Source organism: Pseudomonas khavaziana, assembly GCF_019145205.1.
GTDB classification, from domain to species: Bacteria; Pseudomonadota; Gammaproteobacteria; order Pseudomonadales; family Pseudomonadaceae; genus Aquipseudomonas; species Aquipseudomonas khavaziana.
In genome coordinates this window covers 1-57,671 of the sequence record NZ_JAHSTT010000008.1, presented here as the reverse complement: position 1 = coordinate 57,671, position 57,671 = coordinate 1, and the positions used below count along the sequence as shown (strand labels likewise).

At 60.5% G+C, this 57,671-nt stretch carries 45 protein-coding genes and 1 pseudogene; 27 read left to right on the top strand and 19 right to left on the bottom strand.

Annotated features, from left to right (window positions below; translation table 11 throughout):
• Nucleotides 1-114: 114 nt before the first annotated feature.
• Together mapR and KVH01_RS19410 are read left to right on the top strand one after the other, a co-directional pair.
• Nucleotides 115-1,524 carry a GntR family transcriptional regulator MpaR gene (gene mapR / locus KVH01_RS19415; RefSeq protein ID WP_217882509.1) on the top strand — a complete coding sequence of 470 codons (1,410 nt, stop codon included), beginning with the start codon at nt 115-117 and terminating at the stop codon, nt 1,522-1,524.
• A gap of 77 nt (nt 1,525-1,601) precedes the next feature.
• Nucleotides 1,602-2,057 (top strand): hypothetical protein, encoded by a 456-nt coding sequence (locus tag KVH01_RS19410; RefSeq protein WP_217882508.1) that lies wholly within the window; start codon nt 1,602-1,604, stop codon nt 2,055-2,057.
• Between the two features lie 10 nt (nt 2,058-2,067).
• Here the strand turns inward: KVH01_RS19410 and KVH01_RS19405 are convergent, their stop codons facing one another.
• The 7 genes from KVH01_RS19405 to tpx form a co-directional block, all read right to left on the bottom strand.
• Nucleotides 2,068-2,814 (bottom strand): SDR family oxidoreductase, encoded by a 747-nt coding sequence (locus KVH01_RS19405; protein ID WP_217882507.1) that lies wholly within the window; start codon nt 2,812-2,814, stop codon nt 2,068-2,070.
• A gap of 54 nt (nt 2,815-2,868) precedes the next feature.
• The gene (locus KVH01_RS19400; RefSeq protein WP_217882506.1) at nt 2,869-4,965 is read right to left on the bottom strand and encodes a putative bifunctional diguanylate cyclase/phosphodiesterase; all 2,097 of its coding nucleotides are present in this window, start codon (nt 4,963-4,965) and stop codon (nt 2,869-2,871) included.
• A gap of 635 nt (nt 4,966-5,600) precedes the next feature.
• Nucleotides 5,601-7,142, bottom strand: a complete 1,542-nt coding sequence (locus KVH01_RS19395; protein ID WP_217882505.1) for an efflux transporter outer membrane subunit — start codon at nt 7,140-7,142, stop codon at nt 5,601-5,603.
• Nucleotides 7,139-10,246, bottom strand: coding sequence for an efflux RND transporter permease subunit (locus KVH01_RS19390; protein WP_043051503.1), 3,108 nt, complete (start codon nt 10,244-10,246; stop codon nt 7,139-7,141). The genes KVH01_RS19395 and KVH01_RS19390 overlap by 4 nt, the downstream gene beginning before the upstream one ends.
• Nucleotides 10,243-13,344, bottom strand: coding sequence for an MdtB/MuxB family multidrug efflux RND transporter permease subunit (locus KVH01_RS19385; RefSeq protein WP_043051502.1), 3,102 nt, complete (start codon nt 13,342-13,344; stop codon nt 10,243-10,245). The genes KVH01_RS19390 and KVH01_RS19385 overlap by 4 nt, the downstream gene beginning before the upstream one ends.
• Entirely contained in the window at nt 13,341-14,639 is a 1,299-nt protein-coding gene (locus tag KVH01_RS19380) for an MdtA/MuxA family multidrug efflux RND transporter periplasmic adaptor subunit (RefSeq protein WP_046067951.1), read from the bottom strand. The genes KVH01_RS19385 and KVH01_RS19380 overlap by 4 nt, the downstream gene beginning before the upstream one ends.
• Nucleotides 14,640-14,871: 232 nt before the next feature.
• The gene (gene tpx, locus KVH01_RS19375) at nt 14,872-15,372 is read right to left on the bottom strand and encodes a thiol peroxidase (protein ID WP_043051500.1); all 501 of its coding nucleotides are present in this window, start codon (nt 15,370-15,372) and stop codon (nt 14,872-14,874) included.
• 159 nt (nt 15,373-15,531) lie between these two features.
• On the opposite strand from tpx, the gene KVH01_RS19370 reads away from it, so the two are divergent.
• Entirely contained in the window at nt 15,532-16,821 is a 1,290-nt protein-coding gene (locus KVH01_RS19370; RefSeq protein WP_217882504.1) for a glycosyltransferase, read from the top strand.
• Nucleotides 16,822-16,902: 81 nt separating this feature from the next.
• Here KVH01_RS19370 and KVH01_RS19365 read toward each other — a convergent pair whose 3' ends face one another.
• Complete coding sequence (locus KVH01_RS19365; RefSeq protein ID WP_217882503.1) at nt 16,903-17,415, bottom strand: GNAT family N-acetyltransferase; 513 nt, start codon at nt 17,413-17,415, stop codon at nt 16,903-16,905.
• Nucleotides 17,416-17,568: 153 nt separating this feature from the next.
• On the opposite strand from KVH01_RS19365, the gene KVH01_RS19360 reads away from it, so the two are divergent.
• Nucleotides 17,569-18,474 carry an AraC family transcriptional regulator gene (locus KVH01_RS19360; RefSeq protein ID WP_124400516.1) on the top strand — a complete coding sequence of 302 codons (906 nt, stop codon included), beginning with the start codon at nt 17,569-17,571 and terminating at the stop codon, nt 18,472-18,474.
• A gap of 101 nt (nt 18,475-18,575) precedes the next feature.
• A complete protein-coding gene (locus KVH01_RS19355) occupies nt 18,576-19,079 on the top strand; it encodes a hypothetical protein (RefSeq protein ID WP_217882502.1) in 504 nt (167 codons plus the stop codon).
• A gap of 497 nt (nt 19,080-19,576) precedes the next feature.
• Here the strand turns inward: KVH01_RS19355 and KVH01_RS19350 are convergent, their stop codons facing one another.
• Both KVH01_RS19350 and KVH01_RS19345 read right to left on the bottom strand, forming a co-directional pair.
• Complete coding sequence (locus KVH01_RS19350; protein ID WP_217882501.1) at nt 19,577-20,059, bottom strand: DUF6392 family protein; 483 nt, start codon at nt 20,057-20,059, stop codon at nt 19,577-19,579.
• A 1-nt stretch (nt 20,060) separates the two neighbouring features.
• The gene (locus tag KVH01_RS19345) at nt 20,061-21,524 is read right to left on the bottom strand and encodes an S-type pyocin domain-containing protein (RefSeq protein ID WP_217882500.1); all 1,464 of its coding nucleotides are present in this window, start codon (nt 21,522-21,524) and stop codon (nt 20,061-20,063) included.
• Nucleotides 21,525-22,047: 523 nt separating this feature from the next.
• Between KVH01_RS19345 and KVH01_RS19340 the strand changes: the two genes are divergently transcribed.
• The 8 genes from KVH01_RS19340 to KVH01_RS19305 all read left to right on the top strand — a co-directional run bounded on the left by KVH01_RS19340 (nt 22,048) and on the right by KVH01_RS19305 (nt 30,900).
• A complete protein-coding gene (locus tag KVH01_RS19340; RefSeq protein WP_217882499.1) occupies nt 22,048-22,296 on the top strand; it encodes a DUF6124 family protein in 249 nt (82 codons plus the stop codon).
• 198 nt (nt 22,297-22,494) lie between these two features.
• Nucleotides 22,495-23,817, top strand: a complete 1,323-nt coding sequence (locus KVH01_RS19335; protein WP_217882498.1) for an ABC transporter substrate-binding protein — start codon at nt 22,495-22,497, stop codon at nt 23,815-23,817.
• 153 nt (nt 23,818-23,970) lie between these two features.
• Entirely contained in the window at nt 23,971-24,861 is an 891-nt protein-coding gene (locus KVH01_RS19330; RefSeq protein ID WP_217882497.1) for a carbohydrate ABC transporter permease, read from the top strand.
• A 10-nt stretch (nt 24,862-24,871) separates the two neighbouring features.
• Entirely contained in the window at nt 24,872-25,702 is an 831-nt protein-coding gene (locus KVH01_RS19325) for a carbohydrate ABC transporter permease (RefSeq protein ID WP_005788583.1), read from the top strand.
• A 22-nt stretch (nt 25,703-25,724) separates the two neighbouring features.
• Nucleotides 25,725-26,828: an ABC transporter ATP-binding protein gene (locus tag KVH01_RS19320; RefSeq protein ID WP_124400511.1), complete on the top strand. Its 1,104-nt coding sequence runs from the start codon at nt 25,725-25,727 to the stop codon at nt 26,826-26,828.
• A gap of 16 nt (nt 26,829-26,844) precedes the next feature.
• Nucleotides 26,845-28,326, top strand: coding sequence for a mannitol dehydrogenase family protein (locus KVH01_RS19315; protein ID WP_217882496.1), 1,482 nt, complete (start codon nt 26,845-26,847; stop codon nt 28,324-28,326).
• Between the two features lie 141 nt (nt 28,327-28,467).
• Nucleotides 28,468-29,949 carry a xylulokinase gene (xylB, locus tag KVH01_RS19310; protein WP_217882495.1) on the top strand — a complete coding sequence of 494 codons (1,482 nt, stop codon included), beginning with the start codon at nt 28,468-28,470 and terminating at the stop codon, nt 29,947-29,949.
• Between the two features lie 12 nt (nt 29,950-29,961).
• Complete coding sequence (locus KVH01_RS19305) at nt 29,962-30,900, top strand: carbohydrate kinase family protein (protein WP_217882494.1); 939 nt, start codon at nt 29,962-29,964, stop codon at nt 30,898-30,900.
• A gap of 61 nt (nt 30,901-30,961) precedes the next feature.
• Here KVH01_RS19305 and KVH01_RS19300 read toward each other — a convergent pair whose 3' ends face one another.
• The gene (locus KVH01_RS19300) at nt 30,962-31,237 is read right to left on the bottom strand and encodes a DUF1652 domain-containing protein (RefSeq protein WP_217882493.1); all 276 of its coding nucleotides are present in this window, start codon (nt 31,235-31,237) and stop codon (nt 30,962-30,964) included.
• Between the two features lie 368 nt (nt 31,238-31,605).
• Between KVH01_RS19300 and KVH01_RS19295 the strand changes: the two genes are divergently transcribed.
• Together KVH01_RS19295 and map are read left to right on the top strand one after the other, a co-directional pair.
• Nucleotides 31,606-31,806, top strand: a complete 201-nt coding sequence (locus KVH01_RS19295; protein WP_043051061.1) for a ParD-like family protein — start codon at nt 31,606-31,608, stop codon at nt 31,804-31,806.
• Nucleotides 31,806-32,561 carry a type I methionyl aminopeptidase gene (gene map, locus KVH01_RS19290; RefSeq protein ID WP_217882492.1) on the top strand — a complete coding sequence of 252 codons (756 nt, stop codon included), beginning with the start codon at nt 31,806-31,808 and terminating at the stop codon, nt 32,559-32,561. The genes KVH01_RS19295 and map overlap by 1 nt, the downstream gene beginning before the upstream one ends.
• Before the next feature lie 255 nt (nt 32,562-32,816).
• On the opposite strand, the gene sfnG is transcribed toward map, so the two are convergent.
• From sfnG to KVH01_RS19265, 5 genes are all read right to left on the bottom strand, one after another.
• Nucleotides 32,817-33,902 (bottom strand): dimethylsulfone monooxygenase SfnG, encoded by a 1,086-nt coding sequence (gene sfnG / locus KVH01_RS19285; protein WP_217882491.1) that lies wholly within the window; start codon nt 33,900-33,902, stop codon nt 32,817-32,819.
• Between the two features lie 191 nt (nt 33,903-34,093).
• Nucleotides 34,094-34,879 carry a sulfite exporter TauE/SafE family protein gene (locus tag KVH01_RS19280; RefSeq protein ID WP_043051058.1) on the bottom strand — a complete coding sequence of 262 codons (786 nt, stop codon included), beginning with the start codon at nt 34,877-34,879 and terminating at the stop codon, nt 34,094-34,096.
• 91 nt (nt 34,880-34,970) lie between these two features.
• On the bottom strand, nt 34,971-35,741 hold the full coding sequence (locus KVH01_RS19275) for a class I SAM-dependent methyltransferase (RefSeq protein WP_217882490.1): 771 nt from the start codon (nt 35,739-35,741) through the stop codon (nt 34,971-34,973).
• Nucleotides 35,742-35,799: 58 nt separating this feature from the next.
• On the bottom strand, nt 35,800-37,104 hold the full coding sequence (locus KVH01_RS19270) for an ATP-binding protein (protein ID WP_043051056.1): 1,305 nt from the start codon (nt 37,102-37,104) through the stop codon (nt 35,800-35,802).
• Between the two features lie 3 nt (nt 37,105-37,107).
• Nucleotides 37,108-37,809, bottom strand: a complete 702-nt coding sequence (locus KVH01_RS19265; protein ID WP_217882489.1) for a response regulator transcription factor — start codon at nt 37,807-37,809, stop codon at nt 37,108-37,110.
• A 290-nt stretch (nt 37,810-38,099) separates the two neighbouring features.
• Between KVH01_RS19265 and KVH01_RS19260 the strand changes: the two genes are divergently transcribed.
• The 10 genes from KVH01_RS19260 to KVH01_RS19215 all read left to right on the top strand — a co-directional run bounded on the left by KVH01_RS19260 (nt 38,100) and on the right by KVH01_RS19215 (nt 49,995).
• Entirely contained in the window at nt 38,100-39,242 is a 1,143-nt protein-coding gene (locus KVH01_RS19260; protein WP_217882488.1) for an efflux RND transporter periplasmic adaptor subunit, read from the top strand.
• 6 nt (nt 39,243-39,248) lie between these two features.
• Nucleotides 39,249-42,347 (top strand): efflux RND transporter permease subunit, encoded by a 3,099-nt coding sequence (locus KVH01_RS19255; RefSeq protein WP_217882487.1) that lies wholly within the window; start codon nt 39,249-39,251, stop codon nt 42,345-42,347.
• Nucleotides 42,348-42,502: 155 nt separating this feature from the next.
• Nucleotides 42,503-43,144, top strand: a complete 642-nt coding sequence (locus KVH01_RS19250; RefSeq protein WP_217882486.1) for a DUF1345 domain-containing protein — start codon at nt 42,503-42,505, stop codon at nt 43,142-43,144.
• Between the two features lie 74 nt (nt 43,145-43,218).
• The gene (locus KVH01_RS19245) at nt 43,219-44,058 is read left to right on the top strand and encodes an AraC family transcriptional regulator (protein ID WP_217882485.1); all 840 of its coding nucleotides are present in this window, start codon (nt 43,219-43,221) and stop codon (nt 44,056-44,058) included.
• Between the two features lie 55 nt (nt 44,059-44,113).
• Complete coding sequence (locus KVH01_RS19240; protein WP_217882484.1) at nt 44,114-44,713, top strand: LysE family translocator; 600 nt, start codon at nt 44,114-44,116, stop codon at nt 44,711-44,713.
• Nucleotides 44,714-44,821: 108 nt separating this feature from the next.
• Nucleotides 44,822-45,883, top strand: coding sequence for a LacI family DNA-binding transcriptional regulator (locus tag KVH01_RS19235; protein ID WP_318836582.1), 1,062 nt, complete (start codon nt 44,822-44,824; stop codon nt 45,881-45,883).
• A gap of 83 nt (nt 45,884-45,966) precedes the next feature.
• Nucleotides 45,967-46,749, top strand: coding sequence for a sugar phosphate isomerase/epimerase family protein (locus tag KVH01_RS19230; RefSeq protein ID WP_217882482.1), 783 nt, complete (start codon nt 45,967-45,969; stop codon nt 46,747-46,749).
• Nucleotides 46,742-47,683, top strand: a complete 942-nt coding sequence (locus KVH01_RS19225; protein ID WP_217882481.1) for a sugar kinase — start codon at nt 46,742-46,744, stop codon at nt 47,681-47,683. The genes KVH01_RS19230 and KVH01_RS19225 overlap by 8 nt, the downstream gene beginning before the upstream one ends.
• Before the next feature lie 45 nt (nt 47,684-47,728).
• On the top strand, nt 47,729-49,021 hold the full coding sequence (locus KVH01_RS19220; RefSeq protein ID WP_046067923.1) for an MFS transporter: 1,293 nt from the start codon (nt 47,729-47,731) through the stop codon (nt 49,019-49,021).
• A complete protein-coding gene (locus tag KVH01_RS19215; protein ID WP_217882480.1) occupies nt 49,018-49,995 on the top strand; it encodes a 2-hydroxyacid dehydrogenase in 978 nt (325 codons plus the stop codon). The genes KVH01_RS19220 and KVH01_RS19215 overlap by 4 nt, the downstream gene beginning before the upstream one ends.
• 237 nt (nt 49,996-50,232) lie before the next feature.
• Here KVH01_RS19215 and KVH01_RS19210 read toward each other — a convergent pair whose 3' ends face one another.
• Nucleotides 50,233-51,858: a methyl-accepting chemotaxis protein gene (locus KVH01_RS19210; RefSeq protein WP_217882479.1), complete on the bottom strand. Its 1,626-nt coding sequence runs from the start codon at nt 51,856-51,858 to the stop codon at nt 50,233-50,235.
• 232 nt (nt 51,859-52,090) lie between these two features.
• Between KVH01_RS19210 and KVH01_RS19205 the strand changes: the two genes are divergently transcribed.
• Both KVH01_RS19205 and KVH01_RS19200 read left to right on the top strand, forming a co-directional pair.
• Nucleotides 52,091-53,521, top strand: a complete 1,431-nt coding sequence (locus tag KVH01_RS19205; RefSeq protein ID WP_217882478.1) for a nucleobase:cation symporter-2 family protein — start codon at nt 52,091-52,093, stop codon at nt 53,519-53,521.
• Nucleotides 53,522-53,534: 13 nt separating this feature from the next.
• Nucleotides 53,535-53,996, top strand: coding sequence for an LEA type 2 family protein (locus KVH01_RS19200; RefSeq protein WP_043050713.1), 462 nt, complete (start codon nt 53,535-53,537; stop codon nt 53,994-53,996).
• Nucleotides 53,997-54,611: 615 nt separating this feature from the next.
• On the opposite strand, the gene KVH01_RS19195 is transcribed toward KVH01_RS19200, so the two are convergent.
• Both KVH01_RS19195 and KVH01_RS19190 read right to left on the bottom strand, forming a co-directional pair.
• Nucleotides 54,612-55,538, bottom strand: a complete 927-nt coding sequence (locus KVH01_RS19195) for a carbon-nitrogen hydrolase family protein (protein ID WP_217882477.1) — start codon at nt 55,536-55,538, stop codon at nt 54,612-54,614.
• Between the two features lie 1,947 nt (nt 55,539-57,485).
• Nucleotides 57,486-57,671, bottom strand: a pseudogene (locus KVH01_RS19190) (group II intron reverse transcriptase/maturase); the annotation flags it as partial.

Below are 57,671 nucleotides of genomic sequence, written 5' to 3'. Positions count from 1 at the left end.
GCTCCCGATAGCGGTGTATCAGTCAGCATCTTTTCACTGACACACCGCTATCGGGAGCAAGCCCCCTCCCACATTTACCCAGCGTACACATAGACAAACCTGTTTAAGGCCCTCATGAAACGCTACGAAAAATTCGCCGACGACATCGCAGAACTCATCCGCTCCGGCGTCCTCGGCCCGGGCCAGCGCGTACCATCGGTGCGCTATGCAAGCCAGACCTACGGCGTCAGCCCGTCCACGGTGTTCCAGGCTTACTACCTGCTGGAGCGCCGCGGTCTGATTCGCGCACGACCGCGTTCCGGCTACTTCGTCAACACCCACGCGCCCAGCCCGTTTTCCGAACCGGTGGTGAGTGCGCAGGTGCATGAGTCCACCCGCGTAGACGTGAGTGAGCTGGTGTTCTCGGTCCTGGACTCCATCAAGGACCCCAACACCGTGCCCTTCGGCTCGGCGTTCCCCAGCCCGATGTTGTTCCCACTGCCCCGCCTGGCTCGATCCCTGGCCAGTGCCAGCCGCGAAATGGACCCGCGCCTTGTCGTCACCGACATGTCGCCGGGCAACCCGCAACTGCGCCGACAGATTGCCCTGCGTTACATGGTCGGCGGCCTGATGCTGCCCATGGAGGAGCTGTTGATCACCAATGGCGCCCTTGAAGCACTGAACCTGTGCCTGCAGGCCGTGACCGAACCCGGCGACCTGGTTGCCATCGAAGCCCCGGCGTTTTATGCCTGCCTGCAAGTGCTGGAGCGCCTGAAGCTCAAGGCCGTGGAAATCCCGGTGCACCCACGCGACGGCATTGACCTCCACGCCCTTGCCCAAAGCCTTGAGCGCTATCCGATCAAGGCCTGCTGGACCATGACCAGCTTCCAGAACCCCATGGGCGCGACCTTGCCTGAGGCGAGAAAACAGGCGCTGGTGGAACTGCTGCGCGGCCATCAGGTGCCGTTGATCGAAGATGATGTCTATGCAGAGCTGTATTACGGGCAGCAAGCGCCGAAGTCGGCCAAGGCTTTTGATACAGAAGGGTTGGTGATGCACTGCGGTTCCTTTGCCAAGAGCCTGGCTCCGGGTTACCGCGTCGGCTGGGTCGCAGCCGGGCGCTTCGCGCAGAAGGTCGAGCGCCTGAAACTGATGACCTCGTTGTGCCCATCAATGCCAGCCCAGGCGGCAATTGCCGATTACCTGCAGCACGGCGGTTATGACCGGCACCTGCGCAAACTGCGCTATGCCCTGGAAGAACAGCAAAGCGCCATGCTGTCAGCCATTGCCCGTTACTTCCCGGCCCAGACACGGGTCAGCCAGCCGGCCGGCGGGTATTTCCTGTGGCTGGAACTGCCGGAACAGACCGACTCGCTGAAATTGTTCCAGATGGCCTTGGCCCAAGGCATCAGCATTGCCCCGGGGCCGATTTTTTCTGCGACCCGACGGTTCAGCAATTGTATTCGTTTGAACTATGGCAGCCCCTGGACCGAGGCGTCGGAAAAGGCCATGGAAACGCTGGGGCGAATTGTGCGGTCGTTTTAACGATGGGATACACAGCCTTTGGAACGCAGCGCCCTTAGGAGACACTCAGGTGTGTGTATCTTCACTTCGAGACCGCCATGCGCATCAACATGCTCCCCACATCGACCGCCTACCAGCTTGGCGAAGGCCGCCCGGAAAACAACTGGCTTGCGGTGCCTGCAGCGCCCGAAGAGCCACCTTTCGCGGATCGTCGCTCCGCCAGGCAAATCATCAACGCCAATCCAGGGGTGAAACACCTGCTCAGGCGCAGGGACAGCTATCCGGTGACCGACTTGCTCAAGCGACGACTGGGCGACTGGACATCCGCCAACCCTGATGCCAGGGCCAGGGCGCGCGCAGCCTATAACCTGGCGCGTGTGATCAATGTCCTCGACAACGTGAATGATCGTCGCGTAGGTAACAGTGAACGGCATGACGGCAAGATCAACGGCTTTTACAACGCAGGCTATTCCACTCGTAAAAATTCCGAGGCGCGCCTACTCGTAGCATTCGCGCAAGACGGCTACGACGTGCTGCAAAACCTGGGGCACTAAGCCTCGAGGTTTAACGTCCTCCGCCCAGATCCAGGAAGGTTCCGGTGGCGTATGAAGCCTTGTCCGACAGCAGCCAGATAATCGCCTCCGCCACCTCATCCGGGCGCCCACCACGAGCCATGGGAATGCCGGACTCAAGCTTGCTGACCCGGTCAGGGTCACCGCTGAGGGCGTGGAAATCGGTAAAGATGTAGCCGGGACGTACCGCGTTGACACGAATGCCTTCACCCGCGACCTCTTTCGACAGGCCAAGCGTGAAGGTGTCCAGAGCCCCCTTGGACGCGGCATAGTCGACATACTCACCCGGCGATCCCAGGCGCGCCGCCACCGACGATACGTTGACAATGCTGCCACCCTGCCCGCCATACCGGGGCGACATGCGCAACACCGCATGCTTGGCGCACAGGATCGGGCCCAGCACATTGGTCTTCATGATTTTCAGGAGACGAAATTCGGACATTTCATCGACCCGCGACTTCTGCCCGACGGTGCCAGCGTTATTGACCAGCGCCGTGACACGGCCCAGTTCGGCGTCCACGCGATTGAACAACGCGATTACCTCATCTTCGCTGCTGACATCGGCGCGCACTGCAATGGCCTGGGCACCCACACCACGCACTTGTTCAAGCATGCCCTGGGCGGCCTTTTCGTCAGACTGATAATTAATGCAGATGCGATACCCTTCGCGAGCGGCCAGCAACGCCGTCTCGGCGCCAATTCCACGGCTACCCCCGGTGATGACGACGACTTTATCCATGGCTGCGGTCTCCAGATTCAACCTGATGTTTAGGGTTGGATCCAAGAATACCCGTCACTTGTAGCTTTTGTCAGGCGCTACCGTTTGTTCGGCGCTCCGGATATCTGCCATGAAGCTATCGGCTGGTAATGGGTGCCCCAACAAGTAGCCTTGCAACGAATCACATCCCAGGCGAGTGAGAAAATCCTGCTGCACATCGGTTTCCACGCCTTCGGCCACAATTCGCAAGCCCAGGGCCTGGCCGAGGGCCACGATGGCCGAGACGATCGCCGCGTCGTCGCTGTCGTGTTCCAGGTCACGCACGAAGCCGCGATCAATCTTCAACTCGTTGGCCGGCAGGCGCTTGAGGTACATCAGGCTGGAGTAGCCGGTGCCAAAGTCATCGATGGACAGATCGACGCCCATGTCCGAGAGCTGCTGCAACACTGTCATGCTCGCGTCGGCATCGTTCATGGCGGTGGTCTCGGTAATTTCCAGGGTCAGGCTGTTCGCGGGCAATTGGTGACGCTCCAGGGCGGCCGCTACGCTGTTGACCAACCCGGCGTGGCAGAACTGCAACGCCGAGAGGTTCACGGCAATGCGCCAGCTCTCGTAACCCTGGGCGTACCACAGGCTCATCTGGCGGCAGGCTTCGTTGAGTACCCACTCGCCGATGGGAATGATCAGCCCGGTCTTCTCCGCCAGTGCGATAAAAGTGGCCGGCAACAGCAGGCCCTGCTGCGGGTGCTCCCAGCGCAGCAACGCCTCGGCGCCCACCGCTGCACCGCTGACGGCGTCGAACTTGGGCTGGTAATACAAGCGAAACTGCCCATGTTCGAGGGCATTGCGCAGGTCCTGCAATAGCTGCAATTGCTTGCGCGCATTGGTGTTCATCGATACATCGAAGAAGCTGTAGCCGTTCTTGCCCATACCCTTGGCGTGGTACATCGCCGCATCGGCGTTCATCAACAATTCCTGGGGGCTGCTGCCGTTGCCCGGGAACAGGGCGATGCCGATGCTGGCAGAGATGTTCAACTCCTGCTCGGCGACCTTGAAGGTGCGGTTGATCAGGCCGACCTGACGCTCAGCCAAGCCCATGGCATCGTCCGGTTGGGTCAATTGCACCAGCAGCACAAACTCGTCACCGCCAATACGGGCCAGGGTGTCCTGGCTGCGCAAGTCCTCGCGCAGACGCAGGCCTACCTCGCGTAGCAACTGATCGCCCATGTGATGACCAAAGGCGTCATTGACCGGCTTGAAGCCATCCAGGTCGATAAACATCAAGGCAAAGCAGCCACCCTGCTCATTCACCGCCTGGATACCTTGCTGGATGCGATCCGTCAGCAGTGTGCGATTGGGCAGGCCCGTGAGCATGTCATGCAGGGCCAGATGGGTCAGTTCCTGGTTAGCCAGGATCAGGGAATCGGCGAGCACGGCGGTGCGCGCTTCCAGGCGTGCGTCGAGCAGCGAGGTCAATAGCGCAATGACCAACACCGCCAAAGAGGTCACCAAAACCAGGTTATCCAGGCCCTTGCCGCTCAAACCCGTCAGCGCCGCACCACAATAACTGCCATCGGCAAAACGCGCCGCGGCCATCCCGGTGTAGTGCATGCCAACGATAGCCACGCCCATCACCACTGCCGCACCACCTCGAGCCAGGCGCACATAAGGCGTGTTGCGGCGCAGGTTGAAGGCGATCCACAGTGCCGCACCGCAAGCCATCACCGCGATCAATAACGAAGCGCCGAACAGGGTCGGGTCATAGTCGATACCTGGGGTCATGCGCATCGCGGCCATGCCGGTGTAATGCATGCTGGCGATACCGGCCCCCATGACCAACGCACCGAATGCCAACTGCCAGGCAGTCAGGCGTGGCTGACTGACCAGCCACAAGGCGAAGCCACTGGATAACACCGCGATCAACAGCGACAGCGCAGTGATGCCCAGGTCAAACCCGAGGGCAAACGGCAGGCGCAGGGCCAACATGCCGATAAAGTGCATGGACCAGACACCGACGCCCATCGCCAGTGCACCGCCGCTGATCCATAGATACACCGCGCGTCCCTTGGCGGTAGCGATACGCCCGGCCAGGTCCAACGCGGTATAGGACGCCAGTACAGCGACGCACAGGGAAATCACGACAAGGGAGGTTGAATAGCTACCGATCAGCATGGGACTTCTCGCGGGTTACCGGGGTGTAAAAGCCCGTGCCGGGTGGCAAAGCGCGCGATTGTAGCGAGAATGAATCTGGGGCAGGTGATTAATTATCAGAAGGCCATTCGTGATTTTTTGGCGTCAATCGGATGACCTCATGAGGCAGTTTCTGGCCGCCAAGGAGATCAAAATGTGGGAGAGGCGGTGCTACGATTCGACTCGCCCCCGAGGGCCATGTGTATCCACACAGCTGTGTAGCAGCCGACGGTAACCACGATGCGAAGCGAGCCGCTCTTGATCTTGCTTTTGATCTTAGGCGCCCCGTCAAACCACGCTGGCCGGAATTCGACAGGGATTTGGGGGGTAAACCGGCAGGGATGCCGGTTTAGCCGCCCCGCGCCATGGATGGCGCGTGGCGGCGGCCCCCCAAATCCATGGCGGATTACGGGCACACCGAGCCTGGGCGAGGTGCCGAGTGGTGGGGCAAGAGCCTTTTGGTTACTTTTGGGCTCTTTTCAAAAGTGACCCGCCGTAAGGGCGGAACCAATAGTGGCCGTTACCGCAGGAATGGATATGTACACGGTCTGATCCAACATCCTGGTCGGCTGTCAGGCCGCCATCGGGAGCAAGCCCCCTCCCACATTTGGGCCGGGTCACTCCTTCTCGGCCAGGGAGGTCTGGCCGTCCCAGCCGCCCCCCAGCGCCGCGATCAGCTGCACACTTGCCACCAACCGCGACTGCAGCAAGTTCAACACCGTACGCTCGTTACTCAGGGCCGTCGCTTGCACGGTGACCACGTCCAGATAGGCAATCAACCCCGCCTTGTACTGGTTCTCGGTCAGGCGCAACGATTCACGCGCTGACTCCAGCGCTTCATTACTGACCACCGCCTCGTCCGCCAGCACCTTGAGTTGCACCATGTAGTTTTCCACCTCACGGAAACCATCCAGCACCGTCTGGCGGTACTTGGCCACGGTCTCGTCATAGCTGGCCACGGTGCGGTCGACTTCCGCCGAGCGCTGGCCGCCATCAAAGAGGGTCATCGCCAGTTTGGGCCCCACCGACCAGAAGCGGTTCGGCAGGCTGATCCAATTCTCATAGGTGCTGCTGGAATAGCCGCCTTGCAGGCTCAGGCTGAGGTCCGGGTAGTACGCCGCCTTGGCTACGCCGATATTGGCGTTGGCGGCGATCACCGAACGTTCGGCCGAGGCGATGTCAGGGCGACGCTCCAGCAGTTGGGACGGCAGGCTCACCGGTATCTGTGGCAGTGCCGGGATTTCCTTGCTCACGGCCAGGTTGAAGTTGGCCGGGGCTTCCCCGATCAATACGGCGATGGCATTTTCCAGTTGGGCACGCTGCCAGATCAGGTCGATCAGGCTGGCCTGGGTGGTCTTGAGCTGGGTTTGCGCCTGGGCGATGGCGTCTTTGCCGGCCACCCCGGCGCGGTATTGGTTTTCGGTCATTTTCAACGAGCGCTGGTAAGTATCCAGCGTGGCTTGCAGCAGGCGCGTTTGTTCGTCCATGACCCGCAGTTGCAGGTAGCTTTGCACCAGTTCCGATTGTTGGCTCAGGCGCATCGCGGCCAGGTCCGCCGAGCTGGCCTCGGCGCTGGCTTCGTTAGCCTCCAGGCCACGACGCAACTTGCCCCAGATATCGGCTTCCCAACTCACGCCCAACTGCGCATTGAGGGTGTCGCGAATACCGCTGCTGGAGCTGCTGAGGCTGGCGCTGCTGCTGCCAGTGCCCTGGCTGGCGCGGGTTTTACCAACGCTCAGGTCGACGCTGGGGTAGAACGCCCCACGTGAACTGCGCACCAGCGCCTTGGCCTGGCGGAAACGTGCTTCGGCCTGGGCGACGGTCTGGTTGGAGGTGTTGAGGCGTACCACCAGGTCATTGAGTTGGCGGTCGCCATACAATTCCCACCAGGCGCCACGGGCCAGGGAATCGCTGGGGTTGGCCTGACGCCAGCCCTGGGCCTCCTTGAATTGCACCGGCTCGATGACCTCCGGACGCTGGTAGTCGGGGCCGATGGCGCAGGCGCTGAGCAACATGACCAGGCCCACTGTAGGAGCGAGCTTGCTCGCGAAGGCCGTCAACGATAACGCGTTCCTTCCAGATGAGCGTGGTGTATGGGCGTTCTTCGCGAGCAAGCTCGCTCCTACAGGGGTCGCAGAAGCGTTGGTTGAATCGGTCATAGCGCAGTGTCCAGGGCAGCATCGGTACGCACGCCGCGCCAGGCGTTGAAGCGATGGCGTGCGCGGTCGAGATAGAGGTAGACCACCGGGGTGGTGTAGAGGGTCAGGATCTGGCTGAAAACCAGGCCGCCAATGATGGTCAGGCCCAGGGGACGACGCATTTCCGCACCATCGCCGCTGCCGAGCAACAGCGGCAAGGCACCGAGGATCGCAGCGAGGGTGGTCATCAGGATCGGCCGCAGGCGCAACAGGCAGGCGCTGCGGATCGACTCCAGCGGCCCCATACCGTCGTTGCGTTCCAGTTGCAGCGCCAGGTCGATCATCAGGATCGCGTTCTTCTTCACCACCCCGATCAGCAGGAACAGGCCCAGCAACGAGATCAGGCTGAACTCGCCCCCCGTCAGGTAGATGGCCAGCATGGCACCCACCCCGGCCGAAGGCAGCGTCGACAAGATCGTCAGCGGGTGGATATAGCTTTCATACAAGATACCCAGCACCAGGTACACCGCCACCAATGCGCCCAAGATCATGAACGGCTGGCCCTTCTGCGTGGCCGCAAAGGCATCGGCGGTGCCGGCCATCTTGGCGATCACATCTTCGGGCAAGCCGACCTTGGCAATCGCCCGCTCGATAGCGGCCGTGCCCTGCTCTACCGTGACGCCGGGGGCCATGTCGAAGGCGATATTCTCCGAAGCGAATTGGCCTTCATGGCTGACGCGGTCATCTGCCAGGCTGTTTTCATAATGGGCAATGGTCGACAACGGCACCCGCGCACCATCGGCAGTGATCACCTGTACCTGATTGAGGGTGATCGGGTCCTGGGCGTATTTGGGGTTGACCTCCATCACCACCTGGTACTGGTTGAGGCTGTCGTAGATGGTGGAAATCTGCCGCTGGCTGTAGGCGTTGTTGAGCACCGCCGTGACCATGTCCATATCGATGCCCAGGCGCTTGGCCTGGTCACGGTCGACAATCAGCGTGACCTGCGCCGCGCCCCGGCCCTCGCGGGCGTCGATGGCGGTCAGCTCCGGCAGCTCACGCATGGCCGCGACGACTTTCGGGTACCACAGGCGCAACGCGGCCAAATCACCACTTTGCAGGATGTAGGAGTACTGCGCGCTGGTCTGGTCGCGGCTGCCACCAAACTGCAGGTCCTGGTCGGCCATCAGGAACAGGCGCCCGCCCGGCACCGGCGGCACGTCCTTGCGCAAGCGCTCGATTACCGCCTGGGCGGAGATCTTGCGCTCGCTGATCGGCTTGAGGCGCACCAGCATCACCGCATTGTTGGTGCCGTTGTTGCCGCCGATAAATCCGGCCACGCTGAGCACTGCCGGGTCCTTGAGCACCGCCTGGCGGAAGATCTCCATCTTCGGCTGCATCACGTTGAACGACAGGCCATCGTCGCCACGCACAAAGCCGATCAGTTGGCCGGTGTCCTGCTGCGGCATGAAGGTCTTTGGCACCACCACGTACAACGCCACGTTCAAACCAATAGTCAGCAACAGGCTGAGCAAGGTCAGGCGCCGATGGCGCAACACCCAATCCAGGCTGGTGGCGTAGCCTGCGACCATACGGTCGTTGATCTTCTGGCTCCAGCGCTGCAAACCGGTCTGCTGGTTTTTGTCGTGGGGCTTGAGCCAGCGGGCGCAGAGCATCGGCGTCAGGGTCAACGAGACGATCAGCGAGACAATGATCGCCGCCGACAAGGTGATGGAGAACTCGCGAAACAGGTTGGTGACAATCCCGCCCATGAACAGGATGGACAGGAATACCGCCACCAGCGACACGTTCATCGACAGCAAGGTAAAGCCGACTTCCTGGGCCCCCAGGTACGCAGCTTTCATCGGCGGCACACCTTCATCGATATGCCGGGAAATGTTCTCCAGCACCACAATGGCGTCATCCACCACCAGCCCGGTGGCCAGAATCAGCGCCATCAGCGAAAAGTTGTTCAGCGAAAAACCGTACAGGTACATCACCGCAAAGGTGCCCACCAGCGACACCGGCACCGCCAGGGTCGGGATCAGCGAAGCGCGGAAGTTGCCCAGGAACAGGTACACCACCAGGATCACCAGGCCCACGGCAATCAACAAGGTCATCTCGGCTTCATGCAGGGTGGCGGCGATCACCGGCGAGCGGTCCATGGCCAGGCTGAGCTTGACGCTGGATGGCAGCACCGCCTGCAACGCTGGCAACTGGGCCTTGATCTGCCTGACCGTCTCGATGATGTTGGCGCCGGACTGGCGGTTGATCACCAGCAGCACCGCCGAGTCATTGTTGAAGAAACCGCTGTTGTAGCGATCTTCCACGCCATCGGTGATCTTCGCGATGTCCCGCAGGCGCAGGGCCGCGCCGTCCTGGTAGCGAATCAATAGCGGCTCGTAGTCCTTGGCTTTTTCCAACTGGTCGTTGGCCTGGATCTGCCAGTTACGCTCACCGTCTTCCAGGGAACCCTTGGGTCGGCGCTGGTTGGCGTTGGCGATGGTGTTGCGCACATCGTCCAGGGCGACGCCGTACTGGTCGAGGGCCTTGGGCTCCAGCTCGATGCGCACCGCCGGCAGGGAACTGCCGCCGATCTGCACCTCGCCTACGCCCGGCACCTGGGACAGGCTCTGGGACAGGATGGTCGAGGCCAGGTCGTACAACTGGCCCTTCTGCAACACGTCGGAGGTCAGCGACAGCACCATGATCGGTGCCTGGGACGGGTTGATCTTCTTATAGGTCGGCATGCTGCGCATACCGCTGGGCAGCAGGTTGCGCGAAGCGTTGATGGCCGCCTGCACTTCCCGCGCCGCGCCATTGATATCGCGGTCGGAATCAAACGCGAGGATCACCCGCGTGGAACCCTGGCTCGACGAACTGCTCATGGTGGTGATGCCGGCAATCGAACCGAATGAACGCTCCAGCGGCGTCGCTACGCTGGAGGCCATCACCTCGGGGCTGGCGCCGGGCAAGCTGGCCGACACCACGATCACCGGGAAGTCGATCTGCGGCAGCGGCGACACCGGCAACAGGTTGAAGCTGACGCCACCGAGCAACATGATCGCCAGGCTCAGCAGCATGGTGGCTACCGGCCGGCGAATGAAGGGTCCGGACAGGTTCATGGTTCAACCGGCTCCAGGCGTTGCGGTTCTTTGCGCCAGCGCCGGCCAAGACGATCGAAGTACAGGTAGATCACTGGCGTGGTGAACAGGGTCAACACCTGGCTCACCAGCAAGCCTCCCACCATCACCAGGCCCAGCGGTTGGCGCAGCTCTGCACCGGAACCGCTGGCGAGCATCAGCGGCACTGCACCGAACAACGCGGCCAGGGTGGTCATCAGGATCGGCCGGAAGCGCAGCAGCGCCGCCTGGTAGATCGCCGTCTGCGGGTCAAGGCCCTGGTTACGCTCGGCGTCGAGGGCAAAGTCGATCATCATGATCGCGTTCTTTTTCACGATACCGATCAGCAGGATGATGCCGATGATCGCGATCATACCCAGGTCGTTGCCACTGAGCAGCAACGCGAGCAAGGCCCCCACCGCCGCCGACGGCAAGGTCGAAAGGATGGTGATCGGGTGGATATAGCTCTCATAGAGCACACCGAGCACGATGTACATGGTGACCACCGCCGCCAGGATCAACAGCAAGGTGCTCGACAGCGAAGCCTCGAACGCCTGGGCCGCGCCCTGGAACTGGGTCTGCACGCCCACCGGCATGCCGATGTCCTTCTGGGTCTGGTTGATCAGCTCCACGCCTTTGCCCAGGGCGACGCCAGGGGCAAGGTTGAACGACATCATCACCGCCGGGAACTGGCCAATATGGGCAATCGCCAGCTGCGCCTGGCGCTGCTCCACATGGGCCAGGCTCGACAACCGCACCTGGCCGCCGTCGGTGGTCTTCACATGGATCTGGTTGAGCGCGGCCGGGCCGAGGGTCTCGCCGGACTGGGCCTGCAGCACCACGCGATACTGGCTGGCCTGGGTGTAGATGGTGGAAATCTGCCGCTGGCCGAAGGCGTCATACAGCGCGTCCGTAATGGTCGCGACGTTGACGCCCAGGCGCGAGGCCGCGTCGCGGTCGATCACCAGGTACACCTGCAGGCCCTTGTCCTGCAGGTCACTGGCAACGTCGGTGAGTTCGGGCAACTGGCTGAGGGCATGCACCAGCTTGCCGCTCCACAGCGCCAGCAACTCGGCGTCCGGGGACGACATGCTGAACTGGTACTGGGTACGGCTGACACGGTCTTCGATGGTCAGGTCCTGCACCGGCTGCATGAACAGGCGGATGCCCACCAGCTTGTCGATTTCAGGTTGCAGTCGCGTGATCACCTGCGCTGCGCTCAAGTCGCGCTGGCCGTGGGCCTTGAGGTTGATCAGCAAGCGGCCGCTGTTGAGGGTGGCATTATCGCCATCCACGCCTATATAGGAAGACAGGCTTTCCACCGCCGGATCGGCGAGGATGATCTTCGCCAGCTCCTGTTGGCGCTGGCTCATCGCCGCAAACGAAATCGACTGCGGCGCCTCGGAAATCCCCTGGATCACCCCGGTGTCCTGCACCGGGAAGAAGCCCTTGGGCACCACCAGGTACAGCACCACCGTGAGGCCCAGGGTGGCGATGGCCACCAGCAGGGTCAGCGGCTGGTGCTTGAGCACCCACTGCAATTTGCGGCCATAGGCTTCGATCAGCCAGTCGATCCACGCGCCGCTGGCCTTGTAGAAGCGCCCCTGCTCTTCTTCCTTGGGTTCACGCTTGAGCAGGCGAGCACACATCATTGGCGTCAGGGTCAGGGACACCACCAGGGAAATCAGGATCGCCACCGCCAGGGTGATGGCGAATTCACGGAACAGCCGCCCGACCACGTCGGCCATGAACAGCAGCGGAATCAACACCGCGATCAGCGACAGGGTCAGGGACACCAGGGTAAAGCCAATCTGCTTGGCGCCCTTGAGCGCGGCCGCCATCGGCGTCTCGCCCTCCTCGATATAGCGGGAGATGTTTTCCAGCATGACGATGGCGTCATCCACCACGAAGCCGGTGGCGATGGTCAGGGCCATCAGCGTCAGGTTATTGATGGAGAACCCCGCCAGGTACATCACGCCAAAGGTACCGACCAAGGACAGCGGCACGGCGATGGACGGAATGATCGTGGCGCTGACGCGACGCAGGAACAGGAAGGTCACCATCACCACCAGGGCAATGGCGATCAGCAGTTCATGCTGCACATCCTTGACCGAGGCGCGGATGGTCTGGGTACGGTCGGTGAGCACGGTCACATCAAGGCCGGCCGGCAGGTTGTCGGTGATGCTCGGCAGCAGCGCCTTGATGCGGTCGACCACCTCGATCACGTTGGCACCGGGTTGGCGCTGGATATTCAACAGCACCGCCTGGTTCTCATTGGCCCAGGCCGCGAGGCGTTCGTTTTCGGCGCCGTCGACGATCTGCGCCACATCCTTGAGGCGCAGCGGTGCGCCATTGTTGTAGGCCAGGATCAGTTCGGCATATTGTTCGGGTGAGACCAACTGGTCGTTGGCATCGAGCATCGACACGCGGGTGGGGCCGTCAAAGTTGCCCTTGGGCTGGTTGACGTTGGAAGCGGCGATCAGGCTGCGCACATCCGACAGGTTCAAGCCATTGGCCGCCAGGGCCTCGGGGTTGACCTTGATGCGCACGGCCTGGCGCTGGCCACCGGCGATGCTGACCATGCCGACACCACTGATCTGCGCGATTTTCTGCGCCATGCGCGTATCGACCAAGTCATTGAGCTTGGGCAACAGCATGGTCTTGGAAGTGATTGCCAGGGTCAGCACCGGGGTATCGGCAGGGTTGACCTTGTTATACACCGGCGGCGCCGGCAAATCCTTGGGCAGCAGGTTGGTGGCGGCGTTGATCGCGGCCTGCACCTGTTGCTCGGCGACATCCATATTGATGTCGAGGTTGAAGCGCAGGGTCAGCACCGAGGCGCCGCCGGAGCTGGTGGACGCCATCTGGGTCAGCCCGGGCATCTGCCCGAACTGACGCTCCAGCGGTGCGGTGACCGCACTGGTCATCACATCAGGGCTGGCGCCGGGGTACAGGGTCATCACCCGAATGGTCGGGTAGTCCACCTGGGGCAAGGCCGACACCGGCAGCAAGCGGTACGAAATGATACCGGCCAGCACAATGGCCAGCATGCTCAGCGTGGTGGCGACCGGGCGGAGGATGAACAGGCGTGACAGGTTCATGAACCGACCTTTTGCGCCTTGCCGGCGTCAGCGCCGGTCTCCCCTTTTGCCGCAGGCTTGCCTTGCAGGTGTTCGGTCGGCGTGGTCGGCACTTCGCTGCTGTCATTGACCACTTCGATTTCGCTGCCGTCCTTGAGGCGGTCGGTGCCTTCCAGTACCACGCGGTCGCCGGCGACCAGGCCCTCCTTGATCACGGTGTTGTCGCCGTCGGTGTCACCGAGCACCAAAGGCTGGACCTTGACCTTATTGTCGCCGTCGAGCTTGTAGACAAAGGTGCCGGTATTGCCGAACTGGATCGCCGCAGACGGTGCCAGCACCACGTTATGCAGGGTATCGGCGAGCAGGTGCACATTGACGAACTGGTTGGGGAACAGCGCCTGGTCCTTGTTATCGAAGCGCGCCTTGAATTTCAGGGTGCCGGTGGTGACATCGATCTGGTTGTCCAGGCTTTGCAGTACGCCGACCGCCTGCTTTTTCGTGTCGCCACGGTCCCAGGCTTCCACCGGCAGCTTGTTGCCGGCGTGGTAACGGGCGAGCACGGTTTCCAGGGTGTTTTCCGGCAGGGTAAAGGCCACGCTGATCGGCTGGGTCTGGGTGATCACCGCCAGGGCCGTGGTGTCATTGGCGGCGACCAGATTGCCGACGTCAAGCTGGCGCAAGCCGACGCGGCCGCTGATCGGCGCGCGGATCTTGGTGAATTCGAGGTTGAGCTTGGCGTCGTCCACCGCGCCCTGGTTGGTCTTGACCGTGCCCTGATACTGCAGCACCAGCGCTTCGGCGGTGTCCAGGGTTTGCTTGGCGATACTGTCCTGGGCGTACAGGCCGCGATAACGCTCGACGTCGACCTGGGCGTTTTTCAGCTGGGCCTGGTTCTGCAACAGCGTGCCCTGGGCCTGGAGCAAGGCGTTCTGGTAACTGCGCGGGTCGATTTCCGCCAGCAGGTCGCCAGCCTTGACCATCTGCCCTTCTTCAAAGGCAATCTTCATCAACTCGCCGCCCACACGGCTGCGCACATTAATGGTGTTGAGCGCAGTGACCGTGCCCAGGGCCTTGTAGTACACCGGGAACTCTCCCAGCACTGCCGGCGCCACACGCACCGGCACCGGGCCGGTGGAACCGCCGAAGCCCGGTCGTGCCATGCCGGTTTTACCGGTGTGCCCGGCCGGCGCGTCTTTATGGGCAGCGCCACCAGGCCAGAATTTCCAGCACAGGCCGGCGATAACCAGCAGCACGAGCAGGCCAAACAGCCAGCGGCGGGATTTGCGGGGGGAGGATTGCATGGAGTGATCAACCATTGGGCGCGAGAGCTTCTACTTGGGGAGGCTGAAAGATAAGCACTGGGGTGCGTTAAGAAAAGCACCTTTACCGGCTATTTACCTTGGGCTTACAACTTTTAACTTCTGTGGCTTAGTCTGACGGCTGTTTCGCTAAGCATTTGAGCTGCAAATAAAAACGGCCTGGACTAGGCCAGGCCGCAAGCATGCATCATACGTGTTACTGCCAAACGACAGTTACGCGCAGAAACAGTTACTTCAACACAGCCAGGGCTGCATCGTAGTTCGGTTCTTCAGCGATTTCCTTGACCAACTCGCTGTGCAGCACGTTGTCGTTTTCGTCCAGTACCACGACAGCGCGGGCGGTCAGGCCTTTGAGCGGGCCATCAGCGATCGCCACACCGTAATCAACGGCGAAATCCGAATCGCGGAAATCAGACAGGTTCTTCACGTTTTCCAGGCCTTCGGAGCCGCAGAAACGCGCCTGGGCGAACGGCAGGTCGGTGGAGATGCACAGCACCACGGTGTTTTCCACATCGTTGGCCTGGGCATTGAACTTGCGCACGGACGTCGCGCAGGTTGGGGTGTCGACACTCGGGAAGATGTTCAGCACTTTGCGCTTGCCGGCAAAGGTAGCCAGGGTGGCGTTGGACAGGTCGCCGGCGGTCAGGGTGAAGTCTGCGGCTTTGGCGCCGACTTTCGGCAGTTCGCCTTCAACCTGGACCGGATTGCCTTTGAGAGTGACTTGAGCCATGAACGGAATCCTTATGCTGGGTTTTGGTTAAACGAATTCGAGAGGCCGAAGTTAACCACAAACTACGATGGCGACCTACCGCCAGACACAAATTGTCATGCCACCGGTTGTGGTTTAATTGCGCGCTTTTCCCCTGCCCCTTCAAGGAAACCGTTGTCGATGAATCAGCTCGCCACCAAAGTCCTGGTCATTGGTTATGTCTGGCCGGAGCCTCGCTCATCGGCCGCAGGCGGGCACATGATGCAAATTCTCGAGAGTTTTCTTACACAAGGTTGGGATATTACCTTCAGCAGCCCGGCCACCATCGGCGAGCACAAGGCCGACTTGCCCGCCCTCGGCATCGCTGAGTGCGCCATTGAGCTGAATAACAGCAGCTTCGACGATTTTATCCGCGAACTGGCCCCGGATATCGTGCTGTTCGACCGTTTCATGATGGAGGAGCAATTTGGCTGGCGCGTGGAACAATGCTGCCCAGACGCCCTGCGGGTGCTGGAGACCTCCGACTTGCAAAGCCTGCGCGATGCACGTCATCAGCGTTTCAAAGAGCAGTTGAAAGCCCATCCGGACAGCGACGACTTCACCGCCCTGTTCGCTCCGGCGCTGGAAGAAGAATTCCAGCGTATGGCCGACACCGACCTGGCCAAGCGCGAAATCGCCGCGATTTACCGCTGTGACATCAGCCTGATGATCTCCGACGTCGAAATCCGCCTGCTCACCGAACAGTTCAAGGTGCCGGCCGCCCTGCTCCACTGGTGCCCCTTGATGCTGCAACCGCCCAGCGCCGCGTTTGCGCCCTTTGAAGACCGTGCGCATTTCCTCAGCATCGGCAACTTCCGCCACGCGCCCAACTGGGATGCAGTGCTGTGGATGAAGCACAGCCTGTGGCCGCTGATTCGCCAACAACTGCCGGGCGCGCAGTTGCATATCTACGGCGCCTACACCCCGCCCAAGGCCACGGCCCTGCACAACCCGGCGCAGGGTTTCCATGTGATGAACTGGGCCGAAGATGCGCTGCAAGTCATGACGGCGGCGCGTATTTGCCTGGCACCGCTACGCTTTGGCGCCGGCATCAAGGGCAAGTTGGTGGACGCCATGCTGTGCGGCACGCCCACTGTCACCACCCCCATCGGTGCCGAGGCCATGGGCGATGATCAACCCTGGCCCGGTGCGCTCGAGCACAACGCCCCGGCCCTGGCGGCCGCTGCCGTGGCTCTTTATCAAGACCGCGAAGGTTGGACCCAGGCCCAGGAACGTGGGCGTCAGCTCCTGGCTCGGCGCTACGACCAGGCCTTCCACGGGCCAGCCTTGGTCGAATGCCTGGAGCGATGCCGCCGCAACCTCGCAGCTCATCGCCGGGACAACTTTACCGGCAGCATGCTGCGCCATCACGCGCATAAAAGTACCCAGTACATGTCCCAGTGGATCGAAGCGAAAAATCGCAACATCTAGACAATCGACGCAAAGAACATGAAAAGCGTGATTCAGACTTGTCGCCGCTGCGCGGCAAGTCGAATCGGACATCCCTGAGCCTTAACGCTCCCAAACGTACCTCACCTCCTCCAGGGACACCCCGCCACGCACGAGCGTGCGACGGCTGCCAAGCTCTTCCCTTCCCCCGAGCCCTTGATAGAAGCGCACAGCTCTTTGGTTTTCAGCTAAAACCCATAAAGTAATCACCTTATAACCCTGATCAACCAAACGTTTTAAACCTGACGCCCATAATTGGGCGCCTATACCCTTGCCCCAGTATTCTGCCAACACGTAGATGGCCATGACCTCTCCCGCTTCTGCGCAAGCCTTATCTTCATCACGGCAAGGCCCCACTGAAATCCAACCAGTAACCTTTCCATCCACCTCTGAAACTAAAACGTCAGACGCTTTGCTTTCAATCGCATGAGCCCAATAAGCTTCTCTTTTAGGCAAGGTCGCAGTCAGCGAGGCCAAAAAATCAGCAGGCATCAGATCAAGATAAGCCTGTTGCCAGCTACTGACATGAACGCTGGCAATGCTATTTGCATCGCTGGAACGTGCATCACGAATCATGATTAAGCCCTCACTCATGCCTGTTTCAGATAAAAATCTTCTGTAATCCTACTAGTACAGGATGCAGCGGCGCACGCTCAGACGCTTGACGCTGGCAGGGCCGTGCACAACGGGGCATTATTCGGCTCGCAACCACAATAAAGCGACGGCAGCATGACCCGAGCAACGCGTATCACCGACCCTTCCTACGAGCTGATGGACGATCACAACGGCCTGTCCATCATCTATCGCCAGCACGGTTTCCCCTGCCCGCTGGTGCGCTGGCATTTTCACAAGGAATACGAACTGCACCTGATCGTCGCCAGCTCGGGCAAGGTGTTTATCGGTGATTACATCGGCAACTTCTACCCCGAAAGCCTGTTCCTCACCGGCCCCAACCTGCCGCACAACTGGATCAGCCAGGTGGAGGAAGGCGAAGTAGTGCCCAAGCGCGACATGTTGGTGAACTTCACCGATGAGCTGTTCGAGCAAGGCAGCCATACGTTTGCCGAGCTCAAGAGCCTGGCGCCCTTGCTGGAGCGTGCGCAATATGGCATCGAATTCCGCAGCAAAAAAACCATCGCCCAGGCCATGGCCCTGATGCAGCGCATTGAGGAAGCCCAAGGCATGGCGCGCCTGGGGCATTTTTTCATTTTGCTGGAAGTGCTGAGCGCCTGTGACGACTACCAACTGCTCTCCGGCGTGACCACGCCACAGCAAGCCGATGAACACAGCATCGATCGCACCAACCGGGCGGTGGACTACATCTTTGCCCACTACGCGAGGGAGTTGCCCCTGGAAGAAGTTGCACACTACCTGGACATGAAGCCGACGTATTTTTCCCGGGTATTCAAACAGGCCACCGGGCGTACGTTTATTGAGTTCGTCAATCGGCTGCGGATCAGCAAATCCTGCGAACTGCTGGCCGATGGCGACAAGGCGGTGACGGATGTGTGCTTTGAGTCGGGGTTCAACAATATTTCCAACTTCAATCGGCGGTTTCAGCAGCTTAAAGGCATGACGCCCTCACACTACCGGCGCTTGGCGGTGCAGCGCCTGACTGAGCAAAACCTGGCTTAAGCAGGACTTTCCGTTGGTCAGGACTGTCAAGTCTGACAGTGTCGCGCAGCCCGGAGGTTAATCATGCTGGGGCTCAGGCATCCAAGCGGATTTCACGTCCCATGAAAAAGTCGGCAACTCCTTTTGCTATCAGCGAATCCATACGTTTCGATAAACCCGGGGACACGTGGAACTGGACCGGTGAAGGCGAGATATACGAGGACGACTACGACGGTCAACAACGCTGGTTTTCCAGAGGCGTAACCAGAGACTGGGGCCGGCCATTGACCGGGCTTGAAGATGTTGAACTGACCATTCGGCTACGGGGCGACCGAACCGGCGAAACACTTATTGCCACCCATCCGGGAGGCTCAGACGAACTGCATAACATCGCACCTTGGAAGCCCAGCCTTTACAGGTTTTACCTCAGGTCCACAGTGACAGGCGAGGTTTCAGTGCGGCTTAACTTCAAATCCAACCAGATTATGGTGATCGATACGATCAATGTGATTGGGCCGGTCAGACCGTGGCGTCGTAGGCTTAAGCGCGCTTTTCGCCTGTTCGACTGGTTGAAAGAAAAATCGGGTGAAAAAAGGATGAATATGAGGGACGTATTTTATTTTTAGTTATATGTTCAAACTTCAATCAGCGCTCTCAGCAGCTTAAAGGCATAACCCCTTCATGATGTCCGTCAGTAATGGGACTCCATTAGCTGACGGACATCAGGGCTGTGGGGGTAGGTCAATCGTGGCCAGAATTGATCAAGGAGAAACTGATGTTGTTCACCCTAAGATTCTCCAGATAGCTAAGAGTGACCATTACGTTGGAATGTGCTCTCTGGTCCAAAAAATAAATATCCGCCCCGCCTCTCCCCCATACCACCGGGTAGTTTTACGGGGGGGTTGGTCTCAGTTGGTACTCCTCGCGTAGCGTCACGGGCGGCGTTACCACGCGGAGCGTGGGAACGATCATCTCCTGATATGCGGCCATCTCCAAAGGCGAAACGAGTAAAGGATTCGCTCATGAGTTATTCCTCGCCACAAGTTTAATTGCCATTTGTTTTGCACGCTTGGTGTCTCGGTCTTGGCTCCAAGCGTGTTTGGCAGTAGGGTTTTATAAGGGTTCAATCGCGGCCCATATCAACCAAAGTGAACACTAAACCACATACGGATTTATCGGGTAAATACTGCATGGCAACCCTCGCGTTTGGGTGAATTTCCAAACTGAGGCGATAGGAGTCCCATCCACCTGTAGCTCCAATCGGTAACGGTAATTTCACTGGCCCTTTGGACTCGTGTGGCCTTCCAAGTGTTTTTCGGATGCTCTCTTGGTTCATTGGCCGTGCGAGGGGTACAGGCAGCTCACCTGCATACTTGGACTCGCCCTGTGCCAGTGAAATCAGGCAAAAAACGATTCGCTCCAATCTCATGGTTTCGGCCCAAAACCAAAGCTCAACGCCTGGCTCTGGTTTATGAATGAAATGGGAATTTTGACTGTTTTCAAATAGTGATTTTATCGACCCGGCACGAAGTAAACCCTCAGCAACAAAATTATCGTAGGTGCGCCCCAAGCCTTTTACCAATCGATCAATTTTTACTGCTTCCATCCTAGTACCACCCCTGGCTTTCGTTGACTTTATGCATTTGGGTGCGTGCCATCTCGAGATCAGACTCAGCGAAGCCGTGATCTAGAAGGTATGGCTTGATAGCATCGAAATTGCTGTCTGCCGCCTGACGCAGATCGTCAGCATCTAACGTCTGTTTTTTATCCGTGTTTCGCCAACCGTAAGTCTCACTAAACTTTTGGTGGATGTAGGATGGAATCGCAATGCTCGCAGCATTATTTAACGCTTCCTTGAGCTGCTTCTCTGTAAAACTTATCGCATAGCGTTCGAGATGACGTCTTATCGCTGCCTGCGAGGGTATGTGGTCCACGTGCAACCCGTTGCGCAGTCGTCCACTGAACGCACCATAAGTATCAACTTCCAATGGCCTGACTACCGGCTTGGCAAACACCAGATACAGCGGCGGCACACCCGAATCAGCCGGAAACGAAATGATCGTATCCTGCCAGGTGATGTTCTCTGCATCGCGTCCTGGATAGTGGCTGATTGCCGAATCTTGCCCCACTGCAATCGGATGAACAAACACGTTATCCAGACGTTCCGGTGTGCTGGGATACGGGCTCGGCACACTGACCACCGGTCCATGATTCGGCGTCCAAGTGATGCTGATGCCATCCAGCACCGCCACCATCGCGCTTTTGTCCGCATTCCATCTGGCTTGCACAACGGGTACACGGTCAGCGCCACTTCCAGGCTGGGTATGTATGCCGTAAACACGCAGTTCCCCTGACTCATCCTGGCGAAACTGGAAACGCACCCGGGTACTGGCAGAACCCATCCCCTCCAACTGCTCGGGGGTGTATAGCGTTGAATCACCGATATCCCGAGGCCAGAATGCCAGCAGCACGAGGTTGAGCGCGGAACTGGCTCCGGCCAACCCTCGTATGGCCCAGGCACCGAGGTCGCTGCCGAGTGTGCCTGCGACCCTGCCGACAGCGCCGTTCGTACCGGTCGAGGCCATGACGGCCGTGGTGCCGAAGTTCCTGGCGTTTTCCGGGCCGGTTCCCGCAGCGGTAGAACCGGCCGGCACCGAAACGCATGATTTGGCGAAAACGCATGCATCAGCGGCACGATTCGGCGCAACGGGCGCGGAAAAGCTGGGAGGGGGCGAGACGGATGCAGTCGGTCCCATTCCAGCGGCGGTGAACCGTTGAGGCTGAGGGCCGAACTGCTGAGATTTGAAGCGCTGATTGGCAATCAACTCCGGCGGCGGATCGCATTTGCAGATACACAGATCCCCTTCAAGCGCCGCCTGCTTGCCGTCCCATTCTTCGTGCAGATGAGGGCCGGTGAGCGCGATGAAGCCTTCAGTGCCGCAGGCCGGACAAGCGACCCGGTCACCCTCCCTTGAGATCAATTCGCCATTGAAGCTGGTGCGTTCACAACCGCTGATTACTTTGCCACCCGCCGTGGTGGTTGAACCCGTGGTGATGTTGTAGCGCTTCACATCTGGCTCTCCACGCAGTCGTCGTTGCGGGCGTTGATCGATCCGATTGGCTGCTGGGTTCGAAAATCAATGTTCTTCATGTTGCGTCCTTTTTAGCGCGCAGGGGTGCTCAAACGCGGTCTTGGCGTTGAGTTATGCAGAGGGATGGCGCCGAAATGGCGCAAGGAAGATGGTGCTGACTAGTACAAAGCCAAACAACTGACCGTTCGGCTAGGTATTGGGAAACGCAGAAACGTCTGACAAGGATTTGAGGTTGTCCCTAGGACACTCAATCTCTAGTCTCCGTACACCGCTGCACACTCAGCGGTTGGGCGTCGCGGCCCGGTGTAATCAGGCGCAAAGTGCCATTTCCGCTTTCAGTTGACGCCTTTTTATCGTCTACTGTGCGGCCTTATGGTGGCTGTGCGCGGGATACCTTCGGGTATGCCGGTTTCCTGATTCCGGTCCGCGAACCTGCGTACAGCTACCACCCAATCGCGTCGCGGCGATCAGTGGTAGCTCCACTTAAATCAGGAGTTTCACCATGATCAAACCCACCCCAAATCCCCCAATCGATCCAACACCCAGCGTGCTATTCACCGTAAAAGACGGCATCTGCACTCAAGACCTACTGGTCAACCTCAGCGAATCACTCGCCTCCGCCCACGCCCTGACCTGCGATTTTGCCTTTGAGCTCGACGGCTCGCGACGAGAAGGCGCGCTGGGTATTGCCCAGTTGATCGAGGTGTCTCGGTTGTTGGCTGAGCGGGTACTCGCTGATATCGAGCGTTAAATACGGCATCGATCGTCCCCACGCGCCACGGGGACGATCATCGAGTGCAAAAAAGTATCAGTGAGCGTGCGCCCAAGGATTTGTCACAACTCCATTTCAAGGCTGTAATCGACGCACACTCTTCCTGGCTACCTGTAGGAAGACACAACAACAATAACTGTCCTTCCGTAGCCCCCGGGCGCGGAAATGGAGTGCGCGATGAAGTTCACAGCAAAAGTACTGCTTGCCTCTACCTGCATGACAGCATGCATGACCCTCAGCGCCGTCAGCTTTGGCGCGCAAACCCTGACCATTGCCACCGTCAATAACAGCGACATGATCCGCATGCAAAAGCTGTCGAAAACCTTCGAGGCCGAGCATCCGCAGATCAAGTTGAACTGGGTGGTGCTCGAAGAAAACGTACTGCGCCAGCGCCTGACCACCGACATTGCCACCCAGGGCGGGCAGTTCGATGTGTTGACCATCGGCATGTACGAAGCCGCACTCTGGGGTGCCAAGGGTTGGCTGGAGCCGATGAAAGACCTGCCGGCCTCCTACGATCTCGACGATGTGTTCCCTTCGGTGCGTGACGGTTTGTCGGTCAAGGGCTCGCTGTACGCCCTGCCGTTCTATGCCGAAAGCTCGATCACCTATTACCGCACCGACCTGTTCAAGGACGCCGGGCTGAGCATGCCCGAGCACCCGACCTGGAGCCAGATCGGCGAATTCGCCGCCAAGCTCACCGACAAGTCCAAAGAGCAATACGGCCTGTGCCTGCGCGGCAAAGCCGGTTGGGGTGAGAACATGGCGCTGATCACCACACTGGCCAACGGCTACGGCGCGCGCTGGTTCGATGAGAAGTGGCAGCCAGAATTCAACGGCCCCGAGTGGAAGGACGCGCTGAACTTCTACGTCGACAACATGAAGAAATCTGGCCCGCCGGGTGCCTCCAGCAACGGTTTCAACGAAAACCTGGCGCTGTTCAACAGCGGCAAGTGCGCGATCTGGGTGGATGCCAGCGTGGCGGGCTCGTTTGTTACCGACAAGAGCCAGAGCAAGGTCTCCGAGCATGTCGGCTTCACCTTCGCGCCCCACGAGAAGACTGACAAGGGCACGTCGTGGCTGTACTCCTGGTCCCTGGCGATCCCGACCAGCTCCAAAGCCAAGGATGCCGCCAAGGTATTCACCACTTGGGCCACGTCCAAGGAATACAGCCAGCTTGTGGCCAAGACCGACGGCATTGCCAATGTGCCGCCAGGTACGCGCAAATCCACCTACAGCGATGAATATATGAAGGCGGCGCCGTTTGCCAAGGTGACCCTGGAATCGCTGAAAGTGGCCGACCCGACCAAGCCGACCGAGAAGCCCGTGCCGTACATCGGTATCCAACTGGTGACCATTCCGGAGTTCCAGGCGATTGGTACTCAGGTGGGCAAGTTCTTCTCGGGTGCGTTGACCGGTCAGCAAACGGTGGATGCTGCACTGACCGCTGCGCAGACCACCACCGAGCGTGAAATGAAGCGGGCTGGTTACCCCAAGTAACCCCGGCCTTCACCACAGTCAAATGTGGGAGGGGGCTTGCTCCCGATAGCAATCTACCAGTCGATGATTGTGTGACTGATACACCGCTATCGGGAGCAAGCCCCCTCCCACACTGACCGCGCTCCGATTCGTATCTGACTGGTCTTGATTCTAATGAATACACCCGCCAAAAACCGCCTGGCCAACCCCGGCTGGTTCCTTGTCAGCCCCTCGGTGGCCTTGTTGCTGCTGTGGATGATCGTGCCCCTGGGCATGACCCTGTACTTTTCGCTGATCCGCTACAACCTGCTTTACCCCGGCGAAAACCAATTCGTGGGGCTGGAGAACTTTACCTACTTCATCACCGATTCGGGCTTCCTGCCCGGCGCCACCAATACGTTGCTGCTGGTGGGCAGTGTGTTGCTGATCAGCGTGGTGTTCGGCGTGTTGATCAGTGCCCTGCTGGAGGCCAGTGAGTTCCTCGGGCGCGGCATCGTCCGGGTGCTGCTGATTTCGCCGTTCTTCATCATGCCCACCGTCGGGGCGCTGATCTGGAAGAACCTGATTTTCCACCCGGTGTCGGGGATTCTCGCTGCGCTGTGGAAGTTCTTCGGGGCCGAGCCGGTGGACTGGCTGGCGCATTACCCGCTGCTGTCGATCATCATCATTGTGTCGTGGCAATGGCTGCCCTTCGCGATCCTGCTGCTGATGACCGCGATGCAGTCCCTGGACCAGGAACAGAAGGAAGCCGCCCGCCTGGACGGTGCCGGCGCCATTGCGATCTTCTGGCACCTGACCCTGCCCCACCTGGCCCGCCCGATTGCCGTAGTGGTAATGATCGAAACCATCTTCCTGCTCTCGGTGTTCGCGGAGATCTTCACCACCACCAACGGTGGCCCGGGTTACGCCTCGACCAACCTCGCCTACCTGATCTACAACCAGGCGCTGGTGCAGTTCGACGTGGGCATGGCCTCGGCCGGCGGCTTGATTGCCGTGGTCATCGCCAATATCGCGGCGATCATCCTGGTGCGGATGATCGGCAAAAACCTGACTGACAAGCCTTGAGGGCCGCGCCATGACGCTTCAACAATCCCGCCGCCTGCAAAGCCTGCTGCTCGGCACATTGGCCTGGGCCATCGCGATCCTGATTTTCTTCCCGATCTTCTGGATGGTGCTGACCAGCTTCAAGACTGAAATCGACGCGTTCGCCACCCCGCCGCAGTTCATCTTCACGCCGACGCTGGAGAACTACCTGCACATCAACGAACGCAGCAACTACTTCGCCTACGCCTGGAACTCGGTGGTGATTTCCTTCAGCGCCACTGCCCTATGCCTGCTGATCTCGGTGCCGGCCGCCTACTCCATGGCGTTCTACGAAACCCAGCGCACCAAGGGCACGCTGCTGTGGATGCTGTCGACCAAGATGCTGCCACCAGTGGGCGTGCTGATGCCGATCTACCTGCTGGCCAAGAGCTTTGGCCTGCTGGATACGCGCATCGCGCTGATCATCATCTACACCCTGATCAACCTGCCGATTGTGGTGTGGATGGTGTACACCTACTTCAAGGACATCCCCAAGGACATCCTCGAAGCCGCACGCCTGGATGGCGCCACCCTGTGGCAGGAAATGGTCCGCGTGCTACTGCCAATTGCCAAGGGTGGCCTGGCGTCCACGGTACTGCTGTCGTTGATCCTGTGCTGGAACGAGGCGTTCTGGTCGCTGAACCTGACCTCGTCGAGCGCCGCGCCGCTGACCGCACTGATCGCCTCCTACTCCAGCCCCGAAGGTTTGTTCTGGGCCAAGTTGTCCGCCGTCTCGACCCTGGCCTGCGCGCCGATCCTGATCTTTGGCTGGATCAGCCAGAAACAGCTGGTGCGCGGTTTGTCCTTCGGCGCCGTCAAATAATAATTCGAAAAGGAGGCCCATCATGGCCAACCTGAAAATCAAGAATCTGCAAAAAGGCTTCGAAGGCTTTTCCATCATCAAGGGCATTGACCTTGAAGTGAACGACAAGGAGTTCGTGGTGTTCGTCGGCCCGTCGGGTTGCGGTAAATCCACCTTGCTGCGCCTGATCGCGGGCCTTGAGGAAGTCAGCGACGGCACCATCGAACTCGATGGCCGCGACATCACCGAAGTGACCCCGGCCAAGCGCGACCTGGCCATGGTGTTCCAGACCTACGCGCTGTACCCGCACATGAGCGTGCGCAAGAACATGTCGTTTGCCCTCGACCTGGCCGGCGTCGACAAGAAGCTGGTAGACAGCAAAGTCAGCGAAGCGGCGCGCATCCTCGAGCTGGGTCCGCTGCTGGAGCGCAAGCCCAAGCAACTGTCCGGCGGCCAGCGCCAGCGCGTGGCGATCGGCCGGGCGATAGTGCGCAACCCGAAGATCTTCCTGTTCGACGAGCCGCTGTCCAACCTCGACGCCGCGCTGCGCGTGCAAATGCGCCTGGAACTGGCGCGCCTGCATAAAGAGCTGCAAGCCACCATGATCTACGTGACCCACGACCAGGTTGAAGCCATGACCCTGGCCGACAAGGTGGTGGTGCTCAACAGTGGCCGTATCGAACAGGTCGGCTCGCCGCTGGAGCTGTATCACCAGCCGGCCAACCTGTTTGTAGCCGGGTTTCTCGGCACGCCGAAGATGGGTTTCCTCAAGGGCAAGGTCACCCGCATCGAGAGCCAGGGCTGCGAAGTTCAGCTGGACGCCGGCACCCTGATCAGCCTGCCCTTGAGCGGCGCCACCTTGAGCGTCGGCAGTGAAGTGACCCTGGGGATCCGTCCGGAGCACCTGGAAATCGCCACGCCGGGGCAAACCACCCTGACCGTCACCGCCGATGTCGGCGAGCGCCTGGGCAGTGACACCTTCTGCCACGTCATCACTGCCAATGGCGAGCCGCTGACCATGCGCATCCGCGGCGACATGGCCAGCCAATACGGCGAAACCCTGCAGCTGCACCTGGACCCGGCGCACTGCCATCTGTTCGACACAAACGGTGTCGCCGTGGCCCGCCCACTGCGCGCTGCCGCCTGATCCCGAGTATTTCCCGATGAAACTGAATAAAGCCAACCTCACGCAGCTGGCGCCGGAAGTGAAAACCCCGGCCTACGCGATTGCCGACACCCGCCAGGGCATTGCCCATATCGGCGTCGGCGGCTTCCACCGTGCGCACCAGGCGTATTACACCGACGCCCTGATGAATACCGGCGAGGGCCTGGACTGGAGCATTTGCGGCGTCGGCCTGCGTGCCGAAGACCGCAGGGCCCGCGACGACTTGGCCGGCCAGGACTACCTGTTCACCCTGTACGAACTGGGCGATACCGACGACACCGAAGTACGTGTGATCGGCGCCATCAGCGACATGCTGCTGGCCGAAGACGGCGCCCAGGCGCTGATCGATAAACTGGCCGACCCGGCGATCCGCATCGTCTCGCTGACCATCACCGAGGGCGGCTACTGCATCGACGACAGCAACGGCGAATTCATGTCCCACCTGCCGCAGATCCAGCATGACCTGGCGCACCCCACGGCGCCGAAAACCGTGTTCGGTTTCATCTGCGCCGCCCTGACCCAGCGCCGCGCTGCCGGCACTCCGGCGTTCACAGTGATGTCCTGCGACAACCTGCCCCACAACGGCGCCGTCACCCGCAAGGCACTGCTGGCCTTCGCCGCCCTGCATAATGCCGAGCTGCATGACTGGATCAAGGCCAATGTCAGCTTTCCGAATGCCATGGTCGACCGCATCACACCGATGACCAGCACCGCTCACCGCCTGCAATTGCATGACGAACACGGCATCGACGATGCCTGGCCGGTGGTGTGCGAGCCGTTTGTGCAGTGGGTGCTGGAAGACAAGTTCGTCAACGGCCGCCCGGCCTGGGAAAAGGTCGGCGTGCAGTTCACCGATGACGTCACGCCTTACGAAGAGATGAAGATCGGCCTGCTCAACGGCAGCCACCTGGCGCTCACCTACCTGGGGTTTCTCAAGGGTTATCGGTTTGTCCACGAGACCATGAACGACCCGCTGTTCGTGGCGTATATGCGTGCGTATATGGACCTGGACGTCACCCCGAACCTGGCGCCGGTGCCAGGCATCGACCTGACCGCCTATAAGCAGACATTGGTGGAGCGTTTTTCCAACCAGGCGATTGCCGACCAGTTGGAGCGCGTGTGTTCCGATGGCTCGTCGAAGTTTCCCAAGTTCACCGTGCCGACCATCAATCGTTTGATTGCCGGTGGCCGCGAGACGGAGCGTGCGGCACTGGTGGTCGCGGCCTGGGCCTTGTATTTGAAGGGTGTGGATGAGAATAGCGTGAGCTACACGATTCCCGATCCAAGGGCCGAGTTCTGCCAGGGGCTGGTGAGTGATGACGCACTGATCAGCCAGCGGTTGCTGGGCGTGGAGGAGATTTTTGGCACGGCTATTCCCAAGTCCGCTGAGTTTGTGGCAGCGTTTGAGTGGTGCTATGCAAGCCTGCGCGACAAAGGCGTCACCCAAACCCTGCGACAACTCCTGAACAAACCGGATTAAAACTGTGGGAGGGGGCTCGCTCCCGATGAGGGTGTATCAGTAAATGCATCTGTAACTGACTCACCGCCATCGGGAGCAAGCCCCCTCCCACACTCGTCCGGGTTTCCAATCCAAAAAAATAACACTGCTGAGCAAATCCTCATGACCCAGCAAAACCTCTACCTCGGCATCGACTGCGGCACCCAAGGCACCAAGGCCATCGTCCTCGACGCTTCCAGCGGCAAGGTACTGGGCCTGGGCGCCGCCGCGCATACGCTGATCAGCGGCGCCAATGGCCGCCGTGAGCAGCACACCCAGGAATGGCTGGACGCCTTTACCGAAGCCACCCACCGCGCCCTGCAACAGGCCGGCGTGGATGGCCAGGACATCCTCGGTATCGGCGTATCCGGCCAGCAACATGGCCTGGTGCTGCTGGATGAGCAAGGTGAAGTGCTGCGCCCGGCCAAGCTGTGGTGCGACACCGAAACCACCCCCGAGAATGACCGCCTGATGCACCACCTGGGCGGGGAAAGTGGCTCCCTGGAGCGCTTGGGCGTGGCGATTGCACCGGGCTACACCGTGTCAAAACTGCTCTGGACCCGCGAGCAGCACCCGGACGTGTTCGCACGCATCGCCCATATCCTGCTGCCCCATGACTACCTCAACTACTGGCTCACCGGCCGCGCCTGCGCCGAGTACGGCGATGCTTCCGGCACAGGCTATTTCGACGTGCGCAGCCGCACATGGGATGTGGCGCTGCTCCAGCACATCGACCCCAGCGGTCGCCTTGAAGCCGCCTTGCCACAGTTGATCGAAGCCAACCAAGCAGTGGGCACGATCCTGCCGACCATCGCCGAACGCCTGGGCATCAACCCCAAGGCCGTGGTGTCCAGCGGCGGCGGCGACAATATGATGGGCGCCATCGGCACCGGCAATATCGCCCCCGGCGTGATCACCATGAGCCTGGGCTCATCGGGCACCGTCTATGCCTTTGCCGACCAGCCCAATGTCAGCCCGCAGGCCTCGGTGGCAACTTTTTGTTCATCGAGTGGCGGCTGGCTGCCGCTGATCTGCACCATGAACCTGACCAACGCCACCGGCGTGATTCGCGAGCTGTTCGAATTGGACCTGAATGCCTTTAACGCCCTGGTCGAACAGGCGCCTATCGGTGCCGATGGCGTGAGCATGCTGCCGTTCCTCAATGGCGAACGCGTGCCTGCCCTGCCCCACGCCACCGGCAGCCTGCATGGCCTGACCATGACCAACCTGACCCGCGCCAATCTGTGCCGCGCCGTGGTTGAAGGCACCACGTTCGGCCTGCGTTACGGTCTGGACCTGCTGCGCCACACCGGCCTGCAAAGCCAGAGTATCCGCCTGATCGGCGGCGGCTCGAAAAGCCCGGTGTGGCGGCAGATGGTCGCCGACATCATGCACACCGAAGTGGTCTGTACCGAACAGAGCGAAGCCGCCGCCTTGGGCGCGGCGATCCAGGCGGCCTGGTGCCAGAGCGGCGAATCCCTGGCCAGCCTGTGCGAGAAATGCGTGAGCATCGACCCGGCCAGCCGCACCCTGCCAATGTCAGCCAATGTCAGTGCCTATCAACAGGCGTATGAGCGTTATCAACAGCACGTGGCATCCCTTTAAGAGCGAACGACTATGTACCTGGTTTGTGGTGAAGCGCTGTTTGATTTTTTCAGCGAGGAAGATGCCAGTGGGCAGCCGGCCAAGCTCAATTACAAGGCCATTGCCGGTGGCTCGCCGTTCAACGTGGCGGTGGGCCTGCGCCGCTTGGGCATTGAGTCGGGGTTCTTTGCCGGCGTGTCCACCGATTACCTCGGGCGCCGCTTGCTGCAGGTGCTCAAGGACGAAGGCGTCAGCGAGCGCTTCCTGGTGGAATTCGACGCGCCGACCACCCTGGCGATGGTGGCCGTGGGCGCCAATGGTTCGCCGCAGTACAGCTTCCGTGGCGAAGGCTGCGCCGACCGCCAACTGCAAACGGCGCATCTGCCAACCTTGGGTGATGAGGTGCGTGGGCTGCATATCGGGTCGTTTTGCCTGGTGGTGCAGCCGGTTGGCGACACCCTGCTGCACCTGGTCAAGCGCGAGAGCGGCAAGCGCCTGATCAGCCTCGACCCGAATGTGCGGCTTAACCCGCAGCCGGATATCCAGCTGTGGCGTGAGCGCGTGGCGCAACTGGTGCGCCATGCCGACCTGATCAAGGTCAGCGACGAAGACCTGCACCTGCTCTACCCCGGCCAGTCACCGGAAAGTGTCGTGCAAGGCTGGCTGCAGCATCGTTGCCAATTGGTGTTTCTCACCCGTGGCGGCGACGGCGCTTCGGTATTCAGTCGCCAGCACGGCAACTGGTCTCAGCCGGCGGTCAAGGTGGTGATGGCCGATACGGTGGGTGCCGGCGATACCTTCCAGGCGGCACTGATTGCCTGGCTGACCGAGCAACAGTTGGATTCGCTGGAGGGTCTGCAGCAGCTGACGCGCACACAAATTGACAGCATGCTCGGCTTTGCGATTCGCGCCGCTGCGTTGACCTGTACCAAGACCGGACCCGACCTGCCGTACCGTCATCAGCTGGGCTGACGCGCATAGCAACGGGCCCGGCGAATGCCAGGCCCTGGGTCAACTTGAATTCAAGCCTTAACTAAAAATAACCGCGCGCTCCTGCTCGACGCAGGGCGGGGGTGTGGGTCTGGGTGTGTTTGAGGTCTTCACGCAAACCGGCGATCAGGTGGCAAATGGCTCGACTGCTGTCGAGTTTGTCAGCGTTTATACCTTTGACTTCCAAGTCCACCCGGTCACGGTCACGGTCGTCATACACCTTGATCGTCAACGAAGCATCCTCGGCTTTGGTGCATTCGCACCGTTTAGGCAGAAAACTTCCTTCAATAATGCTGCGAAGTTCCAGTTCCGAAAGCATGGCCAACCTCTCCTTTTTTGAGACCGCCAATCAGTTTGCTATGGGCTGGCAGGCGCTCGCCTGCCCCGTCTTGCCAACCCTGGCAGACGCCTGTACTCACCAAGCCTACTCGGCAAATCCCGGCATTGTTGTAACTTTTCCTCATAAGCAAGCTGTCGCGTTATATGCAGCGGGCTGCAATGGCTAAATAATCGTCGAACCACTGGGATTAAACGTTTAACCCTGCACCTCGGTTTGAACAGCAACCTGGGGCGAAGCTCTTTTTGGCAACATGTCGCAACTATCAACCGCCTGATTTGCACCATAGGGTTTACGCGGAACATACGAAACGTATACGCTTTGTATATTCGTCCTACATAGTGAACCTCATGGGCATCGTCAAGATCACCGACCAACTGCACGAACAGCTCCGCCTGGCCAGCGCCGCCATGGACCGTTCCATCAACGCCCAGGCCGAGTTCTGGATCAAGATCGGCCTGCTCGCCGAACTCAACCCGCACCTGCCCTACAACGAGCTGATCAACAAGCTGTTACTGGACAAGCCCGACCTGATCCGGGGGCGCAACTGATGATCAAGACCGCCGCGCAATTGGCCGTGATGCGTGAATCCGGGCGCCTGTTGGCCCAGGTGTTCGACATGCTCGACGGCTTTGTCGTCGCCGGCCGCTCCACTTTGGAGCTGGACAGCGCCGTCGAAGCCTTCATCCGCCACGAACTCAAGGCCCGCCCGGCCAGCCTGGGCCAGTATGACTACCCCTTCTGCATCAACACCTCGATCAACGAAGTGGTGTGCCACGGCATGCCCAGCGCCAAGCAGTTCCTCAAGGACGGCGACATTGTCAACATCGACATCACTCTGGAAAAAGGCGGCTTCATCGCCGACTCCAGCAAGATGTACATGATCGGCAGCGTCACTCCCAAGGCCAGGCGCCTGGTGGACATGACCTTCGAGGCGATGTGGGCCGGCATCCGCCAGGTCAAGCCTGGCGCTCGCCTGGGTGATATCGGTCATGCGATCCAAAGCCACGCCCAAGCCAACGGCTACAGCGTGGTACGCGAATACTGCGGCCATGGCATCGGTCGGCAGATGCATGAAGAACCGCAAATCCTGCACTTCGGCCGTTCCGGCACTGGCCTGGAGTTGCGCGAGGGCATGGTGTTCACCATCGAACCGATGCTTAACCAGGGCAGCGCCAAGGTGCGCAGCCTGAAGGACGGCTGGACGGTGGTGACCAAGGACAACAGCCTGTCGGCGCAATGGGAGCATACGGTGGCGGTAACGTCAGATGGGTTTGAAGTGCTGACCTTGCAAACCAACGCTTGAGTCCACCACACCTGCGTGGACACTGGCTTGCCTGCCATAGGCAAAGGTCTCTACACAACTTTGAGTATGCCGCTGGCCCCTGTGGGAGGGGGCTTGCTCCCGATGAGGGAGTGCCAGTAAATACATCTGGGGCTGACTCACCGCATCGGGGGCAAGCCCCTCCCACAGGGTCCAGTGGCGTACCCAAGTTGTACCGATACCCATGCTGCGATAGGCATGGGTATGACAACTCCAGCGCCACGTCGACAAGTGACCTCAGGCCACCCGCTGGACCCCAGCCTCGGCTTCCAATTCGCGCACCAGCGGCAATACACGTTTGCCGAAGTACTCCACCTCTTCCTGAAAGTGCAGGAAGCCTGCGAGTACCAGGTCTACACCCACGGCCTTGAGCGCGACGATACGCTCGGCGATCTGTTGTGGTGTGCCGATCAGGTTGGTCTTGAAGCCGTCGTTGTACTGCACCAGGTCCTCGAAGCTGGACTTGGCCCAGTTGCCCTCACCTTCCGGTGATGCCCTGCCCGCTTGTTTGGCGGCGTCCCCAAAGGCGTTGACGGCCTCCGGGTCGGCCTTGTCGATGATTTCTGCCAGCACGGCCCGCGCTTCTTCTTCGGTATCGCGGGCGATCACAAAAGCGTTCACGCCGATCTTGACCGAATGGTGGTTGGCAGCGGCCTTGGCGCGAATATCATCGACCTGGGCCTTGATGCCTTCGGGGGTGTTGCCGTTGGTGAAATACCAGTCCGAAACCCGTGCCGCCATGTCCCGCGCCGCCCGTGAGCTGCCGCCCTGGAAAATCTCCGGTTGGCCCAACGGCTTGGGCTTGAGGGTGTAGTTGTTGAAACGGTAGAAGTCGCCCTTGAAGGTGAAATCGTCCTGGGTCCAGATGCCTTTCAGGGCGCGGATGAATTCCTCGGAACGACGGTAGCGTTCATCGTGCTCCAGCCAGGGTTCGCCGATGGCCTGGAACTCGCCTTTGAACCAGCCACTGACGATATTCACTGCGACACGACCGTTGGTGAGTTGATCGATGGTCGCCAATTGCTTGGCCGCCAGCGCCGGTTGCCAGGGACCCGGCAGGATCGCCGCGATCACTTTGAGCGTGGTAGTCGCCGCCAGCAGCGCATGGCTGAACGCTACTGATTCATGCTGGTTTTCGGCGCCGTAACCGGCGGTGAAACGAATCTGCGTCAGGCCATACTCGAAGCCGGCGGCTTCGGCCAGTTGCGCCAGTTTGCGGTTGTAGTCGATGCCCCAATGGGTACGTTGCTCAATTTTGCTCACCACCAGCCCACCGCTGACGTTGGGCACCCAATAGGCAAATTTCACGGCTTGCTGGCTCATCGGACACTACCTCACACAAAGGGATGTAAGGGTGCTGGAGCAGCAAGCGTGCCAGACTCAGGCAAAGGCCCGCGCCATGGGTGTTGCAGTAGAAATGCCGACTTGGATCATCCGGCGGCCAATGTCGGGGATCACAGTGATTTGTCGATAGGCTGTTGCTGGAGCAACACTTACTGGGGCAAATGTGCAGCTTAGAACGCCAGCTTGTAACCCACGGCCATCAACATCACCGCCAGGCACGGGCGCAGCACGCCGTCAGGAATTCGGCCGGTCATATGGCTGCCAAAGTAGATCCCCGGCAACGAGCCCATCAGCAAAAAGCCCAACAGGTGCCAATCCATATTGCCCATGCTCGCATGCCCCAGGCCCGCCACCAGGGTCAGGGGCACGGCGTGGGCGATCTCGGTGCCGACCAGCCGCCGCGTGGCCAGAAACGGATACAGGATAAACAGCGCCACTGTGCCCAGGGCGCCAGCGCCGATGGAGGTCAAGGCCACCATGGTGCCAAGGATCGCACCGGTGACCACGGTCAGTGCGTTCAGGTTGCGCGGGCGCATATGGTAGTCGTCGCCGGCATGGCGCTGGGCAAAGGCCAACAGGCTTTTCTTGAACAGTATCGCCAGGGCCGTGAGCAGCAACACCACGCCGAGTGCCTGTTTGATCACGGCGTTCATTGCACTGGGGTCGGTGTGCAGGCTGGCGAGGAACCATAAGGTCAACAACACTGCCGGTACGCTGCCCAGGGTCAGCCAGCCGGTGATGGTCCAATCGATGTTCTTGTTCTTGCCGTGCACCAGCACGCCACCGGACTTGGTGATGGCGGCATATAACAAGTCGGTGCCAACCGCAGTGGCGGGGTTGATACCGAACCACAACAGGATCGGCGTCATCAGCGAGCCGCCGCCGACACCGGTCATGCCCACGATAAACCCCACGATCAGGCCGGCCACCACGAAACCAAAATTACCTGCATCCATTACAGCTACCTGCGGCCTTATAAATTTCTGGCCGCAGGATAGCGATTTTTCTTATAACCACTTATACCAATGTGATCTGACTTTATGCCTTTTAGCTCAGTCGCTCACATCGATAAGCCTGGGTCTGATACGGAAAAGCCACAGTATCGCGGCCTTGCAGGGCCGGATGGGTGTCGATCAAGGTGCGCAGTTGCCCGGTGACCGTGGCTTTTTCCGCGGGTGGCAGCGCGGCGATGAAACTCACAGAGAGAAAACGATCCATGATCACTTCCTGCGGGCTGCCCACATGGTGATAGGCAAAACAGGTCACCTGCGGGGCGGAAAAATACTCACCGGTAAAGGCTTCGCGCCAACGCCCGCTATGGAAGCGCGGAGTGTCGCCCTCGTAGGGGGTGATGATTTGAGTGATCGCCGCCACCCAGTCCACCGACTCATCGCGCACATTCCACACCAGCCCCAGTCGCCCGCCGGGCTTGAGTACACGGTGAATTTCCGCCAGTGCTGCGCGAGTGGAGAACCAGTGGAATGCCTGGGCACACACCAGTGCATCGGCGCTGGCGGACGCCAGGGGGATGGACTCGGCAGTGCCATCGAGCAGGCGTACATCCGGCAACAGCTTGGCTAGCTGCGCGCCCATCTCTGCCACTGGCTCAACCGCAATCAGCGTCGGCGCCAGGCTGCTGAGCAAACGGGTGAATTTTCCGGTGCCGGCGCCCAGGTCGACCACCGTCGACTGCGCGCTGATCTGCAGCGCCTCGGCCAGCCAACCGGTCAGCTGACGGGGATAGTCCGGCCGGCCTTGGGCGTAGGTGACGGCCTGGGTCGAGAAACCCTGTTGAGCAGACGTGTGGACACCAGTCATTGCCATTCTCTCCTCGGGTAAAGCGGGGCCACAGTGTGCGCCCTTCCCCGAGGTTTTTCTAATCGGCTCGAGTAGGCAACCACACTCGGAACCGCGCACCACCCAGGGGCGACGCCAGGGCCGTCAAGGTGCCGCCCTGGGCTTCCAGGGCCCGTCGGCTGATCGCCAGGCCAAGGCCGAAGCCGCCGGTGGCGCGGTCACGACTGCGATCCAGGCGGTAGAACGGCTCGAAGATGCGCTCGCGCTGATCCGCCGGAATGCCGATGCCATCGTCATCCACCCAGATTTCACAGCCGTTGGGGCACACCTTGACGCCCACCTGGATGCGCTTGTCGCAGTAACGGGTGGCGTTGCGCAGCAAATTCTGCAACGCCCGTGCAGTAAGGCGCGGGTCGAGGCTGAAACGCTCAACCGTGCAGTCGAGCACCACATCGATGACGATCTCCGGGTTTTCCAGCTCGTCGTCGACGCTGCCCAGCACGCTGTCGATAAACTCGTCCAGCGCCACCTCTACCCGCTCGGGCAATTGCGCCGGGTTTTGCAGGCGGCTGTAGGACAACAATTCCAGCACCAGCTCATCCAGCTCACGAATATGCGCCACCAGGCTTTGCAAGCGCTCGCGGCTGGCCTCGGGCAAGTCTTCGGAGAGCGCCAGGGCCAGGCCGAAGTCCAGGCGTGTGAGCGGCGTGCGCAGTTCATGGGAGACCGCATTGAGCAAATCACGCTGCTGGTTGAGCAGGTGCTCGATATCGTCCGCCATGGCATCGAATACGGTCGCCAGGCTGCCGATGCTGGAACTGGGCGGCAGTCGCGTGCGCTCCCCCAGGTGGCCCTTGCCCAGCAGTGCAGCGGTGCTTTTCAGGCGTTCCAGGTCGCGCCAGTGCGGGCGCAGCCACACCAGCAGGCACGCCAACAGTGCCGCGCCGATCAGCACGTTCATCGACCAATACAGCAGGTTCATGTCCAGCGGATCCGGCGGCACGGTGAGCTTGACCGCAAACTGCTGGTTGATCGGCGAGCTGATTTCTTCCATCCAGCCCCACTCGCCCAGGCGGATCACCGGCTTGCCTTGCTCCAGCAGCTGTTCTTCCTGGGGGGTGTAGCGGGCGTCCTGGCGCAGCAGCAGCTCGACCTTCAACGGCGCAAAATCCTGGCTCAACTGGTCGGTGACCTGGGACCAGCGCTCCACCGGCGCGCGCTGGTATTGCTTGACCATCAGTTTTTGCAGGCCACGGGACTGCTCGACGTTGTAGTCCATGTAGCGGTGTTCGAACAGCTGGATCACCAGCTTGGGAATCAGGAAGATCGCCGCGCTATAAGTGACGATGGTGATCAGGTAGAGGCGTAGCAGCACACGGAACATGGCTCAGCATTCCCACTCGGAACGGCTGAACAGATAGCCCTTGCCCCACACGGTCTTGATCTTGCGCGCCTCGCCCGCGTGGTCGTCGAACTTGCGGCGCAGCTTGGAGATCGCCACGTCCACCGAGCGATCGGTGCCGTTGAACTCGATACCGCGCAGGCGCTGCAGGATCTGGTCGCGGCTGAGCACTTCGCCGGCATGACGGGCCAGCACCACCAGCAGGTTGTATTCACCGCTGGACAGCTCCACTGCCTGCTCGCGCCACGTCACGGTGCGTTCCGACAGGTCGATGCACAGGTTGCCCATGATGATCTGGTCACTGGCCACCTGGGGTTCGGACAGGCTGCTGCGGCGCAGCAGCGTGCGCACCCGGGCCAGCAGCACACGCGGCTCGCAGGGCTTGGTGACATAGTCGTCGGCGCCCATCTCCAGGCCCAGTACCTGGTCATGGCTGTCGTCGCGGGCGGTCAGCATCAGGATCGGCAGGCCCGCCGAGTCGGCGCGCAACAGGCGGCAGACCTGCAGGCCGTCGAGCCCCGGCAACATCAGGTCGAGGATCACCAGGTCCGGCGGGTTCAGGCGCGCACGTTCGCGCACATGGTCGCCACGGCTGAGCACGCAGACGTGGTAGCCGTTGCGTTCCAGGTAGCTGGCAATCAGCTCGGAGAGTGCGGCGTCGTCTTCGACCAGGAGGATGTTGGGCATGGAGGTGTTTCCAATAAATACTGTTTGCTGGGTGCACAGGGATCTAATGTGGGAGGGGGCTTGCCCCCGATAGCGGTGTGTCAGCCACCAATGTATTCACTGACCCACTGCCATCGGGAGCAAGCCCCCTCCCACATTTGATCTTCATTGTAAGCAAGGTTGTGCAAGGATATACGCCGCCGACGCCACGCGCGCCGTACCTTACACTTCTTCACACACGACCTACACAGCTTCACAGCACCACGGCGCAGGTGTCCTTAGGATGCGCCAGTCAATATTGGGATAAGAGCATGTCGAAGAATCTATTTGCGCCGTTTTGCCTGTTGGCCCTCACACTGGCGCTGGGCGCGTGTGGTCAGTCTGCGGACGAGGCGCCACAAATGCCCCTGGCCAAAGTGCGCATCGAAACCCTGCAGGCCAAGCCCCTGTCCATCACCAACGAACTGAGCGGGCGTATCGCCGCGCCACGGATTGCCGAAGTGCGCGCCAGGGTCGCCGGGGTGGTCATGCAGCGGGTGTTCAACGAAGGGCGCGATGTGAAACAGGGCGACGTGCTGTTCCGTATTGACCCGGCGCCGTTCAAGGCTGACCTGGACAGCGCCCAGGCCAACCTGAGCAAGGCCGAGGCCAATGCCTTCCAGGCACGATTGCAAGAGCAGCGTTACAGCCAGTTGGTCGAAGGCAACGCCATCAGCGGCCAGGAATACGACAACGCCCGCGCCGCCTTGCGCCAGGCCAACGCCGAAATCGCCGCCAACAAGGCCGCCGTCGAGCGTGCCAAGTTGAACCTGGGCTATGCCACCGTGACTGCGCCGATTTCCGGGCGCATCGGTCGCGCCCTGGTCACCGAGGGCGCGCTGGTCGGCCAGAACGAAGCCACGCCGCTGGCGATCATCCAGCAACTGGACCCGATCCACGCCGACCTCACCCAGTCCACCCGAGAGTTGAATGACCTGCGCCGCGCCTTTCGTGCCGGCAGCTTGACGCAGGTTGGCCAGGACCAGGCCAAGGCCACCTTGATCGAAGACGACGGCAGCCTGTACCCGTTGCCGGGCAAATTGCTGTTCGCCGAGATCAGCGTCGACCCTGGCACCGGGCAAATCACGCTGCGCAGCGAGTTCCCCAACCCGGACCTCGACCTGTTGCCCGGCAGTTTCGTCCGGGTGCGCCTGGAGCAGGCCGTGGACAAGCAAGGCATCAGCGTGCCGCAACGCGCCATCACCCGTGACAGCGCCGGTATCCCGATGGTGCTGCTGCTGGACGCCGAGCAGACCGTGAGCCAGCAACCGGTGGAGTTGGGTGCAGTGATCGAGGATCGCTGGATCGTCACCAGCGGCCTCAAGCCCGGCGACCGCATCATCGTCGAGGGCCTGCAACATGCACGCCCCGGTGAAAAAGTTGAAGTGGACGACAGCCCGCTCGTAAAGGAATAACCCGTCATGCCGCAGTTCTTTATTGACCGCCCGATTTTTGCCTGGGTGGTGGCCCTGTTTATCCTGCTGGCGGGCTTCCTGGCGATCCCGCAGTTGCCAGTGGCCCAATACCCCAACGTCGCGCCACCGCAGGTGGAAATCTACGCGGTGTACCCCGGTGCCTCGGCCCAGACCCTGGATGAAAGCGTGGTCAGCCTGATCGAGCAAGAGCTCAACGGTGCTGATCACCTGCTGTATTTCGAATCCCAGAGCAGCCTGGGTTCGGCCACCATTACCGCGACCTTCCAGCCGGGTACCAACCCGGAAATGGCCCAGGTGGATGTGCAGAACCGCCTCAAGGTGGTCGAGCCGCGCCTGCCGCAGGCGGTAACCCAGCAAGGCTTGCAGGTGGAAAAAGTCTCCGCCGGCTTCCTGCTGCTGGTGACCTTGACCTCCAGCGACGGCAAGCTCGATGACGTTGCGCTCAGCGATTACCTGGCGCGCAACGTGATGAACGAACTCAAGCGCCTGGACGGCGTCGGCAAGGCCCAGCTGTATGGCGCCGAGCGCGCGATGCGCATCTGGATCGACCCGCAGAAGCTGATCGGCTTCAACCTCACTCCGGCCGATGTCAACGCCGCGATCAGCGCCCAGAACGCCCAGGTTTCGGCAGGCAGTATCGGTGACTTGCCGGGCACCAATACCCAGGAAATCACCGCGGCAATCCTGGTCAAGGGCCAGCTGTCGACCCCGGCGGAATTTGCCGAGATCGTGCTCAAGGCCAACCCCGACGGCTCGACCGTGCGCATCGGCGATGTGGCGCGGGTCGAAGTCGGCAGCCAGGAATACCAGTTCTCCACACGCCTGAACGGCAAGCCCTCCACCGCCGTCAGCGTGCAATTGTCGCCGGGCGCCAACGCGCTGAGCACCGCAACCCTGGTGCGGGCAAAGATGGACGAACTGTCGCGCTATTTCCCGGCCAATGTGGAATACAAGATCCCCTACGACACCTCGCCGTTCGTCAAGGTTTCGATCACCAAGGTGGTCTACACCCTGCTTGAGGCCATGGCGCTTGTGTTTGCGGTGATGTTCCTGTTCCTGCAGAACGTGCGCTACACCCTGATCCCTACCCTGGTGGTGCCGATTGCGCTGATGGGCACCTTTGCCACCATGCTGCTGCTGGGTTTCTCGATCAACGTACTGACCATGTTCGGTATGGTGCTGGCCATCGGCATCCTGGTGGACGATGCCATCGTGGTGGTGGAAAACGTCGAGCGCATCATGGCCACCGAGGGCCTGTCGCCCAAGGACGCGACGAAAAAAGCCATGGGCCAGATCACCGGGGCCATCGTCGGTATCACCCTGGTACTGGTCGCGGTGTTCCTGCCGATGGCGTTCATGCCAGGTTCTGTGGGGGTGATCTACCAGCAGTTCTCGCTGTCGATGGCCACCTCGATCCTGTTCTCGGCGTTCCTGGCCCTGACCTTGACCCCGGCCCTGTGCGCCACCTTGCTCAAGCCGATTGCCAAGGGCGAGCACCATGCCAAGGGCGGTTTCTTCGGCTGGTTCAACAAGCGCTTTGACCAACTCACCAACCGCTATGAAGGCTGGGTGGCGTACGCCCTCAAGCGCAGCGGCCGCTACCTGCTGATCTACCTGGTATTGCTGGTGGGTATGGGGCTGCTGTTCAGCCGCCTGCCCTCCTCGTTCCTGCCAGTGGAAGACCAGGGCTACACCATCACCGATATCCAGTTGCCGCCAGGGGCCAGCAAGAACCGTACGGTGCAGGTGGCCGAGCAGATCGAGGCGCATAACGCCGGGGAGCCGGGGGTGGGCGATACCACCATGATCATGGGCTTCAGTTTCTCCGGCTCCGGACAGAACGCGGCGCTGGCGTTCACCACGCTCAAAGACTGGTCGAAACGCGGCAGCGATGACTCGGCGGCGTCGATTGCCGACCGCGCCAATATGGCCTTCAGCGAACTCAAGGATGCGATTGCCTATGCAGTCCTGCCACCGCCGGTGGACGGCCTAGGCACCTCCAGTGGGTTCGAGTTCCGCTTGCAGGACCGCGGTGGCGTCGGCCATGCAGGACTGATGGCTGCGCGCACCGAATTGCTGGACGCGGCGGCGAAAAGCCGGATCCTGGCCAACGTGCGCGAAAGCGCCCTGGCCGAAGCGCCGCAAGTGCAGCTGGAAGTCGACCGCAAGCAGGCCAATGCCCTGGGCGTTTCGTTTGCCGACGTCGGCAACGTACTCTCCTCGGCAATTGGTTCGGCGTATATCAATGACTTCCCCAACCAGGGCCGCATGCAGCGCGTGGTGGTGCAAGCCGAAGGCGACCAGCGCAGCCAGGTCGCCGACCTGATGAAGATCAACGTGCGCAACAACGCCGGCAAGATGGTGCCGCTGTCGGCTTTCGTCGAAGCCAAGTGGACCCAAGGCCCGACACAGTTGACCCGTTACAACGGCTACCCGGCCATCGCCATCAGCGGTGAAGCGGCGCCGGGGCACAGCACCGGCGAGGCCATGGAGGAAATCCAGCGCCTGGTCAGCCAGTTGCCTGTGGGCCTGGGCCTGGAATGGACCGGTTTGTCCTTGCAGGAACGCCTGTCCGGCTCCCAGGCACCGTTGCTGCTGGTGCTGTCGTTGCTGATCGTGTTTCTGTGCCTGGCTGCCTTGTACGAAAGCTGGTCGATCCCGACTTCGGTGTTGCTGGTGGTGCCCCTGGGCGTGCTTGGCGCAGTCCTGGCTGTGTCCCTGCGTGGCATGCCTAACGATGTGTTCTTCAAGGTCGGCCTGATCACCATCATCGGCCTGTCGGCGAAAAACGCGATCCTGATCATCGAGTTCGCCAAGGACCTGTATGACCAGGGCGAGGACTTGATCGAAGCCACCTTGAAGGCAGCGCGACTGCGGCTGCGGCCGATCATCATGACCTCGCTGGCGTTTATCCTCGGCGTGGTGCCGCTGGCGATTGCCACCGGGGCCAGCTCGGCGAGCCAGCAGGCGATTGGTACGGGGGTGATCGGCGGGATGATCACGGCGACGTTGGCGGTGGTGTTTGTGCCGGTGTTTTTTGTGGTGGTCATGAAGCTGGTGAGCAAGCGACACAAAACAGATTAATCCAGCCAAGCACAATTAAAAATGTGGGAGGGGGCTTGCTCCCGATTACGGTGTGTCAGTCAGCCTATTTGGCACTGATACACCGCAATCGGGAGCAAGCCCCCTCCCACAGGATCAGGTACAGTCTGCTCAACTATCGTCAGCTGTGACCCACCATGCCCTTCCTCGCCCGCACTCACCCTCGCCTCTCATCCGCAGCCGCACTGGGACTTGCCGTGGGCATTCTGGTACCCGCTGACAGCCTCACGAGCAAAGTCCTCATCGGCTGGAACGCCGGGGTCTGGACCTACCTGATACTGATGCTGTGGCTGACCGTTCGCGCCAAGGCCGAGGACGTCAAGCGCATCGCCGAGATCGAAGACGAGAACGCCGGGCTGGTGTTGTTCATGGTATGCATCGCCGCCATCGCCAGCCTGGCGACTATCACCTTCGAACTGGTGGGCAGCAAGGACCTGGCCAGCTCCGAGCGCTTGTTGCACTACGGTTTTACCGGCTTGACGGTGATCGGCTCTTGGCTGCTGATCGGGGTGATTTTCAGCGTGCACTACGCCAGGCTCTATTACACCTGGCAGGGCAAGGAGCCGGCACTGCGCTTTGCCGAAGGCTTGCTCACCCCCAATTACTGGGATTTCCTGTATTTCTCCTTCACCATCGGCGTGGCCGTGCAGACCTCGGATGTGGGCGTCGCTACCCGTAGCCTGCGCAAGGTAGTGCTGGGGCACTCATTGATCGGTTTTCTGTTCAACACGGCAATTCTGGGCTTTTCGATCAACATCGCCGCCGGTTTGTTTGGCTAGACTGCACAAATCTTCTAGACGCCCTCCCCGTTGTCGGCGCCAATTGCACACACTACATTCAGCCTCGGTGTTGTATGCCCGCGCACAATTGGATTGACCTGTCCCAGGACGCCGACACCGGCATCGAGACCCTGCGCGCGCATTTCGAGGGCCATGCCTACGACCCCCATTGGCACGACAGCTATCTGGTGGGCGTCACCGAACAAGGCGTGCAGCAATTCAACTGCCGGCGCACGCGACATGACAGCGTGCCGGGCCAGGTGTTTCTGCTGGAGCCTGGTGAGATCCACGATGGCCATGCGCCTACTGTTGATGGCTTCACTTACCGCATGCTCTACCTCGACCCGCATTGGCTGGAGCGGGAGATCTGCAGCGTATTCGAGGAAGCGCCCGCTCACCATCAGTTGAGCTTCGCGTGCACCCTGGCCAACGACCCACGCCTGGCCCTGGCCACCAGCCAGGCATTTCACAGCTTGCACCACGGCGAACTGCGGATCGTGCGGCAAAGTGCCCTGGACCAATTGCTGGAACGCCTGACCGGCCAGCTCTACTGGCGCATGCGCTACCGCGACGATCCCCGTTTACCGCGGGTGGCCCACAAGGCACGGGACTACCTGCACGCCCACCTGCATCAGGACGTGGGCATGGACGAGTTGGCCCTGGCGTGCGGTGTCGATCGCTTTCGCCTGAGTCGCGCCTTCAAGAGCGCCTTCGGCCTGGCGCCCCACGCTTACCTGGTGCAGCTGCGGCTGGCCCGCGCCCGGCGTTTGTTGGCCAAAGGCGAGCAGCCGGCAGCGGTGGCGATGGCCCTGGGCTTCGCCGATCAAAGCCACTTGGGCCGCTGGTTCGTGCGTGCCTACGGCCTGACACCCGCCGCCTATCGCAAGCGCTGCTCAAATCTTCCAGACAGTTGACCGCAGGGCTTGTGAAGATCGACTCCATCGATTGGTTCATCGGAGTCTCCCCGCCATGCAGTCCACCTTGTTCCCTTTCATGCTGTTTGCATTCGTCGCCTCCATTACACCCGGGCCCACCAATATCCTGGTGCTGAGCAACAGCGCCCGTTACGGTTTCAAGGCTGCGCTGCCGATCATTTTCGGTGCCTGCGCGGGAGCTGCGGGGATCGTGCTGCTGGTGGGCTGCGGGATCGGCCAGTCGCTGGTGCAAACGCCCAAGGTGCAAACCGCGATGCAATGGGTCGGCGTAGCCTGGCTGAGTGTTCTGGCCTGGCGAATCTTCAGCGCCCCGGCTCAAGCCATCCAGGCCGATGCCAGGCAGCAACCCTTGGGCCTGTCCGGTGCCGCGGCGCTGCAATTGGTCAACCCTAAGACCTGGGTGATGGCGCTGGCAGTGGTGAGCGTATTTGCGGGTACTGGCGCGCAGCGCGAGAGCCAGGTGATGTACCTGTCTTTGGTGTTTTTTCTGATTTCACTTCCCTGTCTGGGTCTGTGGGCACTGCTGGGCTCGGGTTCAGCCCGGATACTGCGGTCGGCCCAAGCCATGCAATGGTTCAATCGCGCGATGGCGCTGGTTCTGCTGGCTGCAACCTGGGTGAGCGTGTTTCGCTGAATACCCGGTCATCCGGTCACGTCCTACAATTTCTTGACGACTTTCCTACTTTAATGGTTTCCTGAAACCGGTTTCAGTCATTCCAATAAGAACAGAAGGTCAATGGCCGTGAACAACTTTTCCGCTGCCCAGCGCAGCCGCGTGACCATGCTCGATGTCGCCGAGCGCGCTGGCGTGTCCAAGGCCAGCGTCTCGCGCTTCATCGGCGATGACCGTGCCCTGCTCTCCGATGCCATCGCCCTGCGTATCGAACAGGCTATCGACGAACTCGGCTATCGCCCCAACCAGATGGCCCGCGGCCTTAAGCGTGGGCGTACGCGCCTGATCGGTATGCTGGTAGCTGATATCCGCAACCCCTATTCCATTGCCGTGATGCACGGCGTCGAAACCGCCTGCCGCCAGCACGGCTACAGCCTGGTGGTGTGCAACACCGACCGCGATGACGAACAGGAGCGCCAGCACTTGGCGGCGCTGCGCTCGTACAACATCGAAGGGCTTATCGTGAACACCCTCGGCCACCACCTCGACCAACTGCTGGAACTGCAACGGGAAATGCCGCTGGTGCTGGTCGACCGCAAGGTCGAACCCTTGCACAGCGACCTGGTGGGCCTGGATAACCCGGCGGCGGTACGTATCGCGGTGGAACATCTTGAACAGCAGGGCTACCGCAATGTGCTGCTGGTGAGCGAGACCACCGATGGCACCAGCTCACGTTTGGAGCGCCTGGAGAGTTTCAAGGCCGAGCTTGCCCGGCGCTCAGGCTTGACCGGTGCCGTGGTTGAATTGGATGACGAACTGGAAAGCCGCCTGCAGACCTTTCTGGCCAAGCCCGGCTCCAAGGCGCTTTTTTGCGCCAACGGTATTGCTGCGCTGGCCTGCACGCGCGCGCTCAAGGCATTGGGCTGCGAGCTGTTCAACGATGTCGGTCTGATCGCCCTGGATGATCTGGATTGGTACCCGCTGGTGGGCAACGGCATCACCGCCCTCGCCCAGCCGACACAGGCGATTGGCGCCAGCGCCTTCGACTGCTTGCTCAAGCGCCTGCGCGGCGACACGGCACCAGCCCGCACCCTGGATTTCTTGCCCGAGCTGATTATCCGCGGCTCCACCCAGCTCCCTGTGGGAGGGGGCTTGCTCCCGATGGCGGCATGTCCGTCAGCTTATCTTTAGCTGACCCACTGCTATCGGGAGCAAGCCCCCTCCCACATTTGTTCTGCGCATGAAAATGAAACCGGTTTCAGAGGTAAACAACAATGCATAAATACCCCGTCTCCATCAGTCTTTCCAGCTACGGCGCCGAGCTTGTGCGCCAGCAGGGCCAATTGAGTTTTGTCGCGTTGCTCAGCGCCGCCGGCGCCCGGCGCATCGAATGGCGTGAAGAACTGCTGACCAATGAACACCCCGCCACTTTGGCCCAGGCCGCCGCCGAGCAGGGCCTGGACAGCGTGTTTTCGTCGCCCCTGGAACTCTGGGTCGCCGGCCGGGCCCAGCCCAATGCCGAACTTGCCGCAACCCTGGACCGTGCCCAGGCGTTCGGATCGGGTTGGCTGAAAGTCTCCCTCGGCTACTTCACCGACACCAACGACCTTGAACGCTTGCACGCCCTGCTCAATCGCCACCCGGTCAGGCTGCTGGTGGAAAACGACCAGACCCTGCACGGCGGGCGCATCGAACCGATGCAGCGGTTTTTCACCGAAGTCGAACGCCTGGGCCTGCCGGTGAAGATGACTTTCGACATCGGCAACTGGCAGTGGCAGGACCAATCCGCGCTCACCGCCGCACGCCTGCTGGGCCGGCATGTGGATTACCTGCACTGCAAGGCCGTGGCCCGTCGCCCGGACGGTAAGCTGGTGGCTTTGCCGCCCGGCGCCACCGACCTGCATCTGTGGGAACAACTGCTCAAGCACATGACTCAAGGTATTACCCGGGCGGTGGAATTTCCGTTGCAGGGCGATGACTTGATCAAGGTCACCGCGCAGCAGGTCGCCACCCTCGCCCACCTTGGCCAACCCCATGTGGAGAACGCCCATGTCTGAGATCGATATCCTGTCGTTTGGTGAAACCATGGCGATGTTTGTCGCCGAGCAGACCGGCGATCTGGCCCAGGTCGGGCAGTTCCACAAGCGCATTGCCGGTGCCGACAGCAATGTCGCCATTGGTTTGTCGCGCCTGGGGTTCAACGTCGCCTGGCTGAGCCGAGTGGGTAACGACTCCCTTGGGCGTTTTGTGGTCGAGACGCTGAGCAAGGAGGGGCTCGATTGCCGTCATGTAGCGGTCGATCCGCTGCACCCCACCGGTTTTCAGCTCAAGTCCCGTGAAGAAGCCGGCGCAGATCCCCAGGTGGAGTACTTCCGCAGAGGCTCGGCGGCCAGTCATTTGTCCATCGCCGATATCAGCCCCGCGCTGCTTCAAGCCCGTCATCTGCACGCCACCGGGATTCCACCGGCATTGTCGGATGCCACCCGTGAACTGTCCTTCGAGCTGATGACGCAGATGCGCAAGGCCGGACGCAGCGTGTCGTTCGACCCGAACCTGCGCCCCTCCCTATGGGCCAGCCAGGCGCAGATGATCCGCGACATCAACGCCCTCGCCGGCCTGGCCGACTGGGTATTGCCCGGCCTGAGTGAGGGTCGCCTGCTCACCGGCTTCGACGACCCTGCCGACATCGCCGCGTTCTACCTCGACCAGGGCGCCGAAGCCGTGGCGATCAAGCTCGGTCCCGACGGCGCCTATTACCGCACCCACATGGACCAGGGTTTTGTCGCGGCAGTAAAGGTGGAGACAGTGGTGGACACCGTCGGCGCCGGCGATGGTTTTGCCGTGGGCATGATCAGCGCCCTGCTGGAAAACTCAAGCTTTCCCGAGGCGGTGCAGCGCGGTAACTGGATCGGCAGCCGCGCCGTGCAGAGTCGTGGCGATATGGAAGGCTTGCCCAGCCGCAGCGAACTGCCCACACGATCCGTTGCTTGACCCATTACCTGTTGCCACAACTACAACAAGCTCAGGAGCAACCCCATGGAAACCGTGAAACTCGCCACCCGCCGCTGGTGGTACATCATGCCCATCGTGTTTATCACCTACAGCCTGGCCTACCTGGACCGTGCCAACTACGGCTTTGCCGCCGCCTCCGGGATGGCCGAAGACCTGATGATCACACCGGGCATGTCATCGCTGCTCGGTGCACTGTTTTTTCTTGGCTACTTTTTCTTCCAGGTACCCGGGGCGATCTATGCGCAGAAGCGCAGCGTCAAGAAACTGATCTTCGTCAGCCTGATCCTCTGGGGCGGCCTGGCGACCCTGACCGGCGTAGTATCCAACGCCTATATGCTGATCGCCATCCGCTTCATGCTCGGGGTCGTCGAAGCGGCGGTGATGCCGGCAATGCTGGTGTACCTGTGCCACTGGTTCACCCGTGCAGAACGCTCGCGGGCCAATACCTTCCTGATCCTCGGCAACCCGGTGACCATGCTGTGGATGTCGGTGGTGTCGGGCTACCTGGTGCAGCATTTCAGCTGGCGCTGGATGTTTATCATCGAAGGCCTGCCGGCGGTGTTGTGGGCGTTTATCTGGTGGAAACTGGCGGATGAGAAACCCGCCGACGCCAAGTGGCTCAGTGAACAGCATAAAAAAGACCTGGAAACCGCCCTCGCCGCCGAACAGGTCGGTATCAAGGCGGTGAAGAACTACGCCGAGGCGTTCCGCTCTCCCAAGGTGATCATCCTCGCCCTGCAATTCTTCTGCTGGAGCATCGGCGTGTATGGCTTTGTGCTGTGGCTGCCGTCGATCCTCAAGGCCGGCTTGCAAATGGACATGGTCGAAGCCGGCTGGCTCTCGGCGCTGCCGTACCTGGCAGCGGTGATCGGCATGCTGGTGGTGTCCTGGGGCTCGGACAAACTGCAAAAACGTAAGCGCTTTGTGTGGCCGCCGTTGCTGATTGCGTCCATTGCCTTCTATGCGTCCTACGTGTTGGGCGCCGAACATTTCTGGTGGTCCTACACCCTCCTGGTGATCGCCGGGGCGTGCATGTATGCACCCTATGGCCCGTTTTTCGCCATCGTCCCGGAAATCCTGCCAGCCAACGTCGCCGGCGGCGCCATGGCGCTGATCAACAGCATGGGCGCGCTGGGCTCGTTCGGCGGCTCGTATTTGGTGGGCTACCTCAACAGCAGCACCGGTTCTCCCGGCGCTTCGTACCTGTTGATGAGCGGCGCGCTGTTGCTGTCGGTGGTGCTGACGATTTTCCTCAAGCCCGGCGCCAGTGACCGCTCGCCGGCGCCAACCCTGGAGTTGAAGGTAAAAACCTCATGAAAAAGTCCGTTGTGTTGTACAAGAAACTCTCCGCGCCACTGATGGCCCGCCTGCATGAGCAGGCCGAGGTCACGCTGATCGATGCACTGGATGGGACCGGCCTGGCCAAACTGCGCGATGCGCTGCCCAGCGCCCATGGTCTGTTGGGTGCAAGCCTGCGCCTGGACGCCCAGTTGCTCGACCTGGCACCCAGGCTGGAGGCAGTCGCCAGCGTATCCGTGGGCGTCGACAACTACGACATCGATTATTTGACCCAACGCGGCATCCTGCTCAGCAACACCCCGGATGTGCTCACCGAAACCACCGCCGACACCGGCTTTGCGCTGATCATGGCGACTGCCCGGCGTGTGGTCGAGCTGGCCGACATGGTGCGTGCCGGCCAGTGGAACAAGAACATCGGCCCGGCCCACTTCGGCAGCGATGTGCATGGCAAGACATTGGGCATCATCGGCATGGGCCGCATCGGCGAAGCCTTGGCCCAGCGCGGTCATTTTGGCTTCGGCATGCCAGTGATCTACCACAGCCATTCGCCCAAACCGGCGGTGGAGGCGCGCTTTGGCGCGCAGTACCGAAGTCTCCAGGACTTGCTCAAAGAGGCGGATTTTGTCTGCCTGACCCTGCCGCTGACCGCTGAAACCGAGAAGTTGATTGGCACGGAAGAATTCGCGCTGATGGGGCCGGAGAAGATCTTTATCAATATCTCCCGGGGCAAGGTGGTGGACGAGGCTGCGCTGGTCGAAGCGTTGCAGCAACGCACCATCCGGGCGGCGGGGTTGGATGTGTTCGAGAAAGAACCGCTCAGCCACGATTCACCGTTGCTGCGTTTGAACAACGTGGTGGCGACGCCGCATATCGGCTCGGCCACCCATGAGACGCGGGAGGCGATGGCCAAGTGTGCGGTGGATAATCTGCTGCAGGCCTTGTCGGGTGAGCGGCCGCAAAACCTGGTGAACGCAGCTGTCTGGAAACAGTGAACCCATGTGGGAGGGGCGGTGCGACGATTCGACTTGCCCCCGATGGCGGTGGGTCAGCCAGCTTATCTGTCACTGCCCCACTGCCATCGAGGGCAAGCCCTCTCCCACATTTGCCCTGCGTCGCCTGATCGATATGGCCTAACCGCGCACTGGTTTGCCTTTGCCCAAACCCACTGACACACCATGCCCCCTGTGGGAGGGAACCCACTCCCACATTCGACCGCGTTTCAAATCAGGTCAGATTACAAACCGCGCCACCATCCCATTCAAATCCACCGCCAACCTCGACAACTCATGGCTGGCCGCGCTGGTCTGGTTGGCGCCCGCCGCCGACTGGGTGGCCAGGTCGCGGATGTTGACGAGGTTGCGGTCCACTTCGCGGGAGACCTGGGCTTGTTCTTCCGAGGCGCTGGCGATGACCAGGTTGCGTTCGTTGATCAGGCTGATGGACTGGGTGATCTGCTCCAGGGCCACGCCGGCAGCACGGGCCATTTCCAGGGTGGCCTGGGTGCGTTGGTTGCTTTGCTGCATGGACTGCACGGCTTCACCGGTGCCGTTCTGGATGCCGGCAACCATCTTTTCGATTTCCTGGGTCGATTGCGCGGTGCGATGGGCCAGGGCCCGCACTTCATCGGCAACCACCGCAAAGCCGCGCCCGGCCTCACCCGCGCGGGCGGCTTCAATCGCGGCGTTGAGTGCCAGCAGGTTGGTCTGTTCGGCAATCGCCCGGATCACGTCGAGGACCTTGCCGATATCCCGACCTTGAGTCGCCAGGCCTTCGATCATCACGGCGGTGTTTTGCACATCCTGGGTCATGGTCTGGATCGCACCGACGGTGTCCATCACCCGGTCGCGGCCTTCGCGCGCCGCCTGGTTGGACTGCCCGGAGGCCTCCGAGGTGGAGACAGCATTACGCGCCACTTCTTCTACCGCTGCGGTCATCTCGTTGACCGCCGTGGCGGCCTGGTCGATCTCATTGTTCTGTTGCTGCAGGCCGCGGGAGGCTTCCTCGGTGACGGCGCTCAACTCTTCCGCCGCTGACGCCAGCTGCGTGGCCGAGCCGGCGATATGCTGGATGGTCTGGCGCAGGTTGGCCTGCATGCTCGACAAGGCAATGAGCAAGCGCGCAGGTTCATCCCTGCCATCGTCCGCGAAGGTTTTGCTGAGGTTGCCGGCGGCAATGGTTTCGGCAACTTCCACGGCTTTACGCAATGGCGTGACGATGCTGCGGGTCAGCAGCCAGGCCAACAGCACCGTGAGCAATGCGGCCACCACCGACACCGCAACCACGCCGGTGATTGCGCCCTCGTAACTTTGCCCAGCCGCCGCGTCAGCGGTCTTCGCATCGGCGGCATTGAGGGCGATCAGCTTGTTCAACTGCTCACCCATCTGGTCGGTGCCGTCCTTGATGCGACTGTTGATCAGCGTGCGCATTTCATCGACCTTGCCTTGCTTGGATAGCACCAGCATGTCGGCCTGGGCCTTGAGGTAATTATCCAGCGTGACGCTGAAGGTCTTGTACACCGCCGCCTCTTCTATGCCCATCGGTAACTGGGCGTAATGGGCCTGGGCAGCCTTGACCTTGTCGGTCAGCACGCCGATGCGGGTTTCGGCTTCCTGCAGGGCAGCCGGTTCTCGATTGACCAATACCCGGAACGACAGGATGCGCATGCGCAGTACGTTTTCAGTGATGTTGCCCAGGGACGTAACGCTGGGCAACTGGGTCGCGCTCATGTCCACGGAAGACTGCCGGATCTGCGTCATGCGGCTGACCGCAAACACCCCCAGGATGACCACCAACACTGCAATAAAGGCAAAACCGAGAAACGCTCGAGGGGCGATATTCAGATGACGAAGGGACATAGGGCTGCTCTCAGAAGTAGTGTTTGCGAGCATCCCTGCCGCGAAACGATCCGTCAGCGTCAACGCACTGCCAGACCTTGGTCACCACTGTTGTCGTTGTAATGTGGGCCTATATTCACTATCGGCCGGGGCCGGGGTTTTGCGCAGGGGCTTTATTAATATTTTTTTACACTTCTGACGGCTGGCGGTTTCTGGCATTCTTCGCCTCCATTTTCCGACCCGAGCCATCATTTTGTCTGACGCTCAAGCCCCCCGCCCGCGCTATAAATCCGATCTGATCTATGGCCTGGAAGACCGCCCGCACTTCACCGCCGCGATATTTGCCGCCCTGCAGCACGTCTTGGCCAGTTTCGTCGGCATCATCACCCCGACCCTGATCGTCGGCGGCGTACTCGGCCTGGAAAGCGAGGTGCCCTATCTGGTGAGCATGGCGTTGTTTGTCTCGGGGCTCGGCACCTTCGTGCAGGCGCGTACATTCGGGCCGGTGGGCTCGGGCCTGTTGTGCCTGCAAGGCACCAGTTTTTCGTTTATCAGCGTGATTCTCAGCGCCGGCTTCATGGTCAAGGCCCGGGGCGGCGGCACCGATGAAATCCTGTCGACGATCTTTGGCATTTGCTTTTTCGCTGCGTTTATCGAGGTGGTGCTGAGCCAATTTATCGGTAAGCTGCGCAAGCTGATTACCCCGGTGGTCACCGGCACCATCATTACCCTGATGGGTCTGTCGCTGATCAAGGTGGCCGTCACCGACATGGCCGGTGGCTATGGCGCCGGCGACCTCGGCGCCGCGGGCAATATGGGCCTGGCGGCGCTGGTGCTGCTGACCATTGTGGTTCTCAATCGGTTCAGCAACCCTTTCCTGCGCCTGGGTTCAATCGTGATCGGCCTGAGCCTGGGTTTCTTCGTCGCGTGGTGGCTGGGCCGGGTCGACATGGCCACCCTGCCCCAGGTGCCACTGATCAGCGTGCCGGTGCCGTTCAAGTACGGTTTCTCGTTCGATTGGGTGGCGTTTATCCCGGTGGCGGTGATCTTCCTGATTTCGCCCCTGGAAGCCGCCGGTGACCTGACTGCCAACTCGATGATTTCCCAGCAACCGGTCAAGGGCCCGCTGTATATCAAGCGCATCAAGTCCGGCCTGCTGGCCGACGGCCTCAACTCGGCGATGGCTGCTACTTTCAACAGCCTGCCGATGGTGACCTTCGCCCAGAACAATGGCGTGATCCAATTGACCGGCGTGGCCAGCCGCTACGTGGCGTATTTTATCGCCGGCCTGCTGGTACTGCTGGGGCTGTTCCCGATGATCGGCGCGGTGCTGCAACTGATGCCCAAGCCGGTACTGGGCGGCGCCACCCTGATCATGTTCGGCACCGTGGCCGTGGCCGGGATCAAGATCCTCGCCGAAGCCGGCCTGCACCGGCGCAATGTACTGATCGTGGCAATCTCCCTGGGCATGGGCCTGGGCGTTGCCGCCGTACCGGAAGTACTGCGCGACCTGCCCAAGGCGCTGCACAACATCTTCGAGTCGCCGATCACCGTGGGCGCGTTCTGTGCAATCCTGCTGAACATTTTCCTGCCCGAAGAGTTCATAGAGCTGGAAGAAGATGAATTCGATCCGGAGTCCTCTACCCTCAAGGTCATGCAAGACCCGGACGTCACCAAGCAATAGGAGCACCTTTCATATGCGCAAGCTCATGGTTCTATCGCTGTTGCTGCTGACCTTGAGCGCCTGCGCGCTGTTCCCCAACCGGGACCCGGTCAATATCAACGTCGTGGGCATCGAGCCGCTGCAAAGCCAGGACCTGGAAGTACGCTTCGCGGTGAAGCTGCGGGTGCAGAACCCCAATGAAACCGCGATCGACTACAACGGTGTGGCCCTGGACCTGGAGGTCAATGGCCGGCCGTTGGCCTCAGGCGTGAGTGACCAGGCCGGCAGCATCCCACGTTTCTCCGAAACGGTGCTGATGGTGCCGGTCAGCGTTTCGGCGTTTTCGGTGTTGCGCCAGACCCTGGGCCTGAGCCAGACCCAAAGCCTGAATAACCTGCCCTACGTGCTGCGTGGCAAACTGGCGGGTGGATTGTTCGGTACCATGCGTTTTGTTGAGCGCGGCACCCTGGACTTGCCCAACACCGCCACGTGGTAAGGCTCATGCAACCGACGCTGCTGTCGCGGTGGCGCTCCCACGGAAGACCTGGAAAATCACCCATGAAGAATGGCTGAAAACCAGATCCTTCAAATGCTGAAGATCTACTGTGGGAGGGGGCTTGCCCCCGATTGCGGCCTGACAGCCGACCAGGATGTTGGATCAGACCAAGTACATATCCGTTATTTACGTAACGGCGTCTATGGGTTCCGCCCTTACGGCGGGTCACTTTGCAAAAGCGGCAAAGTAACCAAAACGCTCTTGCCCCACCACTCGGCACCTCGCCTAGGCTCGGTGTGCCCGTAATCCGCCATGGATTTGGGGGGCCGCCGCCACGCGCCATCCATGGCGCGGGGCGGCTAAACCGGCATCCCTGCCGGTTTACCCCCCAAATCCCTGTCGAATTCCGGCCAGCGTGGTTTAACGGGGCGCCTAAGATCAAGATCAAAAGCAGATCAAGATCAAGAGCGGCTCGCTTCGCATCGTGGTTACTGACGGTCGCTACGTCAGAGTTGTGTAGATACCCGTGCCCCCGATGAGGGAGTGTCAGTAAATACATTTGGAGCTGACACACCGCCATCGCGGGCATGCCCCCTCCCTCATTTTTTACAGCGTTCAGTCAGTGATGAAGCGAACGCCGGGCTTGGCGCGCTCGTCCACGGTCAGTTCAAAAATATCCGGTCGGGCGTAGTGCCCCGCCACGTCATAGTCATAGCGTGCCCGCACCAGATCATCCGTATCGATCCGCGCCGTCAACAACCCCGCCTGCCCCAGCAATGGCCCGGCCAGAATGTCACCCATGGGCCCGACAATCACGCTGCCGCCGGCAATCAACGGGCGATCTGCAGGCCAGTTGGCAACCTCGACACCCAGCGCCTCTGGCGATGCCTGCACCTGGCAGGCACTCACGACAAAACAGCGCCCTTCATGGGCGACATGGCGCATGCTCACCTGCCACATCTCGCGCTCGTCCACCGTGGGCGCACACCACACTTGCACCCCTTTGGCGTACATGGCGGTACGCAGCAGCGGCATCATGTTTTCCCAGCACACTGCGCCGCCGATACGTCCAACTGCCGCGTCGATCACCGGCAGCGTCGATCCATCGCCTTTGCCCCAGATCAGCCGTTCGGTACCGGTCGGCATCAACTTGCGATGCTTGGCAACCAGGCCGCCCGCCGGTTCGAAATACAACACTGTGCAATACAACGTGCTGCCACTGCGCTCGATCACCCCGAGCACCAGGCTGGCACCGGTACGCGCCGACAACCCGGCCAGTGCCTCGGTCTCCACGCCCGGCACGTCGATGGCATTGGCAAAATACCGCGCAAAGGCTTCACGCCCTTCGGGCAGGCGATAACCCAATTGCGTACCGAAGCTTTCGCCCTTGGGATAGCCGCCCAACAGCGCCTCGGGCATGACCACCAACTGTGCGCCACTGCGCACAATCTCATCTTCAAAAGTCAGGATCTGCGCGAGGGTTTCAGCCTTGCCACTGGGCAAGGAACCGATTTGCAAGGCAGCGACGATAGAAACAGGCATCAGGATCACTCCAATAGTGGGGGTTGCCCATTCTCCAGCCAGGTTCGATCATGAATAAAGCCCACTCCAGTGCTAAATGATATGAGCCAAATGAATATCGCCCAGGTCGACCTTAATCTGCTGAAAACCTTCGAAGCCCTGCATGACGAGCCCGCACCGACAGCATTCTTGGACTATTTGCCCCATTTTGAGCTATAAGAACTGTCTTAGCGACACAAAGCCTGGACTTTTTGTAGTGTTAGGACAGAGTTCGTGTAATTTTCGTCGGATGCGTCACAAAGAATGGACTTTTAGTCGTTAGTACCTTCGCTGCGGCTGGGGTACCCGGATGTGAAGATCGAAGTTTCAGAGAAGTAAAATCTAAATTGCGGAATTGTTCCCGCGTTTGGATATTTTCTTCGTGCTACTGAAGCTTCCTGAGATTCAGACACGATTTATACGGTTATCTAGTGACGCTGTTATAGCAGTTGGGCGAGCTACCGGCCTGCTCAATCTGAGTCAACCCGACCTTCAGCTTTGATTCGACAAATTGGCTTTAGCACTATCGATCCGTCGACCAACTCGATGCTTAAGAAATCACCCAAACCGACGCCCATGGCCGCTAGTATATCCGGTGTGAGATCTATGACGATGTCCCCGCTGCTATCACCTGGATCCCGGCATATCAAAGTAGTTGGCAATGCATCACTCATTGGGTGCTAGCTCCGTTCTCGATCGAAATATTTCAGACGATATCGTACACCGATATGTGCAGAGGTTTCCCGCTTCACCGTAATACCACCGTTGGACCTTCTGGGAGACGTGCTGCAATGGGCTTTGACATTATAAAACCCGCATTTCATCGGGATTTCTCACACTCTACGCCCAGTACTCCTCAAGACTTTGAGTGCATGAAGGAGTGCTCGCTCTACCTACGGCTGCTGCTAGACGACCGCCACGTCAGTCGCTCGAAGCTGGTCAGCTGAGGACTAATGACTGCCCTCCTCCTTCGGCCCGATTTCCGCCTTTGAGGATTGTCGGAAACTGCTGTGGATCTGAAATCATTACCTTGGTCGACCCTCGGGTGCGATAAGACAACGTTGCTGAACATGACTGCAGGGCCGCTCGAGGTCGGGTTCATTACGACGGAGCCGAAGTCAAAGGCGTCAATACCCTCGTTAGCTAGGCATACGGATCATGCCCGTTGAGCCGCGCCGACTGGATCAAGCTCAAGATCGCCGTAGCCCCGTTTTCCGCTGCTTAGCGATCCGGTGGAGAGCCAGTTATTGCGAGGACGGAGGCTGAGGGGATGATCCGTGGGGGATCTAGGTGATCCAGAATGTGGCAGCAGGGTTGACATAGCAACTATTTCATCTGCGCCTAGGGCTGAACCATAGAGTGATTAAAGATATCTTCAGATCGCCCCTCTTCTGATGAAAGTCAGATGGTTCAGTGCCAGGCAACAGCGTCCTGCCCCGTGGAACGCATGCATCGACGGCTGAGAATCCCGCCTAGTGCAGGATTCGTCCTTTCTGGACCTTCAGCTATCCGGAAGTAAATTGTTCCGAGATGCGGGCCGGGCACTGTTGGAATCAAAAACGGAACGTTCAGGGTGATGGAGCCGTTGAAGCAGTTTCATCGCCCCGCAGGCACCCATTCGCTGTCATGGCAGGCCCAGTATTAAGGCTGGGAGCTGCAGTGCTCCCCCGAGTCGACCCAGTTTGGCTCCATCCTTCGGTGATGACCGTAAGGGCAGCGCTGCAGTGCTGAAGGTGGCTACCGACGGAATTATCCGAATATATCCTGCTGACTATAATTTATAGTCAGCAGGATATATTCGGATATTCACCAAAATCTGCACCACTATCGGAGCCAATTTGCTTCTCTTCCGTTCATGTATGCCCGCACAGGAAGGCTGCGACGTCTGCATGCAGCATTTGGACATAAAATATAGCCTGCGTAATTTCGTTAGTAACCGCTCGATGGCTGCATATCCACTTCGAAAATCGCTTGGAGTGTGAGATTGACAGGCATTTGAACAACGCGGTCTCGAATACAAGGAATCCCCAATGAACGAAGCTTTCCGTTCTTTTTGGGAATCCATACCCCCCGCAGGGGCTGAGGTCGATATCCACCCGATTTCAGCTCCTCACC

Bases quoted from the DNA above. Each gene is read 5' to 3' on its own strand.
- KVH01_RS19400 (WP_217882506.1), bottom strand. From the start codon at position 4,965: ATGCTGATCGGTAGCTATTCAACCTCCCTTGTCGTGATTTCCCTGTGC.
- KVH01_RS19355 (WP_217882502.1), top strand. From the start codon at position 18,576: ATGAAAAAGTCGGCAACTCCTTTTGCTATCAGCGAATCCATACGTTTC.
- KVH01_RS19295 (WP_043051061.1), top strand. From the start codon at position 31,606: ATGGGCATCGTCAAGATCACCGACCAACTGCACGAACAGCTCCGCCTG.
- KVH01_RS19305 (WP_217882494.1), top strand. From the start codon at position 29,962: ATGTACCTGGTTTGTGGTGAAGCGCTGTTTGATTTTTTCAGCGAGGAA.
- tpx (WP_043051500.1), bottom strand. From the start codon at position 15,372: ATGGCTCAAGTCACTCTCAAAGGCAATCCGGTCCAGGTTGAAGGCGAA.
- map (WP_217882492.1), top strand. From the start codon at position 31,806: ATGATCAAGACCGCCGCGCAATTGGCCGTGATGCGTGAATCCGGGCGC.
- KVH01_RS19380 (WP_046067951.1), bottom strand. From the start codon at position 14,639: ATGGTTGATCACTCCATGCAATCCTCCCCCCGCAAATCCCGCCGCTGG.
- KVH01_RS19270 (WP_043051056.1), bottom strand. From the start codon at position 37,104: ATGTTCCGTGTGCTGCTACGCCTCTACCTGATCACCATCGTCACTTAT.
- KVH01_RS19275 (WP_217882490.1), bottom strand. From the start codon at position 35,741: ATGACTGGTGTCCACACGTCTGCTCAACAGGGTTTCTCGACCCAGGCC.
- KVH01_RS19225 (WP_217882481.1), top strand. From the start codon at position 46,742: ATGTCTGAGATCGATATCCTGTCGTTTGGTGAAACCATGGCGATGTTT.
- KVH01_RS19240 (WP_217882484.1), top strand. From the start codon at position 44,114: ATGCAGTCCACCTTGTTCCCTTTCATGCTGTTTGCATTCGTCGCCTCC.
- KVH01_RS19265 (WP_217882489.1), bottom strand. From the start codon at position 37,809: ATGCCCAACATCCTCCTGGTCGAAGACGACGCCGCACTCTCCGAGCTG.
- KVH01_RS19210 (WP_217882479.1), bottom strand. From the start codon at position 51,858: ATGTCCCTTCGTCATCTGAATATCGCCCCTCGAGCGTTTCTCGGTTTT.
- KVH01_RS19245 (WP_217882485.1), top strand. From the start codon at position 43,219: ATGCCCGCGCACAATTGGATTGACCTGTCCCAGGACGCCGACACCGGC.
- KVH01_RS19390 (WP_043051503.1), bottom strand. From the start codon at position 10,246: ATGAACCTGTCCGGACCCTTCATTCGCCGGCCGGTAGCCACCATGCTG.
- KVH01_RS19215 (WP_217882480.1), top strand. From the start codon at position 49,018: ATGAAAAAGTCCGTTGTGTTGTACAAGAAACTCTCCGCGCCACTGATG.
- KVH01_RS19330 (WP_217882497.1), top strand. From the start codon at position 23,971: ATGAATACACCCGCCAAAAACCGCCTGGCCAACCCCGGCTGGTTCCTT.
- KVH01_RS19280 (WP_043051058.1), bottom strand. From the start codon at position 34,879: ATGGATGCAGGTAATTTTGGTTTCGTGGTGGCCGGCCTGATCGTGGGG.
- KVH01_RS19385 (WP_043051502.1), bottom strand. From the start codon at position 13,344: ATGAACCTGTCACGCCTGTTCATCCTCCGCCCGGTCGCCACCACGCTG.
- KVH01_RS19230 (WP_217882482.1), top strand. From the start codon at position 45,967: ATGCATAAATACCCCGTCTCCATCAGTCTTTCCAGCTACGGCGCCGAG.
- KVH01_RS19335 (WP_217882498.1), top strand. From the start codon at position 22,495: ATGAAGTTCACAGCAAAAGTACTGCTTGCCTCTACCTGCATGACAGCA.
- sfnG (WP_217882491.1), bottom strand. From the start codon at position 33,902: ATGAGCCAGCAAGCCGTGAAATTTGCCTATTGGGTGCCCAACGTCAGC.
- KVH01_RS19360 (WP_124400516.1), top strand. From the start codon at position 17,569: ATGACCCGAGCAACGCGTATCACCGACCCTTCCTACGAGCTGATGGAC.
- KVH01_RS19405 (WP_217882507.1), bottom strand. From the start codon at position 2,814: ATGGATAAAGTCGTCGTCATCACCGGGGGTAGCCGTGGAATTGGCGCC.
- KVH01_RS19395 (WP_217882505.1), bottom strand. From the start codon at position 7,142: ATGACCGATTCAACCAACGCTTCTGCGACCCCTGTAGGAGCGAGCTTG.
- KVH01_RS19370 (WP_217882504.1), top strand. From the start codon at position 15,532: ATGAATCAGCTCGCCACCAAAGTCCTGGTCATTGGTTATGTCTGGCCG.
- KVH01_RS19260 (WP_217882488.1), top strand. From the start codon at position 38,100: ATGTCGAAGAATCTATTTGCGCCGTTTTGCCTGTTGGCCCTCACACTG.
- KVH01_RS19195 (WP_217882477.1), bottom strand. From the start codon at position 55,538: ATGCCTGTTTCTATCGTCGCTGCCTTGCAAATCGGTTCCTTGCCCAGT.
- KVH01_RS19365 (WP_217882503.1), bottom strand. From the start codon at position 17,415: ATGATTCGTGATGCACGTTCCAGCGATGCAAATAGCATTGCCAGCGTT.
- mapR (WP_217882509.1), top strand. From the start codon at position 115: ATGAAACGCTACGAAAAATTCGCCGACGACATCGCAGAACTCATCCGC.
- KVH01_RS19220 (WP_046067923.1), top strand. From the start codon at position 47,729: ATGGAAACCGTGAAACTCGCCACCCGCCGCTGGTGGTACATCATGCCC.
- KVH01_RS19410 (WP_217882508.1), top strand. From the start codon at position 1,602: ATGCGCATCAACATGCTCCCCACATCGACCGCCTACCAGCTTGGCGAA.
- KVH01_RS19350 (WP_217882501.1), bottom strand. From the start codon at position 20,059: ATGGAAGCAGTAAAAATTGATCGATTGGTAAAAGGCTTGGGGCGCACC.
- xylB (WP_217882495.1), top strand. From the start codon at position 28,468: ATGACCCAGCAAAACCTCTACCTCGGCATCGACTGCGGCACCCAAGGC.
- KVH01_RS19340 (WP_217882499.1), top strand. From the start codon at position 22,048: ATGATCAAACCCACCCCAAATCCCCCAATCGATCCAACACCCAGCGTG.
- KVH01_RS19255 (WP_217882487.1), top strand. From the start codon at position 39,249: ATGCCGCAGTTCTTTATTGACCGCCCGATTTTTGCCTGGGTGGTGGCC.
- KVH01_RS19250 (WP_217882486.1), top strand. From the start codon at position 42,503: ATGCCCTTCCTCGCCCGCACTCACCCTCGCCTCTCATCCGCAGCCGCA.
- KVH01_RS19200 (WP_043050713.1), top strand. From the start codon at position 53,535: ATGCGCAAGCTCATGGTTCTATCGCTGTTGCTGCTGACCTTGAGCGCC.
- KVH01_RS19320 (WP_124400511.1), top strand. From the start codon at position 25,725: ATGGCCAACCTGAAAATCAAGAATCTGCAAAAAGGCTTCGAAGGCTTT.
- KVH01_RS19315 (WP_217882496.1), top strand. From the start codon at position 26,845: ATGAAACTGAATAAAGCCAACCTCACGCAGCTGGCGCCGGAAGTGAAA.
- KVH01_RS19325 (WP_005788583.1), top strand. From the start codon at position 24,872: ATGACGCTTCAACAATCCCGCCGCCTGCAAAGCCTGCTGCTCGGCACA.
- KVH01_RS19300 (WP_217882493.1), bottom strand. From the start codon at position 31,237: ATGCTTTCGGAACTGGAACTTCGCAGCATTATTGAAGGAAGTTTTCTG.